This is a genomic window from Sorangium sp. So ce131, assembly GCF_051519095.1.
Lineage (GTDB): Bacteria > Myxococcota_A > Polyangia > Polyangiales > Polyangiaceae > Sorangium.
The window spans coordinates 2,823,288-2,879,235 of record NZ_CP150455.1; the positions used below are offsets into that span (position 1 = coordinate 2,823,288).

Genomic DNA, 55,948 nt, shown 5'->3' on the forward strand with positions numbered 1-55,948 from the left:
CGCGTCGCGCCTCTCGACCCTCTCGCAGGCCTGCGACAGCTACCGCGCGTCGCTGGAGGAAGGGCGCCGCACGGGCGATGTCGTCGCGCGCCGCCAGGTGCGCGCCGTCGTCGAGCAGGCGCGCCGCCAGGCGGGCGAGGCGTCGTTCTTCTTGACGCTGCCGGCGGCCTACGAGGCGTCCGGCGTCGCCACGAGCGAGGGCCGCGCGCGCCTCGCGTCCGGGGTCGAGCGGGCGCGCGCCGCGTTCGGCGGGCTCGCCGGCTACCTGGAGCAGACGTACCTGCCCAGCGCGCGCGCCGCGGATGCGGTCGGCGAGGAGCGTTACCTCCGCCTCGCGCGCCGCTTCCTCGGCGCGAGCATCGACCCGATCGAGACCTACGCCTGGGGCTGGTCCGAGGTCCACGCCATCGAGGCGCAGATGGCGTGCCTCGCCGCCGAGATCCGCCCGGGGGCGTCGCTGCCCGAGGTGATCGATCTCCTCATGACCGACCCCGCCCGGTGCGCGCACAGCCCCGACGAGTTTCTCCGCCTCATGCTCGAGCGCCAGCACAAGGCGCTCGCCGAGCTCGACGGCACCCACTTCGACATCCCCGAGCCGATCCGCCGCATCGACGTGAAGCTCGCGCCGCCCGGCGGCCCGCTCGGCGCCTACTACGTGATCCCGAGCGACGGCTTCAAGCGGCCCGGAACGGTCTGGTACGCCCCCGGCGACAAGCAGCAGTTCCCGCTCTACGAGGAGATCACGACCGCGTACCACGAGGGGTTCCCCGGTCATCACCTGCAGTGCGGGCTCCAGGTGTACCTCGAGGACCGGCTGAGCCGGCTCCACCGCTTCCTGGTCATGTACTCCGGCCACGCCGAGGGGTGGGCGCTCTACGCCGAGCAGCTGATGTACGAGCTCGGCTACTTCGAGCGCCCCGACTACGTGCTCGGCATGCTCGCGGGCAAGCTCACGCGCGCCTACCGCGTCGTGCTCGACATCGGCATGCACCTGGATCTGCCCATCCCCCGGAGCGCCCCGCTCCACGCGGGAGAGGCGTGGCGCTATGAGACCGCCGTCGAGTACCTCCACAGCCGGGCCTTCCTGACGCTGGATCACGCGCACAGCGAGGCGACGCGGTATCTCGGCTGGCCCGGACAGGCCATCTCCTACAAGGTCGGAGAGCGGGTCATCCTGGAGCTGCGCGAGGAGCTCCGGCGCCGGCAGGGCGCGGCGTTCGATCTGAAGGCGTTCCACGCCAAGGTGATCGGCTCGGGCTCCGTCGGGCTCGATCACCTGCGCGAGATCGTGCTGGAGGACGACGGAGAGCTCGCGGCGCGCTGAGCTCGCGCTCGTCGATCAGCGCGCGGCGCCCTGCGCGCCTCGCGCCCCCGCACGGGTCGCCCTGGCCCCGCCGCGCAGGTGCCCCTCGCTCCGTGCTCCGGCGCGCGTGGCACGTTTTTTCCTTGTCACATCGCCAACGGCCTGACCGCGGCCTCCAGGCCCGGCTTCTTCAGGCGTGGTGTTGGCATTGTTTGGCACAGGAGCGAAGCCCATGACAGCTCACCGACTTTCTTGGTCTCACCTCGGCACCCTGCTCTCGATCGCCGTCGCTGCCCCTCTGGCGCTCGCGGGCTGCAACGTCACCATCGGCGGCGGCGGCGCGACCTGCGAGGTGGATGGCGCCGTCTACAGCCCTGGCGACTCGTTCCCCGACGCGGATGGCTGCAACACGTGCACGTGCACCGAGGACGGCACCGTCGCCTGCACGCTGATGCTGTGTGTGTCCGGCTGTACCTACGAGGGCGTCGAGCACCCCGCCGGCGCGTCGTTCCCCGCCTCGGATGGCTGCAACACCTGCACGTGCGACCCCTCCGGCAGCGGCAACGTCGGCTGTACCAAGATCGCGTGCCCGAGCTGCACGCCGGGCGAGGAGCTCTTCGACGGCTGCAACACCTGCACCTGCGACGAGGCAGGCCGCCTCATCTGCACGGATCGGTACTGCCCGCCGGGCTGCGACTACGGCGGCGTGACCTACGCGCCGGGCGACACGTTCCCGTCCGACGACGGCTGCAACACCTGCACGTGCACGGCCGACGGGGGCGTCGCGTGCACCGCGCGCGCGTGCGCGTGCGACCCGGAAGGCGAGTGGTGGCGCGACTACGTGGCCGACGACCGGGAGATCTGCCCGCTCATCGACTTCGTCTGCCCGGAGAACACCACCTATTTCCAGAGCGATTGCGGCTGCGGCTGCGAGCAGGACAAGAGCTGCCCCGAGTTCTTCAACTGCATGCCGCCCGCGGAGTGCGACGCGGCGGCGCTCCAGGCGCGCTGCCCGTACTCCGAGATCGCGTACTGAACCTCCCGCCGCGCGCCTCAGGCGGGCGAGGCCCGCCGGCGCGTCGCGCGGACCTCGCCCGCTTCGCTCGGCGCGCGCGCGGCTCGACGCCGGGCCGCGCGCATGCCAAGCGAGGGCGGGTGAGCTCTCCCCCAGCGAGCGAAGCCCCCGAGGCCGGGCCGAGCGGCTCGGACCTCTGCACCGCGTGCGGCCTGTGCTGCACGGGGCTGCTCTTCGACGTCGCCCCGCTCGAGGAGGGGGAGCTCCCGCTCGCCGAGAAGCTCCGCCTGCCGCTCGCCTGCAATCAGTACCACGACGCCTTCCGGCTGCCGTGCCCTTGCCACCGCGACCGCAAGTGCACCGTCTACGAGACGCGCTTCTCGGTGTGCAGCAGCTACGAGTGCGGCTTGCTCCGGCGCTGCAAGGCGGGCGAGGTGCCGCTCGGCGAGGCGCTCTCCCGCGTGAGCGGCGTGCTCCGCCTCGCGGACGCCGTGCGCCGGCGCGTGCCCGCGCTCGATCCGCCGCTCCCGCTCTGGGACGAGGCCCGCGAGCACCTCCGCCGGCGCGACGCCGAGGACAGCTCGCCGGCATGGAAGAACGAGCGGGAGTCGCTCGTCGCCGCGCTCGACGAGCTCCGGGTCGCGTGCAGGCAAGGCCTCGATCCGTAGCGATCGCGCCCCGTCGGTCTCTCCTGGCGATCCCCGGCGAGATCGAATAGATCCCCCGCCATGCTCTCCGAGACCCGCGAGAAAGTCCTGGACATTAAAAGGCGCTTTGAGGCGCTAAGGGGGCATCTTTGACGTCCCCAAGCTCGAACGGATGCTCCAGGATCTGACCCAGACGACGCTGTCGCCCGGGTTCTGGAACGATCAGGAAAAAGCCCAAGCCGTCCTCCGCAAGCGCGCCCAGGTCGAGTCGAAGCTCGAGATGGCGCAGAAGCTCGGCCGCGAGATCGACGATCTCTCGGAGTACCTCGAGCTCGGCGCCGCCGAGGGCGACGAGGGGGTCATCGCCGACGCCGACGCGCAGGCCGACGCCATCGCCGCGCGCCTCCGGAAGGCCGAGCTCGATCGCATGCTGTCCGGCCCCGCCGACCGCGGCAACGCGATCGTCAGCATCCACCCGGGCGCCGGCGGCACCGACGCGAAGGACTGGGCGTCGATGCTGCTCCGCATGTACCTCCGCTTCTGCGAGCGGCGGGGCTACAAGACGGAGATCATCGACTACCAGGACGGCGACGAGGCCGGCATCGACGCGGTCACGTTCACGGTGAGCGGCGACGCCGCGTACGGCTATCTCCGCTCCGAGGCCGGCGTCCACCGCCTGGTGCGGATGAGCCCGTTCAACGCCGATCATACGCGCCAGACCGCGTTCGCCGCCGTCGAGGTCACCCCGGACAGCGACGACGAGATCGACATCCAGGTGAACGAGAAGGACATCGAGATCACGACGATGCGCGCCGGCGGCAAGGGCGGGCAGAACGTGAACAAGGTCGAGACGGCCGTGCGCCTCCGGCACCTCCCGACCGGCCTGAACATCGTGTGCCGCGCCGAGCGCAGCCAGCACCAGAACCGCGCGATGGCGATGAAGGTCCTCAAGGCGAAGCTCTACGAGATGGAGCTCCAGAAGCGGGAGGCCGAGGTCCAGGCCTACAACGCCGCGAAGAGCGCCATCAACTTCGGCAGCCAGATCAGGAACTACGTCCTCGCGCCGTACCGGCTGGTCAAGGACGTGCGCACCTCCACCGACGCCACCGACGTGGACGGCGTGCTCGACGGCGACCTCGATCGCTTCATCGAGGCCTACCTGCTCGCTGCGGCGGGCGGCTCCCTGCGGAAGGGCGGCGCCGTCGCGGAGGACGACGCGTGAGCCAGCGGAACGATAAGCCGAACGACCGGAAGACCGAGCGGCTCGCCAAGGAGGCCGCCGAGGCCGCGCGCGCCGAGGAGACGCTGATCGCCACGCGCAAGGCCAAGGCGGCGCGGCTCCGCGCGCGCGGCGAGAACCCGTTCGCCAACGACGTCACCTCCGGCGAGCCGCTCACCGAGCTCGCGGCCGTCCGCGCCCGCTTCGACGGCGCGCGCCTCGTGGCCGAGCCGCGTCCCGCCGACGCGGGCGCGCCGGAGCGGGCCGCCGCCGCGGCGGACCGCTACGACCCGGCGCGCGTCGATCCGCTCCCGTTCCGCGTCGCGGGCCGGGTCCTCTTCGTGCGCTCGTTCGGCGGCGTCACCTTCGTCCGGCTGCGCGACCGCACCGGCGAGCTCCAGCTCTACTGCGAGCAGGGGGGCCTCGCCGACTTCGAGCGGCTCGAGGACGTCGACCTCGGCGACTTCGTCGAGGCCCGCGGCGTCGCGATGGCGACCCAGAAGGGCGAGCTCTCGATCCGCGTAGGGCGCCTGCGGCTGCTCACGAAGGCCTACCGCCCGCTGCCCACCAAGACGAGCTTCAAGGACGTCGAGGCGCGCTACCGCATGCGGTACGTCGATCTCGTCGCCAACCCGCACGTCGCCGGCGTCTTCCGCGCCCGCACCGCGATCGTCGCCGCGCTCCGCGAGTTCCTCGACGCGCGCGGCTTCCTCGAGGTCGAGACCCCGACGATGCACACGCTCGTCGGCGGCGCCGCCGCGAAGCCGTTCAAGACCCACCACAACGCGCTCGATCTCGAGCTCTTCATGCGCATCGCGCCCGAGCTCTTCCTCAAGCGCCTCGTGGTCGGCGGGTTCGAGCGCGTCTACGAGATCGCCCGCTGCTACCGGAACGAGGGGCTCTCGACGCGGCACAACCCCGAGTTCACGATGCTCGAGTACTACCAGGCGTACGCCACGTACGAGACCCTGATGGACGCGACCGAGGCGATGCTCCGCCACGTCGACGCCCGCCTGGCCGAGCGGCTGCCCGCCGAGCACGCCGCGTGGGCCGCGCAGCGGCCGTACTCGCTCGATCGCTTTGCGCGCGTCCCCATGACCGAGGGGCTCGCCCGCGCCCTCGAGAAATCGGGCCTGCCCGCCGACGTCCCGCAGCGGATCGCCGCGGACGACGCCCCGATCAAGGAGTGGGCGAAGGCGGCGAAGGCGGCCGGGCGCGAGATCGACTGGACGAATTTCCGCGCGGGCGCGAAGAAGTGCGAGTCCCCTGGGGAGCTCGTCTTCTGCGCCTACGAGTACGTGGTCGAGCCGTTCCTCACGCGGGACTACCGCACCGACGCGGGCGACAAGAGCGTCCCCGTGTTCATCATCGACTATCCCTTCGAGGTCTCCCCGCTCGCGCGCAAGAAGGACAGCGATCCCACGCTGGTCGACCGCTTCGAGCTCTTCATCGAGGGCCGCGAGCTCTGCAACGCGTTCAGCGAGCTCAACGACCCCGAGGACCAGGACGCGCGCTTCCGCGCGCAGGTCGCGAAGAAGTCGCGGGGCGAGGAGGAGACGATGGATTACGACGCGGATTACGTCCGCGCCCTGGAGCACGGCCTCCCGCCGACGGCGGGCTTCGGCATGGGGATCGATCGCCTGACCATGCTCCTCACCGGCGCGACGTCCATCCGTGACGTCATCCTGTTCCCCCTGCTCCGTCCCGAGACCGACGCGTGATCGAGCTCTCCAAGCCCTTGCAGGTAGCGCTGCTCGCCGCCGTGGCTGCGGGCGTCCTCCTGCTCGCGTGGCGCGGCGTCACCCGCGTCGGCGACCGGGGTGAGCTGGAGCCCCGGCGCCCGCTCGTCGCGCGCATCGGGATCGCGATCGCGCTCGTGGGCGGCGGCTTGCTCGCGCTCTCGATCCTCACGCCCGACGTGCCGCCGAAGAGCCCCGGGTTCCTCGGGCTCGTCCGCGCCACGTTGACGACCGACCCGATCAAGACCGCCCAGGCCCTCGGCGGGGACGTCTTGACCGGCATCCTCTGGCTGGTCATCGCCAGAGTCGTCCGCAGACCCAAGGTCCGCACGGTGGCCAGGGTCCTGGGCCTGGTTTTTCTCCTCTCCTCGCTCGCCGTCGGGATGCTCTGGGTCGTGGTCCTGCCGATCCATCCGATCCTCAAGTGGATCATCTTGGGCGTCGTGACCGCCGCGGGCGTGATTTACGCGGTCGTCGGGAGCCTCTCCGTCCGCAAGGGGCTGTACCGCGCGCTCCTCTGGTGGTGGGGCGCGCTCGTGGGCGTGACGTTCGGGGTCTCCGCGGCGCTCACGGTCCGGATGCCCGTGAGCCGGCTCGTCTCGCCCAGCGCCACGGAGGAGGTCATCCGCTTCACCGCGCTCGTCTCGAGCGTCGTCTTCCTGTACTTCGTGCTCTCGGCGCTCCTGCCGATCATCCTCGACGCGCTCGAGCGCCGGAGCTTCGTGCCCTTCGTCGGCGCGCGCCACGTGCGCGCCTCGAAGAGCGGCTTCCTCACGGTGATCGCGGTCCTGTCGATGGCGGGCGTGGGCGTCAGCTCGTGCGCCCTGTGCTCGGTGACGAGCATCATGGGCGGCTTCGGCGCCGATCTGAAGCGCAAGATCCTCGGCAACAACGCGCACATCGTGGTCGACGTCCCCCGCTCCGGCGGCTTCGGCGACTGGGACGACAAGCTCACCAGGGTGCGCGTCGCGCTCGCGCCCCACGGCGGCGCCGCGACGCCGATCGTGGCCGGCGAGGCGATGGGCTCCAGCGCCTCGAACACCGCCGGCGCCCTCGTCCGCGGCATCGATCCGGACACCATCGGCCAGGTCATCGACCTCCTCGGCAACATCGAGGTCGGCAAGTTCGACTACCTGCGCGATCCCGAGAAGCTGACGACCCTGCCGCCCGAGGAGATCATCGGCCGGGGCCCGGGCGGTGAGCCGTACTTCAAGGGGCCGGACTTCCGCCTTCCGTCGGACACCGACCCGTCGGTGCGCGACTACCTGAAGCAGCAGACGCGCGTGTACCCGGGCGTCATCATCGGCCGCGAGCTCGCGAAATCGCTCCACGTGCTGGTCGGCGACGAGGTGACGCTGCTCTCGCCGATGGGCGAGCTCGGCCCCACCGGCGTGATGCCGCGCTCCCGCAAGTTCCGCGTGGCGGCGATCTTCTACAGCGGCATGTACGAGTACGACGTCACGCACGCGTACGTGCTGATGGACGAGGCGCAGAAGTTCTTCAGCCTCGAGGACAAGATCACCCACATCGACATCCGGGTCCCGGATCCGGAGCGCGTGAAGGAGGTCCGCCCGTCCGTGGAGGCGGCGGTGGCCGCGAGCGCGGACGAGGAGCCGCCGCCGGACGGCAAGCGGCCCGTCGAGCTCCGCGTCCGCGACTGGATGGAGATGAACCGGAACCTCTTCAGCGCGCTCAAGCTGGAGAAGATCGCGACGTTCATCATCCTGTCGATCGCCATCGCCGTCGCGAGCTTCTGCATCGTCTGCACGCTGCTGCTCATGGTCACCGAGAAGGGCAAGGAGATCGCCGTGCTGAAGGCGCTCGGCGCCTCGGATCGCATGGTGATGCGCGTGTTCATGCTCGAGGGCGTCATCATCGGCGCCATCGGCACCGTCTACGGCGTCGGCACCGCGCTGGCGATCTGCACGGGCCTGTCCTGGTTCGGTGTCCGGCTCGACCCGGACGTCTATTACATCGACCGGCTGCCCGTGAACGTGAACGGCGCCGACTACGCGATGGTCGCGGTGGCGGCGATGCTCATCTGCACCATCGCCACCCTCTACCCGGCCCGCGCCGCCTCGAAGCTCTCCCCGGTCGAGGGGCTCCGCTACGAGTAATCACCCCATGTCCACTCCGCTCGTCGTCGTCGAAGACCTCCGCAAGACGTTCGTCCACATGGGCCACGAGCTCCACGTGCTCTGCGGGCTCGACATCGTCATCAACCAGGGCGAGGTCGTGGCGTTCGTGGGCCCCTCGGGCGCCGGCAAGAGCACGTTCCTCCACTGCATCGGCACGCTGGACCTCCCGACGAGCGGCAGGATCCGGCTCGGCAACGACGAGCTCACCGGCCTCTCGAGCGCGCGGCTCGCGGCGATCCGGAACCGGACGATCGGCTTCGTCTTCCAGTTCCACCACCTCCTGCCCGAGTTCAACGCGCTCGAGAACGTGATGATGCCGGGTCTCATCCAGGGCAAGACGCGGCGCGAGATGGAGCCGCTCGCCAAGGCGCTGCTCGCGGAGGTCGGCCTCGCGGCGCGCACGACCCACCGGCCGGGCGAGCTGTCCGGCGGCGAGCAGCAGCGCGTGGCCCTGGCGCGCGCGCTCGTCCTGTCGCCGAAGTTGATCCTCGCCGACGAGCCGACCGGCAACCTGGACACGACGACGAGCGGCTCGATCCACGAGCTGTTCTTCGAGGTGAACCGCCGGCACGGCACGACGATCATCGTCGTGACGCACAACCTCGGCTTCGCGGAGTCGATGCCCCGGGTCGTCACGATGCGCGACGGGCGCATCGAGAGCGATCGCCGCAAGGAAGAGCCGCGGTCTCCCGCCGTCGTCGAGGCGACGTCGGCGACGGCCTGACGAGCGGGCCTCGCTCGCCGCGCCCCGGCCCGCCGCCGCCCCGGCCCGCCGCCGCCTCGCCCGATCCGCCGGCCCGGCGCGCCTGCCCGGGGGCCGCGCGTCAGCTCGAGAGCCTCTCCCCGATGATCTGCGCCGCGCGGAGCGACATGGCCATGATGGTCATCTGCGGGTTCACGCCGAGCGACGAGGGGATCGCGCTCCCGTCGCACACGTAGAGCCCGGCGACGTCGTGCGCCTGGTGGTCCGGCCCGAGGCACGACGACCGCGGATCGACCCCGATGCGGCACGTCCCGAGCGGGTGGAACGCGGCCACGTCCAGGTCGCCTGCCTTGATCTGCCGCGCCCTGAGCCGCTCCAGGTCCGCGGGGCTGTTCACCTCGTCGCACCCGGCGACGAGCGGCAGCACCCGCCGCGCCCCGGCGGCCAGGAACACCTCGCAGAGCAGCTCGATCCCGCGCTGCATCTTCGCGGTGTCCTCCTGGTTCATCGTGTAGAGCACGAGCGGCGAGCCGCCGAGCCCGGGCCTGACCTCTCCCCGGCTCGTGTCCTTGATCATGAACCCGAACGTCGCGAGGTGCGGGTACCGCTCCATCAGCTCCGTGTAGCGGTGCCCCGTCCAGGGCACGGCGAGCGCGGCGACGTCGAACGGGAGCGAGCCTCCCTCGAACATCAGCCCTTCGTCGGCGAAGTGGTCGATCTGGTACCCTTGCGGGATCCCCTGCCACTGATCGATCCGCTCGTCGAAGAGCGCCATCACCTTCGAGGCCGGGTGGATCGAGAGGTTCTTGCCGAGCATCCCGCTCGACAGGCACGCGCCGCTCCGGCGCAGGAGCAGCGGCGTCATGAGCGCCCCTCCGGCCACCACGACGGCCTCCGCCCTGACCACGAGCCGCGGCCGCCGCCTGCTGCCCTTGCTCGCCCGGCCGGCGGCGCTCACGTCGCTGCCGAGCGTCGCCGTCGCCCCCCGCGCGCGGCCTGCCACGATGTCGATCGTCCTGACGTGCGCCGCCGTGATGAGCTGCGCCCCCCGCTTCAGCGCCTCGGGCACGTAGCTCACGTCGGTCGAGCGCTTCGCCCCGGTGGGGCAGCCGAAGCAGCAGAGGCCTTGCCCGTCGCAGTCCGGCGCGTTGCGCACGAGCGGCCCGTGCTGGTACCCGAGCCGCTCCGCGCCGCGCCGGATGATCGGCCCGATCGCCCCGAGGTGCAGCGGATCGGCCGGGGCGACCCGGAGCATCTGCTCGACCCGCTCATAATAAGGAGCGAGCCCTTCGGACGAGAACTCCGCCGGCAGCCCCATCCCTTCGCGCCACGACGCGAAGGTGCGCTCCGGCGCCCGGTAGCACGTCCCCGAGTTGATCACGGTGCTCCCGCCGACGGCGCGCCCCGCGAACACCGGGATCCCCACGTTGCCCAGGGCCACGGCGAGCCCGTGATCCCGGTACATGTCCCGGTACGCGCGCGCCGGCCGCCCGGTGAAGCTCGACCGGCGGTGGTAGTCGCCCTCCTCGAGCATGAGCACCGCGTGCCCGCGCGACGCGAGCTCGTAGGCGGCGGCCGCGCCGCCGGCCCCGGTGCCGATCACGAGGACCTCGCACTCGAGCTCCAGGTCCTCCTCGATCTCGCGCCCGTTCGTCACCTGCGCGAGCCACCGGGGCTCCTCGTCCCGGACCGTGGGCAGCTCGTAGCGGCAGCCGACGTGCTTGAACATCTCGGGCCGGTCGAAGTGGAGGAACCGCAGCGGCGTGAGCACGGCCTTGAGCAGCGCCCGCAGCGCCCGGTTGCGGCTCTGCTCGAAGCCGCGCAGCACCTCCATCCGCTCCTCCAGCGGCAGGGCCGACAGCGGCCGGAGCCGGATCGGCACCGGGGCGAGCTCCAGGGCCCAGAGCGCCGCCCGCAGCCCCTGCCCGAGGTGCGGCGGGATCGCGGAGAGCCACCCCGAGAGGCGGCTGGCGGTCTCGGCGCCCGCGCCGCCGAGAAAGCGGCCGGGCGGCATCGCCGCCTCCGCGACGGCGGCGGCGATGCGCAGCTCCCGCCCCGAGAGACCGGGCTCCGCGCCCGCGCTGCCCCCGGCGGCGGGCCCCTGCTCCGCGCCGCGGCCGTCGTTCTGCTTCGTCGCCCCGGGCCAGAGCCCCCTCCGCTCCAGCGCAGGCAAACGCCCGAAATCGAGGTCCAATCCCAGGGTCATGGCGGTACGAACCCCCTGCGATAACTTCTATTAATTCTGTAGCAACAGAATTGTGACAATGCAAGGCGACGTGATCGCCCGCTCCGGAGCGCCCCGGGCGGCGCGCGCCCGGGCGCCGGTGGTCACGGCATCGGGAGGATCCAGATCGGCATGAGCGGCTGTAGGGACAGGTGCTCCCAGGCGTCCTCGGCGATGGCCACGCCGCGTTGTCCTTCGTCGCGGAAGCTGGCGGCGACCGCGCGGAAGTAGGGCGGCTCGGGGTACTCGAGCGCGAGGATGCCCTTCGGGTCCGACGGGCTCGGATCGAGCGGACGGCCGGCCTTGGCCTTCCGGGTGTCCCTCACGAGGGAGATCTCGTCCATGTGGGCGGTGAAGTGGGGGCCGCCGTCGAACGGATCGACGCGGTGGGCGTAACGGAAGCCGATGCGGCGCAGGAGCTTCTCCACCCCCCGCGTCTGCGCCCCGACTTTCCCGATCACGCGCTGCGCGTCGTCGGGCAGCAGCGAGGCGTAGATGGTCCCTTCCGGGAAGAGCGCCTTGATGAACTCCTTGTTCTTCTTGGAAAGGAGGTCTGCTTCGGCGTAGCTCATGTCGGTGAACTTGCGCCCGAGCGCCTCCCACAGGTGGCTTGTCCCGTCCGGCTCGAGCGGGGGCATCAGCTCCGCGAGGATCTCGCTCTGGAAGAGGTCGTGGCGAGCGGCCATGTAGAGAAAGCGGACATACGAGATCATCGTACCGAGCTTGTCGGTCCCCTTGCGGTAGTCCGGCATGAGCACGAGTCCGCCGATCTCCGTCGGGCCGTTGTACGAGTAGCCGATGCGCAGCACGGTGTGGTGAAAGTGCTTGTCGATCGTGGCCGAGTACTTCTCCTCGTCGAGCACGTCGAAATAGATGTAAGGGACGCCGCGCCGCCCCAGCTGCGCGATGATCATCGATGTCCCGACGATCGCGCCTTTCCCGCCCTTCGTCAGATCGACGAGCACGAAGACGTATTGGCGGAGGCGGGGGTCCTGGATCGCCCCGCTGAAGCTCCTGTGGCTCTCGGCGACGATCTCGTGGATAGCGTCACGGTTGTTCGGGAGGTTGACCGAGTTCAGGTGGCGCGCGACGCTGAGGAGCTGCTCCTCATCTCCGGTCACGGCTGCGCGTATCTCGAACGAGATCATCGCCAGAAGCCTACGCGTGGCGCCCGCCCTCCGCCATTGTTCCGGAGCGGCGCGCGAGGTGCACAACCGACGTCGTCGGTTGTCCACGCCGAGCGCAGGCGCCCGCGCCGGGAGAGGCGCCCATGCCGAGCGCGCGCCGCGCGTGGGCAGCTGGAAGCAGGGCGAGGTCGCCGCGCGGCGGACGCGCGTCAGCCGAGCTGGCCGCGCAGCGCTTCGTCCATGGCGGCGAGCGGCGGCTCCCGGCCGGTGTACAGCCGGAACTGCTCTGCCGCCTGGTGGAGGAGCATCCTCCCGCCGTGAACGGCGGTCGCGCCGCGCCGTCGCGCCGCTTCCACGAGCGCCGTGATCATCGGTTTGTAGACGATATCCATCACCAGGAGATCCTCCCGGAGCGCCTCCTCCGGGACGGGGCTCCGCGGGTCCACGTCGGTCATACCGAGCGAGGTGGCGTTGACGAGGACGTCGTGGTCGGCCGAGAAGGCCTCGCGGCCGAGCGGCGCCGCCGTTCCGCCGACGGCCGCCGCGAGCTGCCGCGCCTTGTCCAGGTCGCGGTTCGCGACCGTGACGGAGGCGCCGCGCTCCGCGAGCCCGAACGCGACGGCGCGCGCCGCCCCTCCGGCGCCGAGCAGCAGCACCCGGGCGCCTCCGAGCTGCGTCACCTCCTCGAGGGCCCGCACGGCGCCGATCCAGTCGGTGTTGTACCCCCTGAGGCGCCCTTCGTCGTTGACGATCGTGTTGACCGCCCCGATCCGCGCTGCGACCGGGTCGATCTCGTCGAGCAGCGGAATTACCGCCTGCTTGTAGGGCATCGACACACCGAGGCCGCGGATCCCGAGGGCGCGCATCCCGCGTGTCGCGCCTTCAACATCGGTCACGGAGAACGGGATATAAGTAAAGTCGAGCCCCAGCGCGCGGTAGCCGGCGAGGTGCATGGCGGCCCCTGTCGATACCGGATGACGCGAAATCGAGCCGCAGAGCGTGAGGCGGCCCAGGACTTGGGAGGATGATGCCGTCGATGAAGTACAGCCGTGCATGCCGCGAAGCTGGCTGGTCCGAAGCGGGGATGCTAGCCCCGCGTGCGATGAATGAGCCCGGCTCCCCCCGGCCGGCGGTGGACGCTGCGACCGCGTGCCTCGAGCCCGCGAAGGCCAGCCTTCTCCTGCCGCGACCCGACCGCGCGCTCGCGCGGCGCGCCCTGGAGACGCTCGCGCCGGCCTGGCGCGGCCTCCTCAAGATCCTCGCGGCGCTCGCGATCCTCACGCTGGGCCGCTCGACCCTCGCGGACCAGTACCACGTGCCCACGGGCTCGATGTGGCCGACGATCACCCCGGGCGATCGCATCCTCGTCGACAAGACCGCCTACGGGCTCCGCGTCCCGCTCGCGGACGGCTACGTGTTCGAGCGCAGCGGGCCGCACGTCGGCGACGTGGTGCTGTTCGCGGACCCGCGGGGTGGCTCTACCCTCCTCGTCAAGCGGGTGATCGCGCTCCCCGGCCAGACGGTCATGCTCCGGGAGGGCGTCCTGTACGTCGACGCCGTCGCGCAGCCGCTCGAGCGGCTCGGAGACGGCACGATGGTGGAGCACCTCGGCGGCGTCGCGCACGCGGCCGGCGAGCGCGACCTCGCCGCGTTCGGTCCGGTCGTCGTGCCGCACGACCACCTCTTCGTCATGGGCGACAACCGCGCCGCCTCGCTCGACAGCCGGGCGATGGGCGCGGTCCCGAGGGAGCTCCTCCGCGGCCGCGTGCTCCGCGTGGTGTACCACCACGACGCCGCCGGCTTCGACCTGTCCCGCGCCCTGCGGAGCGTCGACTAGCGCGCGCACCGCCCGCGGCGCGCCTTTTCTTCGGCCTTCCTCTTCCTGTTCCTGATCTCTTCCGAGCGCGCCTCCCTGCGGCGCGTGCTCCGTTGCGTTCAGCGCAGTGTCCTGCGCGGCGCAGCGTCGTGCGCAGCGCAGGACGCTGCGCCGCGGTCGATACGTCCACGATGGTCTTTTCTTCCGCCGCTCTCTGTGCCGCGCCGCGCGGCCGGCACGGCATGGACAGACGGCGCGAACCGATCAACCCTCACGTTCATGAGGAATCTTGCTTTGCTTGCCGGTCTCCTCTCGACCTCGCTGATCGGATGTGCCGGCGCTCCGCCGCCTCCGACCGAACAACCCGAGCCCTCGCAGCCGGCAGCGCCTGCGCCGGAGGCCGCGCTGGAGCACGAGCCGAAGGAGGCAGAGCCCGCCGCGGCGACACCGTCCGCGGCGTCGACGCCGTGGGGGGCGACTGCCTCGCCGCGGCGCGACGACTCCGTGCCCGACGACTATGCGCTCATGCACGGCGACTGCGTCGAGCTGGGCAAGCAGCTCACGGAGCTCACGCGCACGGAGCAGGTCGCGGCGATGAGCGCCAAGCTCACGGCGGAGCAGCGCGGGGAGGCCGAGCGAAAGATCGACGCGGACGCGGCCGCGCTGGGCGCGCAGTACGCCCAGGCGTGCGAGCAGAACGTCGGCAAACACGTGCACCCGAAGTCGCTCCGGTGCGCCTTCGACGCGCGCAGCGTCAAGGCGTTCGACGCCTGCCTCAACGCGTCGCCGCCGGCGAAGTGACGCCCCCGCGACGCGCTCCGCGGCCCCCGTGCCGGATGACGGCCTCCCGCGCCGGATGACGTCCCCCCGTGCCGGATGACGTCCCCCCGCGCCGGATGACGGCGCTGCCGGTGCGGATATAATGGCCATCCATGGACGCATCGCTCCTCGATGACCCCTGGATCGCCGCTCAGGTCGACGCCGCCGTGGCGCCCTACGTGAACCGCCTGCCGGCGCACGAGGTCGCGTGGATGCGCGAGCAGCTCGCGGAGGTCCTGCAGCACGACGAGGAGGCGATGCGCCTGCTCCGGCGCGCGCACCCGCGCGAGGTCGACGAGAGCGGCGAGCGGGCGTTCGGTGTCGTCGGCGCCGGCGCGCCGGGGCGCGCCAAGGCAGGCTGACGGTGCGCGCTCAGGAAGACCCCCTGTTCAAGGAGGGGCTCGCCCAGCTCCAGCTGGTCGCGAAGCGCATCGCGCGCCGCCTCGGCCGCCGTGTCCCGGTCGAGGACCTCGTCGCGCTGGGGTACCCGGCGCTGCTCGACGTCGTGCGGACGTACGACCCCAGCCGGTCCACCTTCGCCGCGTACGCCGCGAGGAAGATCCGGTGGGCCATCTTCGACGGCCTCCGCCGCGAGACGCGGTGGCGCTCCGCGGCCGCGCGCGCCACCGCGCTCGCCGCGTCGGCGCGCTTCGCGGAGGGGCGCGCGGCCGACGACGACGCCGACGCGCCTGCCACGCAGGAGGCGTACGCCGCGCGGCTCGGCGGCCTGCTCGCCGGGCACGCCGCCGCGATGGCGCTCGGCCTGCTCTCGGCCCACGGCGACGTCGCCGCGGTCCCCGACGCGGCCGACAGCCCCGAGGAGCGGGCCTCGCGCGCGCAGCTCGCAGAGGCCGTGCGCCACGCGGTCCGCGAGCTCCCCGAGCGCGAGCGCGCCCTCGTCGAGCGCCACTACTTCGACGACGAGCGCTTCGATCAGATCGCGCAGGATCTCGGCATCAGCAAGAGCTGGGCGAGCCGGCTGCACAGCCAGGCCATCGAGCGGCTGGGCGAGCTGCTCCGCGCGAAGCGCTGACGGCGCTCCGCTGCGGCCGGTCGCCCGCCGGCGTCAGCGCTGGCGGCTGTCGGTCGCCCGCTGACGTCAGCGCTGGCGGCTGTCGGCCGCCCGCCGGCGTCAGCGCTGGCGGCTGTTGACCGACTTGAGGTACGGGGCCCGCTCCTCGTCGCTGATCGCCTCGTGGCTGATCACCCGGTGGTCGCGCGGCAGGAAGCTCACGAGCCGCACCCTCATGTGATCGTGCAGGACCTTCATCCCTCCCTTCCGGCGGAGCTCCGCGGCCTCCTGGAAGGTCTGCGCCTTGGGCTCGTAGGCGATCATGTGCAGGTCCCGACCGAACGGCTCGGGCAGGTCCTCGACCTCGACGACCTTGTAGATGCGGATCCCGCCGCTCTTCTCGGCGGCCGCGACCACAGCGCCCACGACCAGGTCCTTGCCGGTCGGATCGGAGGTTTCGGGGACAGGGGGCGCGCCGCGGTCGCAGGCCGGCGCGAGCGTCAGGGCGCCGGCGCACAGGGCGGCGGCGAGCGCGATCGACCTCATGGGCGCTGAATAACATCGCTGCGCACGGGCGCAAGCGGCTAGCGGAAAGCGCGCGGCGGCTCGGTTCGGGCCGCGATGCCGCCCGCCGTCTCGTGGTAGACGGGGCCTTCGAGACAGCGGTCGGGAGCGATCGATCGGGAGGAGTGCGATCATGCGACTCGAGGACACGAAGTTCGTCGTCACAGGCGCCGCCCAGGGGCTAGGCCGCCACTACGCGCTGCGGCTCGCGGAGCTCGGGGGCCAGGTCGCCGCGGGCGACGTGAACGAGGAGGGGCTCGCGTCGCTCGTCGAGGCGAGCCAGGGGCTCAGCGGAAAGATCCACGCGCGGCCCCTGAACGTGGCCGCCGAGGCGGAGGTCGAGGCGTTCGTCCGCTTCGCGCACGAGGCCATGGGCGGCCTGAACGGCCTCGTCAACAACGCCGGCATCCTGCGGGACGGCCTGCTCGTGAAGAAGGATCGCCAGACGGGCGCGGTCGTCAAGCTGAGCGCCGCGCAGTGGCAGGCGGTCATCGACGTCAACCTGACGGGCGCCGCGCTCATGGTCCGCGAGGTCGTCGCGAAGATGGTCGAGACCGAGCAGAAGGGCGTCATCGTCAACATCAGCTCCATCGCGCGCCACGGCAACCGCGGCCAGTCGAACTACACCGCCGCGAAGAGCGCGCTCGCCGCGAACACGAAGACCTGGGCGCTCGAGTTCGCGCCGTTCGGCATCCGCGTCGGCGCCGTCGCGCCCGGCATGATCGAGACGCCCATGACGCAGGGCATGAACGCGAAGGCGCGCGACGCCCTGGTGGCGATGATCCCCGTCGGCCGCATCGGCCTGCCCGAGGACATCTGGCAGGCCGTGCGCTTCGTGATCGAGTGCGAGTACTTCAACGGCCGCTGCATCGACGTCGACGGCGGCCTGACGATGTGACGCCGTCGCGGCGGCCCCGCCTCCGCGCCCGCCGCCGCCTCCGCGCCCGCCGCCGCCGCCGCCTCCGCGCCCGCCGCCGCCCTCCGCCTCCGCGCCCGCCGCCGCGCCCAGCCCTCGTGTACCGCCGCCTCCGCGCCTGCCGGCGGGGCCCCCTCCACCTCTGGCCATCCCTGGCGCGCCCCAAATCCCGGCAGGACGTTCTTGCTTGACGCATCGATATTGAAAGCTATGTTCAATATCAATCCTACCCGTTCTCGTAGCCGGGGGTCTGCCGCATGTACGTGTGTCTCTGCATGGGCGTCTGTGATCGAGAGATTCGTGAAGCGATCAACGAGGGGGCCTGCTCCGTGGCGGAGGTGATGGAGTGCACGGGCGCCGGCACGCGGTGCGGCTCCTGTGAGCCGACGATCGCCAAGCTCGTCGGCGATCGCGAGGCCGCGCCCGCGCCGCGCCGCCTCGTGATGGCGCCGGTCTCCAGCGCCGCCTGACTCTCCAGGCGCTCGCGGACAGGGCCACGGCTCCCGCGGGCGTGCAGGCTCAGCGGCCATCCTCCATCGAAATTTCTTGCGCACTTCCGCAGACCTTGCGCATTTGACCTGGGCGCCGGCGCTGCAGCCGGCGCCGCCCCGCCCTCACGGGCGGGCAGCAGCAGGGGCAACGAGCGCGAGAGGGTCCGATGAAGGGTGCGAAAGAGATCGTCGAGGCGTTGAACGAGGTGCTCGCGGGGGAGCTCGTCGCGATCAACCAGTACTTCTTGCACGCGAAGATGTGCGCGAACTGGGGCTTCGTCACGCTCGCCGCCCACGGGCGCGCCGAGTCGATCGATGAGATGAAGCACGCCGACGCGATCATCGACCGCATCCTCTTCCTGGAAGGCCTGCCCAACCTGCAGCGCCTGGACACCCTCCACATCGGGCAGACCGTGCCGGAGCAGCTGAAGAGCGACCTCGAGCTCGAGTACCACGCGGTCAAGCGGCTCAACACGGCGATCGCGCTCTGCCGCGACAAGGGCGACCGGACCACGGAGGAGCTCCTGGCCAGGATCCTCGAGTCCGAGGAGGAGCACATCGACTGGCTCGAGACCCAAATCGGGCTGATCGAGAAGCTCGGCGAGACGGCCTACCTCTCCCAGCAGATCCGCGACTAGGACGGGGTGGGGGACCACCTCCGCGCCGGCGTGCGCCTCGCGGCCCGCCTGGCGGCGGGGGCCGCGCTTGACGTACGATACGCTGGACGCATGTCCAAGACGCCGCGGACGACCGCGCTCGCGCGGCTACGCGCCATCTCGGCGCGTCGGTCGTGATCGTCGCGCCGCTCTCCCTGAGCCAGGGGGCGAGCGCGGCGGGGGAAATCCATGTCGAAGATTCTTGTCGTCGATGACCAGCGGAACATGCGGACCACGCTCGCGATGATGCTGCGTGGTGCCGGGTACGAGGTCGATGAAGCGGCCGACGGCAGCGAGGGGGCCGACCTCGGCGCCAAGGGCGCGTACGACGTCGTGCTGACCGATCTGCGGATGGGCGGCTTCGACGGGATCGGCGTCCTGCGCGCGGTGAAGGAGTCGAACGCCAACACGGAGGTCATCGTGATGACCGCGTACGGCACCATCGAGAGCGCGGTGGAGGCGATGCGGCTCGGCGCGTTCGACTACATCCAGAAGCCGTTCTCGGAGCAGGAGCTGCTCGTGAAGGTGGAGCGCGCGATCCAGAACCGGAAGCTCACCGGGGAGGTCCAGCTGCTCGCCAGCGAGTTCAAGGAGCGCTACCGGTTCGAGAACATCGTGGGCCGCTCGCAGGCGGTGCGCGAGGTCCTGGGCCGGATCGTGAAGGTCGCGCCGACGGACGCGACGGTGCTCATCACCGGCGAGAGCGGCACCGGCAAGGAGCTGGTCGCCAAGGCCATCCACGCCAACAGCAAGCGCGCGGACCGCCCGTTCGTGCCCGTGAACTGCGCCGCGATCAGCGAGACGCTGCTCGAGAGCGAGCTCTTCGGCCACGCGCGCGGCTCGTTCACGGGCGCGATCTCGGCGAGGAAGGGCCTGTTCGAGGAGGCCGACGGCGGCACGTTCTTCTTCGACGAGATCGCCGAGACCCCGCTCACCTTCCAGGCGAAGCTGCTCCGCGCGATCCAGGAGAACGAGATCCGCCGGGTCGGCGAGAACAAACCCATCCACGTCGACGTGCGCATCATCGCCGCGACGAACCAGGAGCTCTTGACCGCGGTGGCGGAGAAGCGGTTCCGCCAGGACCTCTACTACCGGCTCAACGTCGCGCGCTTCGTGCTCCCGCCGCTGCGCTCGCGGCGCGAGGACGTCCCCATCCTCTGGGAGTTCTTCCTGGAAAAGTACAACCGGAAGATGAGCTGCCGCGCGCGCGCCGCGGACGGCGTCGTCGAGGCGCTGACGCAGTACGACTTCCCTGGAAATATCCGGGAGCTGGAGAACATGGTGGAGCAGGCGGTCGCCCTCTCGGGCGGCGGCGTCATCAGCGTCGACGACGTTCTCCCCGCCGCGGTGCAGCCCAAGCGGCCGGCCGAGGGCGGCGGCAGGCTACTCGCGGACGTGGTCGACTGCGCCGAGCGCCAGGCCATTGAGGCGGCGCTGCGGGAGTGCGACGGCAGCCGAGAGCGCGCCGCCGAGGTGCTCGGGATCAGCGCGACGACCCTCTGGCGCAAGATGACCCGGCTGACGATCACGTATCCGCCGGCGTGATCCGCCGCGCGCTCCCCCGGTCGAGCGGTCGCTGCCCGCCAGGCTGAGCAGCGGAGCCCTCACCGCTGCGCGGTCGCTGCCCACCGGGCTGAGCTGTTGTGGTCATCCGACCGAGCTCTCGCGCGTTCTCCAGGCTCGCTGTGACTGCCCGCCAAGCTGAGCAACACACCTGACTCGGCAATGAATCAGGCCAGCTAGCCCACGATGGATTGCAGCTCTGCAACGCCGGTTCATCGGGATTTGCCTTAGTGCAATGGGTCAGCTGCTGTAGAATGTGCTCATCTGTTTCACTTCGGCGTCAGCGACCGCACCGGGACGATTCCTCAGTTTGGCCCGGCGATTGCTAAGTAGCTCAGGCGTAGAGATGGCGGCGATGGCCGCAGGAGGACGCTTAATGGCCCGCATGCTGATCGTGGACGGCGAGAACTCCCAGCGTCGCGCTCTCTCGGCTGGGCTAAGCGTCGAGGGGTTCGAGGTCGCGTTCGCCGCCTCGTACCAGGAAGCGTTCCGCATCCTCGGCTCGTCCCCCGTCGACGTGGCGATGATCGACCTGATGATGCCCGACCTGAACGGGCTCGAGCTCGCCCGCGAGATCCGGCGTGCTTACCCGAAGGTGCGGGTCGTGCTCTCCAGCGCGTATCACCTCTCCGCGCGCCAGGTCGAGCGCACGGACTGCGGCGCCGTGGCCTTCGTGCCGAAGCCCTACAAGGTGGGCGAGATCTGTCGTTTCCTCCGCGCCGAGACGAACGTGCTCACGCCCGCGTCGTGCTAGTAGCGCGGCGTGCGCTGCGAGCTCCTCGACTACGAACTTCCTGAAGCGCTGATCGCGTCGCGACCCCCCGAGGAGCGGGACGGAGCCCGGCTCCTCGTGGTCGATCGCGGCCGCCCCGCCGGCGAGGTCGAGCACGCGGCGGTCCGCGATCTCGACCGGTACGTCGAGCGCGGGGCGCTCGTCATCATCAACGACACGAAGGTCGTCCCCGCGCGGCTGTTCGGCAAGAAGCGCGGCACGGGCGGGCAGGTGGAGATCTTCCTGCTGCGCCGGCTGGACGAGGACCCGGCCGGCGGGGGCGAGGGATCCGCGGCCTCGCAGCAGGCCGCGGCGCGCCCCGAGCGCTGGCAGGCCATGGGGCGTGCGTCCAAGCCGATCCGCCCGGGCGCGACGGTCGATCTCGGGCACGACGGCGCGCTCGTCGCGGAGGTGCTGGAGCGCGCGGAGGACGGCGTGCTCACGGTGGAGCTCTCGTCCCCCGCCGGGCTGCCCGTGGCCGCCGCGATCGACGCGATCGGCCACGTCCCGCTCCCGCCGTACCTCGGCCGCGGCGACGACCCCGCCGATCGCGAGCGGTACCAGACCATCTTCGCCCGCGTCCCCGGCGCGGTCGCCGCGCCCACGGCGGGCCTGCACTTCTCACCCGGCCTCGTCGAGCGGCTCCGCGCGAACGAGGTCGAGATCGCGAGCGTCACGCTGCACGTCGGCCTCGGTACGTTCCAGCCGGTGACGGCCGACGATCTCGATCGGCACCCGATGCACGCCGAGGTGTACTCGGTCACCGAGGCGACCGCCGACGCGGTCGCGCGAGCGCGCGCGCGCGGCGCCCCGGTGGTCGCGATCGGGACCACCGCGGTGCGCGCCCTGGAGAGCGCCGCCGATCCCGCGCGCGCGGGCCACGTGCGGCCGCAGGCGGGGGAGACGCGCCTCTTGATCCAGCCCGGCCATACCTTCCGCGTCGTGGACGCGCTCCTCACGAACTTCCACCTGCCGCGCTCGACGCTGCTCGCGCTCGTGTTCGCGTTCGCCGGGCGCGAGCGCACGCTGCGCGCGTACCGCGCGGCGATCGACGCCGGCTACCGCTTCTACTCGTACGGAGACGCCATGTTCATCCGCGGGGAGGGCGCGCCGTGAGCCCGACGCCCGGCTTCGCCTTCGCCGAGCTGGCGAGGGACGGCCACGCCCGCGCGGGCGTGCTCACCACGCCGCACGGCGAGGTGCCGACCCCGACGTTCATGCCGGTCGGCACCCAGGGGAGCGTGAAGACGCTGACGCCCGGCGAGGTGGCCGCCACCGGCGCGAGGATCGTCCTCGGCAACACGTACCACCTGTGGCTGCGCCCGGGGCCCGAGCTCGTCGCGCAGCTCGGCGGCCTGCACGCGTTCACGCGCTGGCCGCACGCGATGCTCACCGACTCCGGAGGGTTCCAGGCCTTCTCGCTCGCCGAGCGGCGCACGCTCGTGGAGGACGGCTTCGTGTTCCGGTCGCACCTCGACGGCGCCCGCAAGGCGCTCACGCCCGAGGTCGCGATGGAGGTGCAGGGGCTGCTCGGGGCCGACATCGCGATGCAGCTCGACGTGTGCCCGCCCGGCGGCGCGCCGCGCGCGGAGGTCGAGGCGGCGTGCCGCCTGACGACGCGCTGGGGCAAGCGCTGCCTCGACGCGAAGCGCCCCACCCAGGCGCTCTTCGGGATCGTGCAGGGCGGCACCTCCGTGGCCCTCCGCATGGCGCACGCGGAGGAGCTCGCCGCGATGCCGTTCGACGGGCTCGCGCTCGGCGGCTTCTCCGTCGGCGAGCCGATCGCGCTGATGCACGAGGTCGTCGCGCAGATCGCCCCGCACCTCGATCGCGCGCGCCCCCGCTACCTCATGGGCGTGGGCACGCCGATCGATCTGCTCCACGCGATCGCCGCTGGGGTCGACATGTTCGACTGCGTGCTCCCGACCCGGAACGCGCGCAACGGGCAGGCGCTCACGCAGCACGGCAAGATCGTGATCAAGCAGGCGCGCTACAAGGACGATCCGTCGCCGCTCGACCCGACCTGCAGCTGCCCCACGTGCGCCGGGGGCTACAGCCGCGCGTACCTGAGGCACCTCTACATGGCCGGCGAGATCCTGGTGCTGCGCCTGCTGACGGAGCACAACCTCCACCTGTACGGCCGCCTCATGCGCGAGGCGCGCGCGGCGATCGTCGAGGCGAGGTACGCGGCGTTCGCCCGCGCGTGGCTCGACGCGCCCGGCGCGAGCGAGTGACCTACATCGTCCCCCTCGGCGCGCCGTCGCGCTGCTGGCGCGGAGGCGAGCGCAGCGCCCGCGCCCGCGCGCCCTGGGCGGCGCCTCGGCGGCGCTCGACCTGGCCAGAGGCCCGAGGCGCCGGCGAGGGGCTGGCCGGAGGGCCCCGGATCGGTCGTACCAGCCGGACGGCCGTCCCGGCGCAAGTCGCGTGCTTGCCCGCGCATTGCCGGTCCATTAGCCTTTGAAGTCGGCCCGCGGAATGACGCAAGAAGCCAACAAGAAGCCGCTCGGACGCATCCTCCTGCAGCAAAGGGCGGTCACGCAGCCCCAGCTCGAACAGGCGCTCCTCGACGCGCGCGCGAAGGGCGTGCCCCTCGCCACGAACCTCATCGAGAGCGGCACGGTCTCCGAGGTCGCTGCGCTGAAGGCCCTCTCCGAGCAGAGCGGCGTTCCTGGCATCGATCTCAACCAGGTCTGCATCAAGCTGAGCGACCTCTCGATCCTGCCCCGCGAGATCGCCGCCAAGCACAAGCTCCTGCCCGTGCTCGTCCGCGAGGACCGCATCCTCGTGGCGATGGCGGCGCCCGCCGACAAGAAGGTGATCGACGAGCTCGAGTTCGTGACGGGCAAGCGCGTCTTCCCGTACATCGCGCTCGCGGGCCCGCTCGTGCGGACCATCGCGGCCGCCTACGACATGAAGGAGCAGGGCGAGCCGTTCTACGTGGGCGCGAAGTGCCCGCCCGAGGTGCTGAAGCGCGCCGGGCTCGGCGCCGCGTCGGCGCCCGCTCCCGAGGCGCCGCCCGCGCAGCCTGCGCCGCCCGCGCAGCCTGCGCAGCCTGCGCCGCGCCGGGTGCCTCCCGCCGCGCCGCCTTCGCCCTCCGCCGCGCCGTCGGCGTCGGCCGCACCGCCGCCTGCGCCCGCCCAGGCGCCCGCGCCCCCTGCGCCCAGCGCCGCGCCGCCGGCGCGACCCGCGCCGGAGCGCCCGCGCGACGACGCGGAGATCTCGTTCGCCGACCTCTCCGACGACCCGAGCCCACCTGCCGCCGCGTCGCCGGCGCGCATCTCCTCGGCCGGCCCCCCGCTCGTCGTCGACGACGCCATGCGGAGGGCCGCCGCGGCCGATGAGCTGACGGACACGGATTTCGGCACCGCGGACCGCGATCTGTCGGTCGTCGAGTCGCTCCCCACGGGCACCGGCAAGGCGCCCCAGGGCGATCAGACCACGGTCCTCGTCGTCGACGACGAGCCGGAGATCCGGAAGCTGCTCCGCCGCATCTTCGAGGAGCGCGGCTACCGCGTCGAGGAGGCCGACCGCGGGCTGCTCGCCCTGCGCATGGTCAAGGAGAATCCGCCCGACGTGATGATCCTCGACGCCATGCTGCCGGAGGTGCACGGCTTCGACATCGCCCGGCGGATGAAGGGCACCCAGCGCTACGGCCACATCCCGATCATCATGATCTCGGCCGTCTACCGCGGGTGGCGCTTCGCGGAGGACCTGAAGTCGAGCTACGGCGTCGAGGCCTACATCGAGAAGCCCTTCCGGGTCGCCGACGTCGTCGCCGCGGTGGAGAACGCGCTCCAGGCGCGCTCGATCCGCGGCGATCAGGACCGGATCTCGGCCGAGGCGGAGCGCCTCCTCGCCGCGGGCATCGCCGCGTACCGCGCGGGCGACTTCGACAAGGCCGTGCGGCACCTGCGCGAGGGCACGGCGATCGACCCGCTGGCCTACCGGCTGCACTTCCACCTCGGCCTGCTCTACGGCAAGCAGGGGCAGCTCTACGACGCCATCCAGGAGCTGGAGACGGCGCTCCACATCAACGGCAAGCACTTCCCCGCGCTGAAGAACCTCGCCGTGCTCTACCAGAAGGCGGGGTTCCGCAACAAAGCCATCGAGACGTGGGAGCGCGCGCTGGGCGTCGCGCCCGATGATCCGACGCGGCAGTCGATCAAGGAGCACCTGCTCGGGCTGCTCTGACCGCGCCTCCCCTGTGTCGTCCGAGGCCAAGCTGTCGTAGACTCCGGTGATTCCACCGGCAGGCGCGTCCCTCGGATGAAATTCATCTGCGATAACTGTAAGGCCAAGTACCAGATCGGGGACGAGAAGGTCGCCGGCAAGATGGTACGCATGAAGTGCCGGCGGTGCGGGCACCTCGTTCAGGTCAGCGCGAGCGTCACCGAGAGCTCCGTGGCGCAGGCGCTCCCGGTCGAGCCGCCGCGCGCGGCGATCGACGACGTGCACCTCGCCCCGCCGAGCGAGGACGTGCCGTCCGCCGCCGCGACCGCCATGGCCGGGGCGCCGGCTGCGGACGCCCGCGCCGCGGGGGTCCCGAAGCCGGCGGCCAGGCCTCAAGCGGCCGCGCCCCTGGGTCAGGCGGCGGCGCCCGGGCCCCCGAGGCCGGCGTCGCCGCCGCTCTCTCGCCCGGATGGCGCGCCTGGCGCGCCTCGCCCGGGGGTCACGCCGCGCTCCGCCCCTGGGCCGGCGGTGAACCCTCGTCCCGGGACGGCCGCGCCGGCGCCTTCGGAGGCTCGTCCGGCTCAGCCGTCCTCCGGTGTGCAAGCCCCGGCGCCTCCCGCTCCGGCATCGGCCGTCCGTGCGGCGCCCGCTCCGGCATCGGCCGTCCGTGCGGCGCCCGCTCCAGCAGCGCCGGCCCCGGCAGCGCCCGCGAGGGTGGCGCCGGTCGCGGCGGCGCCTGCTCCCGCGGCGCCCTCCGCCCGCGGGGGAGAACCCGCGCCGCCGACGGGGATCGCCGGCGCCTTCAAGCGGACGATGTCCGAGGATCGCCCGCTCTCGAAGGCGCCGTCCGTGCGCGCGACGTCGAGCGAGGACTGGTACGTCGGGGTGGGGGGCGTCCCGCTCGGCCCGGTGCGGCTCGCCGTCATCCGGGAGAAAGCGCTGGCAGGCGCCGTGGACGGCGATTCGCTGGTCTGGCGCGAGGGGTTCGACGAGTGGCTGCCGCTGAAGAACTTCCCTGAGCTGCTCGAGATCGTCACCCAGGCCCAGGCCACCCGCGTGGCCGCCCCCGCGCGCCGCACCAGCACGATCTCTTCCGTCGGTCAGCCTCCCGGCCATCCTGCTGCCAGGGCCACTCCTCCTCCTTCGGCGAGGGTCCCTCCGCTCGCGCCCGCCCCCGCGCGTGCGGCGGTGCGCGAGCCGGATCCTCCCGGGGTCAACGCACCGCCGCCGGCCGCTGCTGACTCGGTGGCTGCATTCTCCGCAGGTAGCCCCGCCGCGGCCCCGCTGCCTGCATCCGCTCCGCATTTCACCCCGGTTCCGCCCGCGGCGGTGAGCGCGCCCGCGGCGGTGAGCGCGCCCGCTGTTGGGAGCGGCCCTGCTGGGATGAACGCACCCGCCCCGAGGAGCACGCCCGCCGCGTGGCCAGCCGGCCCCGGCGGCGGACCGGAGGCTCGCCCAGCGGGCGCTGCGCCGGTCGAGGTGCTCTCCGATCCCTTCGCCGCCAACAGGCTCGCCACCCCCGCCGAGCCGCCGCCGAGGCTCACGCCGGCGCCGCCCACCGCGCCCAGCGCCGTTCGTCCCGCGGGGAGCCTGACCTCCGGCGCGGAGCCCGCCCCCTTGGTGGCCACGCCGGCGAGCCTGGTGGAGACGGTCGCGCCGAGGCGGCGCTCGGGCATGAGCCCGATCGCGTACGCGTTCATCGCGATGGCCGCCGCCTTCGGCGGCGTCTCCGCCTACGTCCTGCTCGCTCCCAGGCCGCAACCCGTGCAGATCGTCACGGCCCCGCAGGCGCAGAGCCAGCCGGTCGCCCTACCGACGGCGGCGCCCCCGCCCCCGCCGAGTGTCGAGCCGGAAGCTCCTCCGCCGGCCGGCACCCCGTCTCCCCAGGCAGAGGTCGTCGCGCCGGGCAAACCGGCCGGGGCGACGGGCCAGCGCACCCAGCCGGAGAAACCCGTGGCCTCGAGCACCCCGGCGCCCTTTGACCGGTCCGGGTTCGGCGCCGGGGTCCCCGGCCCCACGTCAGGACCGGGCAGCCAGGGCGCGGGCGCCGGCCAGAGCCAGCTCACGCAGGGGGAGATCTCGGGCGTCGTCGAGACGAACCGCCCCGGCGTCCGCCGCCATTGCTGGCAACCCGCCCTCGACGCGCGGGCGCGCAACGCGTCCAGCACCGCCCGGGTCACGGCGTCCGTGGTCATCGGCGCCTCCGGCGCCGTCCAGTCCGCCTCGGCCAGCGGCTCGGAGAAGGACTACCCAGGCCTGTCGAGCTGCATCGCCTCGCGCATCAAGTCCTGGCGGTTCCCGCCTTCCTCGGGCTCCACCCCGGTGAGCATCCCCTTCGTTTTCGCTGCCCAGTAAAGAGCGCGCCCCGTGTGGGGAAGGCCGCGCCGGGAGGGCGCTGCGCTTTACGTCGGACCGGGCAGGCGGTAATCGACGCGATCATGGCAGAGCGCAAAGTCCGAATCCTCGTGGCGAAGCCCGGCCTCGACGGCCACGACCGTGGCGCCAAGGTCGTCGCCCGAGCCCTCCGCGACGCGGGCTTCGAGGTCGTCTACACGGGCCTGCACCAGACGCCCGACATGATCGCGTCCGCCGCGGTGCAGGAGGACGTCGACGCCGTCGGGCTGTCGATCATGTCCGGAGCGCACAACACCCTCTTTCCGGCCGTGATCGAGGCCCTGCGCAAGCACGGCGCCGACGACATCGTGGTGTTCGGCGGGGGCATCATCCCCGACGAGGACATCGAGCGCCTCCAGGAGGCCGGCGTGAAGGGCGTCTTCACCCCCGGGACCACCCTGAAGACGATCGTGGAGTGGGTCCAGACCCACGTGACCCCCCACAGCTGAGCCCCCGAAGGGGGTCCAGACCCACGCGACCCCCCACAGCTGAGCCCCCGAAGGGGGTCCAGACCCACGCGACCCCCCACAGCTGAGCCCCCGAAGGGGGTCCAGACCCACGCGACCCCACCGCTGACCGCCTGACGACGGTCGCGGGGTGGGTCCAGACCTGGGTGACCCCCCACCGGTGACCTCGCCCCCCGGCGCGCCTCCCCACTCTCCCCCACCACGCGCCTCCCCACTCTCCCCCACCACGCTTCCACCCGCCCGGCTCCTCCCCCGGGGATGCAGCGTCGCTGAACCCGCCTGGCTCGCGGCACCCTCCCCTTGGCGTCTCGAGCCTACGTGTCGCGACGTGCAAATAAGTAATATTTAATACTTTATTTTCTTTCTTGCGCTCTTCGCCATTTCCCGTCCGGGACCGCTCCCGAGGTGCTCCCCACTTCATCCCACGGGCTTCAGGTACCTTTGTCGAGCAGAAACCACTCGATATTATTGAGGATTACTGTGTGCGCTAATGTCTTACATGGTCGGCGGATGAGGTCCAGAAAACTCCCAAACTGTTGACACTCGGCACCTCCCTCCGTAGCGTGGCGGAGCTTCGTGGGAAGAAGTGGCAGAGAATGTCACGGCGCGGCGTGCACCCGGTGGAGCAACGCGTCGCCAAGCCCTCGGCGGGACGGGCCAGCCGGAGCTGCGGTCGATGAGCACGATGTTTCGCGGTCACTTCGAGCACGCGATCGACGCGAAGGGGCGCACGAGCCTCCCTTCGCGGTTTCGCGACGTGCTCGCGGCCGCGAACGACCTGCGCATGGTCATCACCCCGGCCCTCTTCGACCCCTGCCTGCACGCCTACCCGATGCGCGCCTGGGAGGAGCTGGAGGCCAAGATCGCCGCGCTGCCGCAGTTCGATGCCAACGTCGTCGCGTTCCGGCGCCGCTACCTGTCCGCCGCCGTCGAGTGCGACCTCGACAAACAGGGCCGCATCCTCATCCCGCCGTCCCTCCGCGATCACGCCGGCCTCACCAAGGACGTGCTGTGGGCAGGGATGGGGCAGACGATCGAGCTCTGGTCGACGGAGCGGTGGAAGGCCGCCCAGCAGATGAACGAGGCCGAGCTCCAGAGCTTCAAGACCGCCATCGCGGAGCAGTTCCGCCTATGAACGTCGTCAATGTAGTCCCCATGCACCTGCCCCCCCCACCGCCGCGCCCGCGCAGCGCGCCGCACGTCACCGTCCTCGGACGTGAGGCGATCGCCGCCCTCTCGCCTTCCAGCCAGGGCGTCTACGTCGACGCCACCCTCGGCGCCGGCGGCCACGCCGAGGCCATCCTCGAGACCCCCGGCGCGCGTGTCATCGGGATCGACCGCGACGAGCGCGCCCTCGAGATCGCGCGCGCCCGGCTCGCCCGCATGGGGGACCGGGTGACCTACGTCCACGGCGAGTTCTCCGAGATCGAGCGGCACCTCGCCGCCCTCGGCGTCTCGCGTGTCGACGGCCTCCTCGCCGACATCGGCGTGAGCTCGATGCAGCTCGACGACCCGGCCCGCGGCATGAGCTTCCGCGCCGAGGGGCCGCTCGACATGCGGATGGACCCGAGCCGCGGGGAGACGGCGCTCGAGCTCATCGAGCGGCTCAGCGACGAGGAGCTCGCGAACCTCATCTATCACTACGGCGAGGAGCGCCGCAGTCGGCGGGTCGCCCGCTGTATCAAGCAGGCGCGCGACAGCGGCGAGCTCGAGACGACCCTCGACCTGCGGCGCGCCGTGGTGCGCGCGGTCGGACCGGCGCGCATCGGGGGCGTGGATCCGGCGACGCGCACCTTCCAGGCGCTGCGCATCGCCGTGAACGGAGAGCTCGACGAGCTCGAGGCGCTGCTCGCCGCGGCGCCCCGGATCGTCGCGCCCGGCGGGGTGATCGCCGTGATCTCCTTCCACTCGCTCGAGGACCGCATCGTCAAGCGCGCGCTGCGCGAGCCCGAGGTCTGGCAGCCGCTCACGAAGAAGCCCGTGACCGCGGGCGATGACGAGATCGCCGATAACCCGAGGGCCCGCAGCGCGAAGCTCCGCGCGGCGCGGCGCGTCGCCGGCGCGGAGGCGCTCACGTGACGCAGCGGCCGTTCCTCGCGCTCTGGACGCTCGCCATCGCCGCGACCGTGGCGGCGTTCGTCGTGCACCTCGCGCTGCGCGGGCGCACGGTCGACCTCGGCTACCGCCTCGGGCGGGCGCGCGCCGAGCAGGCGCGGCTGCGCGAGGTGAAGCGGGTGCTCTCGCTCGAGGCCGCCAGCTACGAGACGCCGCAGCGCGTGGAGATGGTCGCCCGCACGCTGCTCGGCATGACGCCGCCGCCGCCCGAGCGCGTCATCCCGGTGCGCGGGTACACGGCGGCGGTCGACGAGCGCGAGCGCGAGTCGACGGACGCAGAGGCCGGCCGCGCGCCGTCGGCCCAGGGCGAGGTGCAGGAATGAAGAACCTCGATCCCCGGCGCGCCCGCTGGATCCGCATCCGCATGGGGCTGCTCTGCGGCCTCATGGCGGTCGGGCTGGGCGGCGTCGTGTCCGGCGCCTACCGCATCGAGGTCGAGGACGGCGACGCGTGGTACGACCTCGCGGAGCGGCAGCGCCAGCGGCGGCTCCACATCACGCCGAAGCGCGGCACCATCTACGACCGGAACGGCGCGCCGCTCGCGGAGAGCGTGGAGGTGCCCAGCGTCTCCGTGGACGCGGTCGAGATGCTCCGCGGCATCGACGAGAAGTACATCCCGACGCAGATCCAGCAGTACGCCGAGCGCATCGCGCAGGCGCTCTCGCTGCCCGTCGAGGAGGTCGCGGAGAAGCTCGGCCGGCGGCGCCGGTTCGCCTGGCTCAAGCGCCGCATCTCCGAGCAGGAGGTCGAGAACGTCCGCGCGCTCTCGGACCGGACGCAGCGCTACCCGGTGCGCGGGCTCGTGATCGAGGGCGAGGGGCGCCGCTTCTACCCGAACCGGGAGCTCGCCGGGCCGCTGCTCGGCTTCGTCGCGACCGACGGGGAGGGGAAGGAGGGGATCGAGCTCAGCCTCGAGCACGAGCTGCGCGGCAACGTGTCCGAGGTGCGCGGGCTCCGCGATCGATCGGGGCGGCTCATCTTCTCGGAAGGGATCGCGGACGAGCAGGCGCTCGCCGGGCACAACGTCCACCTCACGATCGACAAGGGCATCCAGTTCACCGCCGAGCGCGAGCTCCAGGCGGCGGTGAAGACCTACGAGGCGATCGGGGGCTCGATCGTCGTGGTCGATCCGGAGAACGGAGAGATCCTCGCCATGGCGAGCGCCCCGGGGTTCAACCCGAACGACTACTCGTCGAGCGATCCGGGGTCGCGGCGCAACCGCTGCGTCGTCGATCGCTTCGAGCCCGGATCGACGATGAAGGTGTTCGCCATCGCGAGCGCGCTCGCGGCGAAGAGCGTCTCCCCGAGCGCGACCATCTACTGCGAGGAGGGGAACATGGCGATCGACAACGTCGTGATCCACGACACGCACGTGCACAAGTGGCTGACGCTCCCGCAGATCCTCGCCCAGTCGTCGAACATCGGCACGGCGAAGATCGCGCTCGGGCTCGGCGAGCAGCGGCTGTACGAGGGCTTCCGCCGGTTCGGCTTCGGGGACCTCCCCGGCGTGCCGCTGCCGGGCGAGTCCGTGGGCGTTCTCCGGCCGCGCGGCCGCCCGTGGGTCCAGGTCGAGACCGCGGCGGCCGCGTTCGGCCAGGGGATCAGCGTGACCACGCTCCAGCTCGCCATGGCCATGGCGGCGATCGCGAACCGCGGGCGGCTGCTCGAGCCCGTCCTGATCAAGCGGATCACCGACGGCACGGGCGTCGCGCTGTCCGAGACCTCGCCGCGCGTGCGCCGCGACGCGGTCCCCGCGTCGATCGCGCGCATGGTGTCGGAGATGCTCGTCGCGGTGACCGAGGGGGACGGGACCGGCGTCGAGGCCGCCATCCCGGGCTTCCGCGTCGCGGGCAAGACGGGCACGGCGCAGAAGATCGACCCGGCGACGGGCAAGTACACCGACACCCACTACGTGGCGTCGTTCGTCGGGTTCGTCCCGGCCGAGCGGCCGCGGCTCGCCATCGCGGTGGTGCTCGACGAGCCGATGGGCGGCACCTACGGCGGCGGCTCGGTCGCGGCGCCCGTGTTCCGTCGGGTCGGCGAGATGGCGCTGCGGTACCTGGGCGTCACGCCGCGCGGGAGCGTGCCGGTGAAGCTGTCGGAGATCTCGGAGCAGTCCGGGGCGGACATCGCGGCGAACACCTACCAGGTGCTGAGCGAGGCGCGCGCCGCGGCGGCGCCGATCACGACCGCGGTGGTCACCCCGTCCGCGCCGCTCAAGAGCGGGGAGCTGCGCGTCCCCGATCTCACCGGGCTGCCGCAGCGCGAGGCGGTGAAGAGCGCCGCCGCGCTCGGGCTCGACCCGAGCATCGAGGGCACGGGGAGGCTCACGCGCCAGGAACCTCCGCCCGGGACCGTCCTGCCCAAGGGCTCGCCCCTGAAGCTCATCTTCGAGCCCCCCACATGACCGCGCGCGCGCACACCGACACCGCCGTCCCCGGGGCCGCGCTCGCGACGCGCCTCGGCGACGTGCTGCGCGAGCTCCCGGGCGCCGCGCTCCACCCGCCGGAGGCCGCGGACACGCTCGTGTCGGGCGTGCACCTCGACTCGCGCAAGGTCGCCGCGGGCGACATCTTCGTCGCGCGCGCGGGCGCGAGGGCGCACGGCGAGCGCTTCATCCCGGAGGCGGTCGCGCGCGGCGCGCGGGCGATCGTCGTCGCCCGCGGGAGCGCGGCCGACACGCTCGGCGTCCCCCGCGTCGAGGTGCCCGACGTGCCGCTCGCGCTCGCCCAGGCCGCCGCGGTGGTCTACGGGCACCCGACCTTCACGCTCGACGTCGTCGGCGTCACCGGCACGAACGGCAAGACGACGACGGCCCACCTCGTCCAGGCCTGCGTCGACCGCTGCGGCGGGCGGGCCGGGATCGTCGGGACGCTCGGCTACCGGTTCGGCGATCTCGATCTCCCCGCGTCGCACACGAGCCCCGAAGCGGACGATCTCGCCCGCGTCGCCGCGGCGATGGTGGCGCGCGGCGCCACGCACCTCGTGATGGAGGTCTCGTCGATCGCGCTCGCCGCGAAGCGCGCCGACGCGATCCGCTTCCGCGTCGCCGTGTTCACGAACCTCACCCAGGATCACCTCGATTACCACGGCACGATGGACGCCTACGCCGCGGCCAAGGCGCGCCTGTTCACCGAGCTCGGGCCCGGCGCCGCCGCCATCAACGTCGACGACGCCTTCGGGCGGAAGCTCGTCGAGATGCTCGCCCCGGGCGGGCCGTCGCGCCCGCCCGCGTCGACGCTCGCGCGGTACTCGACGCAGGTGGGGGCCGCTCCGGACGCCGCGGAGATCGCGCCCGTCGCGCTCGAGCACGCCGCGAGCGGCATCACCATCCGCGCCCGGACGCCGGGCGGCGAGGTCACCCTCCGCTCGCCGCTGCTCGGCGCGCACAACGCGTCGAACCTGCTCGCCGCCCTGTCCGTGGCGCACCTGCTCGGGCTCGACCTCCGCGACGCCGCCGCGGCGCTCTCCGCGCCGATCCAGGTCCCGGGCCGCCTCGAGCGCTGCGACACGCCGGGCGAGGATGACGTGATCGTGCTCGTCGACTACGCCCACACGCCGGACGCGCTGGCCCGCGTGCTCGCGAGCGTGCGCGCCCTCGGAGAGGGGCGCGTCCTCTGCGTCTTCGGGTGCGGCGGGGATCGCGATCCGCTGAAGCGGCCGCAGATGGGCGAGGCCGTCGGGCGGGCCGCCGACGTCGCGGTCGTCACCAACGACAACCCGCGGAGCGAGGATCCGCGCGCGATCGCCGACGCCATCCTGCCGGGCCTCGCCGCCGGGCGCGCGCGCGTCGTGGTCGAGCTCGACCGCGCGCGGGCGATCGAGCGCGCGGTGCTCGACGCGGCGCCGGGGGACCTCGTCCTCATCGCGGGCAAGGGCCACGAGCCGTACCAGATCATCGGAGGCGTCACGCTCCCGTTCGATGACCGCGACGAGGCGCGCCGCGCGCTCGCCGCGCGCCGCGCTCGGCCTCGGGCCGATCGGCAGGACCACGGAGGTGCGGCGTGATCTACGAGCTCTTCTATCCGCTCAAGTTTCACTACAGCTGGCTGAGCTGGCTCAACGTCCTCCGCTACATCCCGTTCCGCACCATCATGGCGACGATCACCGCCATGGTGCTGACGTTCGTGCTCGCGCCGTGGTTCATCCGCGAGCTCCGGCGCAAGCAGATCGGGCAGGTGGTCCGCGCCGAGGGGCCGGAGACGCACAAGATCAAGGCGGGCACGCCGACGATGGGCGGCGCGCTCATCCTGCTCTCGCTGCTGCTCCCCACGGTGCTGTGGGCCGACCTCAGGAACCCCTTCGTCCTCGCGACGGCGGCGGTCACCGCGGGCTACGGGGTCATCGGCTACCTGGACGACTTCCTCAAGATCAAGCGGAAGAACAGCGGCGGCCTGCCCGGTCGCTACAAGCTGATCGGCCAGGTGCTCATCGGCGGCGCGGCCGTCGCGTACACGTTCCTGCTCGCCTCCAAGCTCCCGCCGGACTGGGCGGAGATCAGGACGCGGCTGTCGATCCCGTTCGTCGCCTTCTCGAAGTACCCGATCGAGCTGCCGCTCTACGTGTACGTGCCGTTCGCCGTCTTCGTCGTGGTCGCGACGTCGAACGCCGTGAACCTCACCGACGGCCTCGATGGGCTCGCGATCGGCCCCGTGATCATCAACGCGGGGACGTACCTCATCCTCGCGTACATCGTCGGCGCCTCCATCGCGAACTTCTCGCTCGCGGCCTACCTCGACATCCCGGCGATCGCGTCGGCGGGCGAGCTGTCGGTGTACTGCGGCTCGGTCATCGGCGCTGGGATCGGCTTCCTTTGGTACAACACGTACCCCGCGCAGGTCTTCATGGGGGACGTCGGGTCGCTCGCCCTCGGGGGCGGGCTCGGCATGCTCGCCGTCTTCACCAAGAACGAGATCCTGTCGATCATCCTCGGGGGGATCTTCTTCATCGAGACGGTCAGCGTCATCACGCAGGTCCTCTCGTTCAAGCTCACCGGCAAGCGCGTCTTCTTGATGGCGCCGATCCACCACCACTACGAGAAGAAGGGGTGGGCGGAGCCCAAGATCATCGTCCGCTTCTGGATCATCTCCATCCTCCTGGCGCTGGTCTCGCTGGCGTCGATGAAGCTGCGCTGAGGGACATGATGGACGTCCGTGGACGCACAGTGATCGTCGTCGGGCTCGGCCGGAGCGGTGTCGCGGCCGCGCGCCTCTTGCTGGAGCGCGGCGCGCGCGTCGTCGCGAACGACGGCGCCCCGCGCGAGCGGCTCTCCGCCGCCGCGGCGGCCCTCGAGGCCGAGGGCGCCGCGCTCGCGCTCGGCGGGCACGACCCGGCGCTGTTCGAGCGCGCGGACCTCGTGGTCGTCTCGCCGGGCGTGCCGTCGTTCCCCGCGCTCGACGAGGTCGCGCGCTCCGGGCGCGAGGTCATCGGCGAGCTGGAGCTCGCGTCGCGCTTCGTGTCCGCGCCGATCGCGCTCGTCGGCGGCACCAACGGCAAGAGCACGACGACGGCGCTCACGGGCGCGATGCTCGCGCGCGCCGGCCTCCGCACCTTCGTCGGCGGCAACTTCGGGACGCCGCTCGCCGAGGCGGTGAACGATCCGTGGGACGTGCTCGTGCTGGAGATCTCGAGCTTCCAGGCGGAGCGGGTCCCGACGCTGCACGCCCGCGCCCACGCGCTCTTGAACATCACGGACGACCACCTCGATCGCTACCCGAGCCTCGCGGCGTACGCCGACGCGAAGGGCAACCCGTTCGAGCGCATGACGCCGCAGGACGTCGCGGTCGTGCCCCTCGGCGACGCGCTCGTGGCGCGCCAGGCGGCGCGCGGTCACGCGCGGGTCGTGACGTTCAGCGCGAGCGACCCCCGCGCCGACGTCGCCGTCGAGGGCGGCGCGATCGTCGATCGGGCCGCCGGCGCGCGTTACCCGCTGGATCGGATCACGCTCGCGGGCGCGCACAACCTCGCGAACGCCTGCGCCTCGGCGGCGCTCGCGTCCGCGCTCGGCGCGCCCCACGCGGCGATCGCCGAGGCGCTCGCGCGCTTCGAGGGGCTCCCGCACCGCACCGCGCTCGTCGCGGAGCTCGGGGGCGTCCGCTACTACGACGACTCCAAGGGCACGAACGTCGGCGCGTCCGTCGCCGCCCTCTCCGGCCTGCGCGAGGCGAAGGCGGTCCTCATCGCGGGCGGGCGCGATAAGCTCGGCGACTACGCGCCGCTCGTCGCCGCGCTGCGCGAGCGGGGGCGCGCCCTGGTCGTCCTCGGCGAGGCGGCGGACCGCATCGCCGCCGCGGCGGGCGGCGTCCTGCCGATCGCGCGGGCCGGCTCGATGGACGAGGCGGTCCTCGCCGCGCGCAAGCTCGCCCAGCCGGGCGACGCCGTGCTGCTGAGCCCCGCGTGCTCCAGCTTCGACATGTTCCGCGACTACAAGGACCGCGGCGACGCCTTCGTCCGCGCGGTGCGCGCGCTCGAGAAGGCGGCCGGGGAGGTGGCGTCATGATGGGCTGGAGCGGCGGGTTCGGCGCGCGCGCCGACGCACCCAAGAACCGGCACATCGGCCCGTCGGAGCAGGACAAGGCGGACGCGGGCGCCGCGGCGGCTCCGCAGCGGTCCTGGTGGGTGAGCTCGAGCCCCTCCGGCCCGGTCGACGCCCTGCTCGCGGCCGTCGTCACGGCGCTCATCGGCTTCGGCGTGGTGATGGTCTACAGCGCGAGCGCCGTCGAGGCGACGGTGCGCTACAAGGACGCGCAGTTCTTCCTCAAGCGCCAGGCCACCTACGCGGTCCTCTCGATCGCCACGATGTGGATCACGAGCCGCATCGACTACCGGCGGATCAAGGTGCTCACGTACCCGGTGCTCATCGCCGTGACCGGGATGCTCGTCGCCTGCGTCGCGGGGCTCGGGCACAAGGCGGGCAACGCCTACCGGTGGATCGCGCTCGGCCCGATCAACGTGCAGCCGGCCGAGATGGCGAAGCTCGGCATCGTCCTCTGGCTCGCCTACTCGCTCTCGAAGAAGGCCGATCGCATCAAGTCGTTCTCCGTCGGCTTCCTTCCGCACCTCATCGTGGTCGGGCTCCTGATGCTCCTCTGCCTCAAGCAGCCCGACTTCGGCAGCGCGGTCATCCTGCTCTTCTTGACGTTCACGCTCCTGTTCGTGGCGGGCGCGCGGGTCCCGTACATCGCCGCGTTCACCATGCTGCTGGCGATCGCCGGCGCCGTGCTCGTGCGCTTCAGCGGCTACCGCTACGCGCGTTACCTCGCGTGGATGGACATGGACAACAACCGCGCCGACCTCGCGTACCAGCCGTTCCAGTCGGTCATGAGCTTCGGCTCGGGCGGCGTCTCCGGCCTCGGCCTCGGCCGGGGTCTCCAGGTGCTCTACCTGCCCGAGGCGCACACCGACTTCGTGTCCGCGATCGTCGGCGAGGAGCTCGGCTTCGTCGGCATCGTCGGCCTCTGCGCGGCGTACCTCGTCATCGTCTCGCGCGGCGTGAAGATCGCGCTCGAGGCCGACGACGACTACGGCAGCTTCATGGCGTTCGGCATCGCGACGCTCTTCGGCGTGCAGGCGATGACGAACCTCGCCGTCGCGATGGCGATCCTCCCGACGAAGGGGCTCACGCTGCCGTTCCTCAGCTACGGCGGCTCGTCGCTGCTCGTGAACGCCGCGGCCGCCGGCATCCTGCTCAGCATCAGCCGGGCGAGGACCCCGGTGGCGGCCGCGCAGGGCGGCAAGGCGGGCGCCGCGCCGATCCCGAACGCGCCGAGCGCGTCGGCCGTGATCGCCGCGTCGGCCGGGGAGGGCAGCGCGTGACGACCGTGCTCATCGCCGGCGGCGGGACCGGCGGCCACGTCTTCCCGATGATCGCCGTGGGCGACGCCGTCCGCGCCGCGGCGCCCGACGCGCGTGTCGTCTACGTCGGCACGGCGCGCGGCATCGAGGTGCGCGTCATGGGCGAGCGCGGCGACGCGCTCGAGCTGCTCCACGTCCTGCCGCTGCGCGGCGGCGGGCTCTCCGGCTTCGTGCGCGGCGCCGCCCGCGCGGGCCGCGTCCTGCCCGAGGCGCGGCGGCTCGTCGAGCGGCTCGACGCCCGCGTGGTGCTCTCGCTCGGCGGGTACGCGGGCGGCCCGGTCTCCCTCGCCGCGCGCTCGCTCGGCGTTCCGCTCGCGATCCTGGAGCCGAACAGCGTGCTCGGGCTCTCGAACCGGCTCCTCTCGCCGATCGTGGACCGCGCGTACATCGCGTTCCCCGAGGCGGCGCGCGCGCTGCGCGCGAGCTCGGTGCGGCTCTTCGGCGTCCCCCTCCGGCGCGCGTTCGCCCGCGCGCCGTACGCGCCGCGCGACGGCAAGCTCAGCCTGCTCGTGCTCGGCGGCAGCCAGGGCGCGCTGGCGCTGAACGACGTCGTGCCGCGCGCGATCGCGGCGAGCCGCGCGCGCGGCGTCGACCTCGACGTCGTGCACCAGACGGGCAGGGATCGCGAGCCCGCGGTCCGTGCGCTCTACGTGGAGCTCGGCCTGTCCGAGCGCGCGCGCGTCGTCCCGTTCATCGACGACGTGGCCGCGGCGCTCGCGGCGGCCGACGTCGTGATCGCCCGCGCGGGCGCGTCGACCCTCGCGGAGCTCTGCGCCGTGGGCCGCCCTTCAATCCTGATTCCTTACCCGTTCGCGGCGGACGATCACCAGCTGAAGAACGCGCAGTCCCTGGCGCGCGCCTCCGCCGCGGTCGCGATCGCGCAGGCCGACGCCACCGAGGCGCGCCTCGCGGGCGAGATCGCCCGGCTCGCGGCGGATCCGGCGCTCCGGACCCGCATGGCGGACGCCTCGGCGGCCCTCGCGGCGCCCGACGCGGCGGCGCGCGTCGCCGCGGATCTGCTCGAGCTCGCGCGGGCTCCGCGCCACCGCGCGCTGCGCTTCCCGCTCGGCGGCCGCGTCGAACGCGCGGGGGAGGCGCCGCGCCGCGCCGCGATGGAGGAGGCCGCGCCGCGAGGCGCCGCCCTTGGCTGGAAGGAGGCTGGCTGATGTTCCGCGGTCGCGTACGCCACGTCCATTTCGTCGGCATCGGCGGCGTCGGCATGAGCGGCCTCGCCGAGATCCTGCGCTCGCTCGAGTTCGAGGTCTCGGGCTCGGATCTCAAGGAGAGCTCGACGACGCGCCGCCTCACGTCGCTCGGCGTGCGGATCGACATCGGCCACCGCGCCGAGAACGTCCGCGGCGTCGACGTCGTCGTCTACTCGAGCGCCATCCGGCCCGACAACCCCGAGCTCACCGAGGCGCGCGCGCTCGGCATCCCGGCGATCGGCCGCGCGGAGATGCTCGCCGAGCTGATGCGCGTGAAGTACGGCGTCGCGATCGCGGGCTCGCACGGCAAGACGACCACGACCTCCCTGGTCGCCACGGTCCTGCGCGCCGCCGGCCTCGATCCCACCGTCGTCGTCGGGGGCAAGATGGCGGCGCTCGGCACGAACGCCCGGCTCGGCGCGGGCGATCTGCTCGTCGCCGAGGCCGACGAGAGCGACGGCTCGTTCCTGCGGCTCACCCCGACGATCGCGGTGGTCACGAACATCGATCCCGAGCACCTCGACCACTACGGCACGCACGAGCGCATCAAGGACGCCTTCGTCGAGTTCGCCGCGCGCGTGCCGTTCTACGGGCTCGCCGTGCTCTGCCTCGACCACCCGCACGTGCAGGACCTGCTCCCGCGCATCCCCCGCCGCCACGTGACGTACGGCGTCTCGCCGCAGTCGGACTACTCCGCGCGCGGCATCCAGTTCCGCGGCCTCGAGACGAGCTTCAACGCCTACCGCCGGGGAGAGCCGCTCGGCGGCTTCACCGTGAAGATGCCCGGCGCGCACAACGTCCTGAACTGCCTCGCGACGATCGCGGTCGCGGACGAGCTCGAGGTGCCGCTCGACGTCACGAAGCAGGCGCTGGCGACGTTCGGCGGCGTCGCTCGCCGCTTCACGATCGTCGGGTCCATCGGCGGCGTCACGCTGGTCGACGACTACGGCCACCACCCTGCCGAGATCCGCGCCACCATCGACGCCGCTCGGCGCGCGTTCCCGGGCGAGGACCACCGCGTCGTCGTGGCGTTCCAGCCGCACCGGCACACCCGCACGCGCGATCTCTTCGACGAGTTCACGCGCGCCTTCAATCAGGCCGACGTGCTGCTCGTCACGGACATCTACGCCGCGGGGGAGCCGCCCATCCCCGGCGTCACCGCCGAGCGCCTCGTCCAGTCGATCCGCGAGCACGGGCACCACGACGCGCGCTTCGTCGCGGACAAGGCCGATCTCCCGGAGGCCCTCGAGCAGATCGTCCGGCCGGGCGACGTGGTCATCGCGCTCGGGGCGGGCGACGTGAACGCCTGCGTGCGGGACCTCAAGACGCGGCTCGAGGCGAAGGCGCAGCGCCCGCAGGAGGGAGGCTCATGACCGAGCGCCCGAGCGCCCCGCCGCCGCCGAACCGCCGCCGCGCGCCGCCGCCTTCGGCCGCGGCGCCGCCTGCCCGATCCGCGCCCGCGCGCGGCTCGAAGCCGGAGCCCGCGCGCGGCTCGAAGCCCGAGCTGCCCGCGGCGGCGCCGAAGAACGAGCGCGTGCGCGCCTCCGCCCAGCCGCATGAGTCGCCGCCCCCTCCGGCGACGAGCGTCTCCGTGCGCCCGCCGCGCCCCTCCGCGAGCGACGGCGGCTCCCCCGGGGCGCCGCGCGCCGCGCGGCCGATCGCGCGTCACCTCCGCGCGCTTCAGCTGCTCGCGGGCGCCGCCGTCGTGCTCGTCGCCTCGACCGCGGTCGCGTGGGGCGCGCGCCGCTACATCGTGTCGAGCCCGCGCTTCGCCGTGCGCACGGTGCTCGTCGACGGCGTCCAGCGCCGCACCGCCGAGCAGGTGGCGAGCTCCGGCGGCATCGAGGTGGGCAAGAACATCTTCACGCTCGACCTCGAGCTGGCCGGCGCCTCGATCTCGGCCGACCCCTGGATCGAGAAGGCTACGGTCACCCGCAAGCTCCCCTCGACGATCCACGTCAGCGTCGTCGAGCGGGAGGCGCAGGCCCTGGTCGCGATCAGCGGCGAGCTCTACCTCGCGACGCGCGACGGCGAGCTCTTCAAGGCCCTCGCCGAGGACGACCCCGTCGACCTCCCGATCGTCACGGGGATCACCGGCGAACAGGTGGCCCGGGACCGCGCCGGCGTCGTCATCGCGGTCAGGCGCCTCCTCGACGTCGTCGAGGACATGGCGCGCGCCGGCGTCGCGCGCCGCTACCCGATCCAGGAGCTCCACGTCGAGCGGGACGGAGCGGTCGTCGTCACCATCGGCAAGGAGGGGATCGCGCTCCACCTCGGCCAGCCGCCCTACCGCGACAAGGTCGGCCAGGCGTCGCGGGTCCTCGCCGAGCTCGCCCAGCGGAAGGCGAACGCGTCGGTGATCTTCCTCGACAACGACGCGCACCCCGAGCGCGTCGTGGTGAGGATGAAATGATCGCCGCCGCCCTCTCCCCGCCCCGCGCGATCGCGCGCCGAACAGCCGCAAAACTTGGCCGGTTCCGCGCGCTCATGGCAGCGTCGTGCCCGCCTGACACGCGCACGGGGCTCGTCCCCGTCGTCCCCGCATGAGGTGGTGCACGCAATGAAGAGCCGGATGGAGACTACTGAGATCGTCGTCGGCCTGGACATCGGGACGACCAAGGTCTCGGCGGTCGTGGGCGAGATCGACGCGGATGGAATCACCATCCTCGGGGTGGGAAACGTCCCGTGCCGCGGCCTGAGGAAGGGCGTCGTGAGCAACATCGACTGGACGGTCCGCTCGATCTCCGAGGCGATCGAGGCCGCGCAGACGATGGCGGGCGTCGAGATCCGCACCGTCTACGCCGGCGTGGCCGGCAGCCACATCCGCTGCCAGCAGTCGGACGGCGTCGCGGCGGTCTCGGGCGGCGAGGTCACGCGGGTGGACGTCGAGCGCGTCCTCGAGGGCGCGCGGGCCATCCCGGTCGACGCGGACCGCCAGATCCTGCACGTCCTGCCGCGCGAGTTCACGGTCGACAACCAGGACGGCATCCGCGACCCGGTCGGCATGAGCGGCGTCCGGCTCGGCGTGAAGGTGAACCTGATCACCGCCGCGACGTCGTGCGTGCAGAACGTCGTCCGCTGCGCCGAGCGCTGCGGCCTCACCGTCGCCGACGTGGTCCTGGAGCCGCTCGCCAGCGCCGAGGCGGTGCTCTCCGAGGACGAGAAGGAGATCGGCGTCGCCATCATCGACATCGGCGGCGGTACGACCGACCTGCTCCTCTACGTGGACGGCGGCATCGCGCACGCCAGCGTGATCCCCGCGGGCGGCAACAACGTGACGGCCGACATCGCCGCCGGCCTGCGCACGCCGATGGGCGAGGCCGAGCGCCTGAAGCGCAACGCCGGCTGCGCGCTCGGCCGCATGGTCGGCGACGACGAGGAGATCGAGGTCCCCGGCGTGGGCGGGCACCTGCCGCGCAAGGCGGCGCGCCGCGTCCTGTCGGACATCATCGAGCCGCGCGTCGAGGAGATCTTCGCGGTCATCCGCAAGCGGATCGAGGACACCGGCATGCTCGAGCAGCTCTCGGCCGGCGCGGTGCTCACCGGCGGCGGCGTCCTGATGGAGGGCATGACCGAGTTCGCCGAGGAGATCCTGGGGATGCCGGTGCGCCTCGGCGTGCCCGTCGGCGTGCGCGGCATCACGCAGCTCGTCGCCGGCCCGCAGTACGCGACCGGCGTGGGCCTCGTTCAGTACGGGGCCAACGCCCTCGCGCAGGCGCGCGCGCTCGCGCCGGCGGCGCTCGACGTCGGCCACGTCGGCCGCGTCGACGTCCGTCGCGACAAGCTCCGCGAGCGCGAGGCGCGCCGCGAAATCGTCGAAGAAATTCAGATTGAAAAGAGGTCGAGCGGGAGGTTTTGGAACTGGCTCAGAGCAGCATTCTAGAATGACGTCGCAGAAGAAAGTTGTTAGAGAATCGGGTTTGAGAGGGTCGGAAGGACGCATCGGCGAGCTCATCTAGACGTCGAGTCAAGAGGGTTTGTAGAACGGCTTCAAAGGGGAAGAGGCGCCCCGATGAACGCCGTCCCGAGCGAGGACGTCCTCGTTTCACTTAGGGTTCCGCGCCGCTCGACCACCGCGAGGGTCGGCGCCGGGCCGAGCGGCTAGCTGTACATCCCCGGGAGGAGTTCATGAGTTTCTCCATCGAGTTTGCCGACGAGCACACCGGGTACGACGCCCGGATCAAGGTCATCGGTTGTGGCGGTTCTGGCGGCAATGCAGTCAACACGATGATCAACTTCGGCCTCGAGGGCGTGGAGTTCATCGTCGTCAACACGGACGCCCAGGCGCTGGGCGCGAGCCTCGCCCCGACCAAGCTCCACATCGGGGCGAGCGTCACGCGCGGCCTCGGCGCCGGCGCCGATCCCGAGAAGGGCCGCAAGGCGGCGCTCGAGGACGTGACCCGGGTGAAGGAGTGCATCCAGGGCGCGGACATGGTGTTCGTGACCGCGGGCATGGGCGGCGGCACCGGCACGGGCGCCGCGCCGGTCATCGCGCAGCTCGCGCGTGAGGAGGGCTGCCTCACCGTCGGCGTCGTGACGAAGCCGTTCTTCTTCGAGGGCAAGCAGCGCTCGCGCCGCGCCGAGCTCGGCCTCGCCATGCTCGCGGAGCACGTCGACACGCTGATCACGATCCCGAACCAGAAGCTCCTCACGCTGGGCGACGAGGACCTCTCGTTCGTCGAGGCGTTCCGCAAGGCGGACGAGGTGCTCTACCAGGCGATCAAGGGCATCAGCGATCTCATCACCCAGAACGGGATCGTGAACGTCGACTTCGCCGACGTGAAGACGGTCATGTCCAACATGGGCCGCGCGCTCATGGGCACCGGCTGCGCGAAGGGGCAGGGCCGCGCCCGGCTCGCCGCCGAGATGGCCGTCAGCTCGCCGCTGCTCGACGACATCTCGGTCGAGGGCGCGACCGGCGTGCTCATCAACATCGTCGGCGGCCCCGACATGCGGATGCGCGAGATCGAGGAGGCCGCGACGCTCGTGCAGGAGCAGGCGCACGAGGACGCGAACATCATCTTCGGCGCGACCATCGACGAGAACATGGGGGAGATGATCAAGGTCACGGTCATCGCGACCGGCTTCGATCACCTCGTCGCCGAGGTCCCTCAGCAGCTCGCGAGCGCCGCGCAGCCGCGCGCCACCGCGCACTCCATCGGCGCGTCGCTCGCCGCCGCGGCCGGCCCGCTGTCGGCCCGCTCCTCCCCGAGCGCGCCTCCGATGACGCAGCGCCAGCCGCACCGGCACGAGGAGGTCGCGTACCCGACCTCGCGCCGGGCCGCGCCGCAGGCGCAGTCGGCCGGCGGCGGTCCGGGCACGCGCGAGCGCGCGAGCTTCGTGCCCCCGCTCGACGCGGACTGGGACACGCCGGCGTTCCAGCGCCGGGGCCAGTAGCAGCGTCTCCTCCCGCACGGAAGGCCTCATGAAGCGCGGCCTGCCGTGACGTTCACGCTGTAGAACGCGTTGACAGGCGCGGGCGACGACTTATGGTCAGCCGGCGCCTATGCCCCCTGTCCGGGCAGGATCGACGCGGCGGTCCACGATTCATGAGTGAAAAGCGCGACTTCTACGAAGTTCTTGGCCTCGCGCGAGACGCGGCGCCCGACGATATTCGGAAGGCCTATCGTCAGGCGGCGCTGAAGTACCACCCGGACCGGAACCCCGGGGACACGTCGGCGGAGTCTCGCTTCAAGGAGGCCACCGAGGCGTACCAGGTCCTCTCCGACGAGGAGAAGCGCAGGCGGTACGATCAGTTCGGGCACGCCGGCCTCGAGGGCATGGGCGGCGGGTTCGACGGCGACATCTTCTCCCACTTCCAGGACATCTTCTCGGAGTTCTTCGGCGGGTTCGGCGGCGCGGGCCAGCGCCGGCGGCGCGGCGGCCCGGCGCGCGGCCAGGACATCCGGGTCCAGCAGCGGCTCTCGCTGCGCGACGCCCTGCTCGGCTGCAAGCGGGAGGTCGTCCTTCGCACCCCGGTGGCGTGCGAGGAGTGCTCCGGCTCGGGCGCGAAGCCCGGGACGAAGCGCAAGCCGTGCGGGACGTGCGGCGGCGCGGGGCAGGTCTCGACCTCGCGCGGCTTCGTGATGTTCACCCAGACGTGCCCCGAGTGCTCGGGCGAGGGGTCGGTCATCAAGACGCCGTGCGCCACCTGCAAGGGGTTCGGCGCGGTCGAGAAGACGCGCAAGGTCGTGGTCAACTTCCCGGCCGGCATCGACGGAGGGCAGCGGCTGCGCGTCCCGGGCCAGGGGATGCCGGGCGCCCAGGGCGCGCCGCCCGGCGATCTCTACGTCGACGTGGATCTCGCCGCGGACGAGCGCTTCGAGCGCGACGGCCTCGACCTCGTCACGCGGGCGCCCATCTCGTTCGTCGACGCCGCGCTTGGCAGCACGATCAAGCTCGATCTGCCGGACGAGACGACGGTCGACGTCGAGATCCCGGCGGGGGTGCAGCCCGGCGAGGTGATCTCGGTGAAGGGCAAGGGCGCGCCGCGGATCGACGGCCGCGGCCGCGGCGCCCTCCAGGTGATCGTCCAGGTCGAGGTGCCGCGGAACCTCTCGCCGGCGGCGCAGGAGCTGCTCCGGCAGTTCCAGGACGAGGTCGCGAAGCACCACGGCGGCGCGAAGGCGGCGACGGCCTAGGCGCCTCGCGGTAGCGGTCGGCCGCACGAGGGCGCCGCGGGAAGCAGCGCCGCGCGGGAGGCCGCGCAGGGCGCCGCGGCGCTCAGCGCGTCGTGCCGATCCAGGCCCCGGCGCACGCGAGGCTGAACGCGATCGGGGCGAGCGCGGTCGCGAACACGACGGCGACGGGCGCTGCCAGGCCGAGCAGCACCAGCGAGCCCAGGATGGCGAGCGCCGCGGAGGCGGCCGGCTCGAGGACGCTGCCCGTGGAGGAGGCCCGGGCGACGAGGTAGCCGGCGAGGGGGAAGGCCGCGATCGCCGCCGCGACGAGGAGCAGGAGCGGCGCCGCCGCGGCGGCGGAGGCGTCGCCGCGATCGACCGCGGCGAAGTCGACGCCGAAGCGGTGCCCGAGCGCGACCGCGAGGGCCAGGGTGGTCGTCATCACCCCGACCGTGACGAGCGCGCCGAAGACGATCCAGCTGAGCGTCACGGGGCGTTCGGTGCGCCGCAGCGCTTCGCGCACCGAGCCGAGCGACGGCGGCCCGAGCTGGGGGAGGAAGCGGCGCTCCCTGCGGCGCGAGCTCTGAGGGGACGCGCCTCGGCGGAGCAGGTCGCGCGCGGCGAGGAAGGCGACGAAGCCGACGCCGAGGAGCATCGGCGCCGCGACGAGGAGCGCGACCGGGCGGCACGCGAAGACGATGTAGTCGTACGCGCCGTTGAGCAGCATCGCGCCCATCCAGGCGGCGTTGAAGCGGCGGCCGCCCAGCGGCCGCTTGCGCTCGCGCTCGCGCCCGAGCGCGTACCCCCATAGCGAGGCGAAGACCATGTGCGCCGGCACCGCGAGCAGGGCGCGCACGATGTCGAACGACGGCAGCGGCCGGCCCCACAGGTACACGGCGTTGTGCGCCGAGACGAACCCGAACGCCGCCGCCGCGGCGTAGACGAGCCCGTCGAACGGCTCGTCCATGGCGCGCAGCCGGGCGATCGGCGCGACCGCGGCCACCTTCAGCCCCTGCTCCAGCGGCGCCGCGACGACGAACAGGTAGACGAGCGTGATCGCGTCGAGCGTGGCCGCGTTCTTGTCGAGCCCTTGCCAGCGCTGGAGGAAGCCCTCGAGCAGCAGCGCCGGCAGGTACGCGAGCGCGCCGAGCAGCGCGGTCCCGATCGCGAACCGGCGCCTGCCGTAGAGGCGCCGCGACGCCACGAGGGCGGCGGACAGGGCCCCGATCGGCGCGGCGACGGTGGCGAGCCAGATGAGGACGGCGGCGGCGTTCATGGCGCGGGGGACAGGGCGAAGGCGCTCGGCGTCGCGGCCGCTAGAAGTGGAGCCCGGCCACGGCGGTCACGGCGAGCGCCGAGCCCACGCTGGAGCCCTCGGCCGCGAGCAGATCGGCCTTGGCCTGCTGCGGGGTGGCGGCGGTCTCGCTCCTGATCCGCTCGATCTCCTGCGAGGAGAGGCCCGGCCTGGTCAGCGCCAGGACCTCCCAGCTCGCGTTCGCGCCGAGCGAGAAGACCGGCGACAGGTAGATGTCGAGCCCGCCCGAGATCCTCCCGTAGAAGCCGCGGATCGCGATGGCGTCGGCCGCGCCGCTCACCGCGCTCTTGAAGCTGCCGAGGCCGGCGTAGCCGAAGCCCAGATCGATGTGCGGGTCGAGCTTGCCGAGCGGGATGTGCATGCCGACCTCGCCCCCGGCGCTGAAGAGCTGCCAGTCGCCGAAGAACCCGACCCGCCCGCGCGCGCCCACCGTGAAGAACAGGAGCCGGAGCCCGACGCCGGCGCCCACGACGCCGCCGTTCGCCGAGCTCGAGATGAACCCGGCCGTGAGCTCCTCCTCGTCGATGTTGAACGTCTGGAGACCGACGTTCTGGTAGCCCCCCTCGACGTTTAGCCAGGCGATCTCGAGACCGCGCCCGGAATCCTCTTTCTTGGACTCGTCGAGGTGCTGCGCCGTGCTGTCCGACGACACGGGCAGCGGATCGGGTGGGGTCATCGGAGGGGGCGGCGCCAGCCCTCCGGCCTGCATCGACGGATCGTACGGGTTCGGCTGATCGGGCGAGGCAGCGCCTTGCGGTGAGGTCCCCGGAGCCGGCTGGGGCTGCTGCGCCGCCGCCGTGGACGCCGCGGTGGCCGACGCGAGAGCCGTGAGCAGATAGAGCGCGCGGCGAGCGATCATTCGTCCTCTTCCTGGGTATTCCCGTCAAACCCGTCTGTCCGTCCTCTCGGCTCCAGGGCCTCGGCGTCTCCGGCCGAGGACACGGGCGGGCCGGGCACCCGGTAGCTGCCCTCGAGCCAGTGGCCGAGGTCCACCAGCTTGCACTGAGGCGAGCAGAACGGAAAAGCCGGGTTCTCGGGCCTGGGCCCCGCCGATTTGCGGCAGATCGGGCACCTCGCGCCTGGCAAAGCTCCCATGCGGCGTAACGTAGCAGCGTCCATCCCGAGCATGTAGCTCGCGCGCCGAGCGCCCTGCGCTTCAGCCTGGAGGTGCGGCGCGCGCGACCTCGGTGCGCACCACCTGGACGACCACATCCACCTGGCGGCCTCCCGGCTGGGCGAAGGACGCCTCGCCGCGGCTGCCTTCGAAGCGCCACGCCAGATCGGCCGGCGCGTCGGTCGGCTCGTCCGCGCCGGCATGGATGACGGCGCTGACCTCCAGCGTCTGCCTCCCCGAGGTCACGGCCCCGCGCGAGACGGCGAACGTCCCGCCACCGAGCAGCGCGATCGTCCGCTTCGCGAGGTTGCCAAGGTGCCGCGCCGGCGGCTCCTCTCCTTCCGGGCGCCATGAGGCGATGTGCCCGGCCTCGTCGATGTCGATCACGAAGCGCGCCTTGCCGGCGCTCCCGAGCGGCAGCGTCGCCCAGATCGGATCCGCCTGGCACGCGGGCGGGATCGCCCGGGTGAAGGCGCGCCCGAGGCTGCGCACCGCGCTCGCGCCGGCCGCTCCGAAGTCGCCCTCGCCGCCCTCGCCGGCGTCGTCGCTCGCCTGCGCGGCGGCGGAGCGCGCCTGCCGCCCGGCGTTCGCGGTCGTCGCGGGAGCCCGGCGCTCTTCCCCGGCGCGCGCCGCCGCGGTGGGCCGAGGCGCCGGCTGACGCCGCGGCGCAGCGGCCCGGGGATGCGCCCGCGCGCCGCCGGCCGCGGCGTCGCGGGCCGCAGGCGCTCGCTGCTGGGCGGCGTCCGCCGGGGCGGCGTCCGGCCGAGCGGCGTCCGCCGGGGTGTGCGTCGCTCCGGGGTCCTCCGCTCCTGCGCGAGCGTCGGCCGGCCGCGCGGCGCTGCCGCTGCCTGGCAGCGCCGCGGTGGCCCCCGTCCAGAGATCGATCGGCTCGCGCTCCTCCGGCACCGGGGCAGGGCCCCTGGCGGGCTCTTGCGGCGATAACCTCGCGGAGCGCCACGCGCCCACGTGGACGAGCGCCGAAACGAGGAGCGCCGGCAGCATCGCTCGTTGATCGCGCATCGGCTCGCCCTCCGCCCTCCGGGCCACGTGAAGAGGCCGCGGCCCCTCGCTCCTCGCTGAAGCCCGTTGCCCGTGGACCGTGGTTCTGCCAGACAGCACCGCGGCTGCAACGTTCCCGAGCGCCCCGTGAAGCTCCTCGCCCTCTCGACCTCGACCCCGCGCGGCAGCGTGGCGCTCTTCGACGCCCGGGCCCTGGACGCCCACGCCGAGGCGACCGCGCCGCGGGGCGGCGCCCTCGATCCCGCAGCGGCGCCGGGCGAGCCCGGCGCGCGCCTCCTCGCGGCGACGACCTACGCCGATCTGCACGGGCACGCCGAGCGCGTCTTCGGGGCCGTCGACGAGGTGCTCGCCGCCGCGGGCCTTACGGCCGGGGCGATCGGGGCGCTCGGCTGCGATGTTGGACCTGGCTCGTTCACCGGGGTCCGGGTGGCCGTCGCAGCGGCCAAGGGGATCGCGCTCGCGCTCGATGCCCCGGCCGTGGGGGTCACGTCGCTCGAGGCGATGGCCGCCGCCGCCTTCGCCGAGGGCGCGGCGAGCCCGGGTGACTTGCTGGTCCCGCTGATCGACGCCAAGAAGGGGGAGGTCTTCCTCGCTGCCTTCGACGCGCCCGCGGCGCCCCCGGCGGCGCCGCCGCGCCACCTGCCGCGCGACGCGGCGTCCGACGCCATCGCCGCGCTCGCCGGAGGGCGCAGGATCGTCGTCGTCGGCGCGGTCGCCGAGGAGATCGAGGCGCTCCGGCCGCTCGCGGCGCGGGGCGCGGCGCTCGATTTCCCCGACGCGATCTGGATCGGCCGCGCCGCGATCGACCGGCTCCGGGCCGCCGCCACGCGCGGCGAGCGCCAGCGGGCGGCGGCCGAGCACGATCCGGCGCTCCTCGAGCCCCTCTACGTGCGCGCGCCTGACGCGAAGCCGGCCGAGCTGGGATACACTCCGCCGCGATGACCAGCCCGTCTGATGGGGACCGCGGCGCGTCGGACGCCGAGCGCGGAGCCCCGAGCCCCAGCGACGCGGAGCGCGCGCCGCCGCCCTCCGCGGCAACGGAGCCGGCGCGCTCTCCTTCTACAGCCGCAGCGCTCTCCGCCGACGGAGCGCCCGACGGAGCGCCGGCAGAGCCCGACGAGCTCGCCGGCGCCGACCCTGCCGAGTCCGGGCCCGATCCCGAGCAGCTCCGGGCTCGCTTCGGCCGCCCGTTCGAGGCGGGGGACGTCATCTTCCGCGAGGGCGAGCCGGGGACGGAGGCTTACCTGATCGAGGAGGGGCGGGTCCGCCTCATCAAGAAGGTCCGCGGCGCCGAGCGCAGCCTGATGGTCCTGAAGCCCGGGGACCTGTTCGGCGAGTCCGCGCTCCTCGGCGGCGCGGCGCGCTGGTCGACGGCGATCGCGCTCTCCCGCGGCACCGCGCTCTCGCTCGATCAAGGCACCCTGCAGAACCTCGTCGAGCGCAACCCGGCCGTCGCCCTCCGCATCATCAAGCAGCTCGTCGGCCGGCTCCGCGACGCCGAGGATCAGATCGAGATCATGATGCTCACCGACACGCAGTCGAAGGTGGTGAACGCGCTCCTCAAGCTCGCGCAGCAGGCGCGCGCCGCGGGCGGCGCCGCCTCGAGCGGCGCCTCGTTCGCGATCTCGCCGATGGAGCTGTCCACCCGCGTCGGCCTCGACGTCGACACGGTGAAGCGCGCCGTGCAGCAGCTCCGCGAGGGCCAGTACCTGCGCGTCGCCGACGAGCGCCTCGAGATCCCGGACATCGACGCGCTGCGGAGGCTGTTCAGCCTGCTCGGCCTCAAGGACGAGATCCGCGGCGAGCAGTGACGGGCAGGGTGCGCCTGAGCCCTCATCCTACGTCGACCTGACACCGGCTGGAACTCGAATCGCGATCCCGGGGACGCGCTGCGTCTTCGGGGCAGATTCGCGGGTTGACGTTACCAGCGGCCTGGTTTACTCAGGGTTCCCCGCACGCCGGTGACATCCCATCCCGACGTGCTGCCGCGCTGCGGCATTGCTCAGCAGCGGAGCCAAACGGACATGACATCGCAGCGACACATGACAGCAGCGACGCGCGCGGGGTGCATCCGCGGCGCGGCGGCTGTCCTGTCGCTCGTGTCGCTCTTGCCGGCGGCGTGCGGCGGCGCGCAACCTGCGGCGCAGGCGAACGAGACGCGCTCGCTCGCGGAGTACGATCTCGCGCGCGACGCGTTCCAGAACGGCCGCCTGCGCGAGGCGCTGGGGCACGTCGAGCAGGCGCTCTCGCTGGACGACGGCAACGCGGACGCGGCGTACCTGGGCGCCTTGGTCCTGCTCGGCTTCTGCGCGAACGACGTGAGCTCGAGCGACTGCCGCTTCGAGAGCGCCGAGAAGATGGCGCGCCGCGCGCTCGAGGCGAACCCGGAGATGCGGGACGCGAAGAACGTCCTCGGGGTCATCCTCGTGCACCAGCGGCGCTACGACGAGGCGATCGCGGTGCTCAAGCCGCTCACCGAGGACATCCTCTACGCCTCGCCGGAGAAGTCCTGGGGCAACCTGGGCTGGGCGTACCTGCTCAAGGGCCGCAACGACGAGGCGATCGACGCGTTACGCCGCGCCGTCGCCGCGCAGCCGCTCTTCTGCGTCGGCCAGTACCGGCTCGGCCTCGCGTACGAGAAGCGCGGCGAGCTGGAGCTCGCGCGCGAGGCGTTCACCAGGGCGGTCGAGACCGATCAGCCAGAGTGCAGGCGGCTTCAGGACGCGTTCGATGCCCGCGCCCGCGTCGCCGAGAAGAGGGGGCTCTTGGACGAGGCGCGCGCCGACCTCGAGCGGTGCCGCGAGATCGCCGCGACGACGCCGGTGGGGCAGCGCTGCGCCGCACAGCTACAGACGTTGCAATAAGCCCTCGGAGCGCCTCCCGAGAAGGACCTTCGGGTCGCGCTAGGGGTTGAGGAACGGTTCTCGGGGTGAGTAGAGTGACGACCGAATGACGATGGGTGGAATGGGATGGAGTCGATCGGACGCTACCTGAGACGCACGCGTGAGGCCCGAGCCATGAGCGTGGAGGAGGTCGCCCGCGCCACGCGCATCCCCGTGATCTCGATCGAACGTATCGAGGCGGATCACTTCGACGACCTGCCGGGCGAGGTGTTCGTCCGCGGGTTCCTGAAGGCGTATGCCCGCGCCGTCTCGCTGCCGATGGAGGAGGTGCTGGCCCGGTACACGGCGAGCCGCCGGATCGCGCTGGTGACACCGCTGCCGATCGCGGCGCCGGCCCGGCGCACCCAGAGCAGGCGCTTCGGGGTCGCGATCGCGTTCGTGCTGCTGCTCATTCTCTTCACGCTGGCGCTCAGCATCGTGCTCCGGCCGCGCGGCCACGACATGCCGCCCGAGCTGTCGGAGCGCACCCTCACGCGGGCGAGTACCTCCTCCCCGGCCTGAGGGCCAAATTTCCGTCGCACGTCCGCGGCGGCTCCTGTTCATCCATGCCTCGCTCCGTTCGCCCGCGGACCGAGCGCCTCCGCACCGAGGCGCTGCTGGTCCGGCGTGTCCCTTTCGGTGAGGCCGACCTCCTGGTCGGGCTCTTCACCGAGGTGCGCGGGCTCGTCTCCGCCGTCGCGCGCGGCGGGCGCCGCTCTGCCAAGCGTTTCCCGTCGCTGGAGCCGATGCACCTGCTCCGCGTGACGGTGGAGATCCGTCCCGGCGCCGAGCTCGCCCAGCTCACCGAGGCCGCGATCGAACGCCCGCGCTTGCGCCTCGCGGGCGATCTCGCGCGCCTCGAGGTGGCCGGGCGCGCGCTGCGCTGGGTGCGCGAGATCGCGCCGGCGCAGACGCCCGAGCGGGCGGTGTGGGACGAGCTGAACCAGCTGCTCGATCGCCTCGACGCGCTGCCCTCGGCGTCCCCGCAGGCGCTGCTCGCGGAGACCGGCCTTCGCCTCCTGGCCGCCTTTGGCTGGGGCCTCGAGCTGGCTCAGTGTGTCCGCTGCGGGCGCGCCTGCGACGCGACGCAGTCGGCGTACGTCGATCCAGCGCGCGGCGGCCTCGTGTGCCGGGGGTGCGGCGGCGGTCCGCTCCTGTTGCGGCCCGAGCCCAGGGAGCGCCTGCTCGCCGCCATGCTCGGCGACGCCCCGGAGATCCCGGAAGACGACATCCCGATGGCGCTCGATCTCGTCGAGGGGGCGCTCATGGCGCACGCGAGCGGGAGCTGACCGCACGAGCCCCCGCGCGCTGCGAGAGGCGCTGCCAGGGCCGCTGCCGCGCTACGCCGCGGCGTTCGCTCTCCAGAAGCGGCTGACCGCGCGCGGCGCCTCCGCAGACCCCTCGATCTCGACGTAAGGCCGGCCGGGCGCGGCGCGCGGGAACGAGAAGCTGCCCGTGTTTGCGTACCCGTCGCCGAGCGTCTCGCGGTGCGTGTGGCCGAAGACGACGAGCTTCGCGCCCGTCGTCCTCGCCACCCGGCCGGCGCTCTCGGCCAGCCGTTCGGCGACGGTGCCGGCATAGCGGTTGTGGCCGTTCGCCCAGCTCACGCCCATCAGCAGCGCGCCGAGCCCGATCGCCGCGGCGCCGGTCTCCCGCGCGCCGAGCCCTAGCGCCGCGATCCCGGCGCCCATCGACAGGGTCGCGATCACGCGGTCGAAGTAGAGGCGCGTGAACGTGCTCGCCGCGCTCTCGAGCGTCGGCGTGGCCGCGAGCCCGAGGAGGTCGTCCGCCATCGCGCGGGGCACGCCGAGCTCGTGCGCGAAGCGCTCGACCACCGCCGCGCCCACGGTCACCTCGCCGCGCGCGCGGTAGAGCGGCCCGCTCTTCAGCATCGCGCCGATCGCCGCGTGGAAGTAGCGGTAGATGACGTACGGCGCGCGGGGTCCGTACCAGGTGAACGCCGAGAGGAACAAGCTGAGCGGCGCCTGGTCGTTCGCCTGCAGGTAGCGGTGCGCGCCGGTCGGCGCGATGAACTCCTCGACGAAGTGCACGCCGAGGCTGCGCTCGCCGACCACGAGGGGATGCGCCGGCGCGTTGTCCGGATCGTACAGGTGACCGTGCTCGATGTGGATCGCCCCCTCGCGGAAGAACCACGGCGTGGTCCGGATCCGCGCCCGCGCCTCGCCGGACACCCCGAGCGCCTCCGCCAGGGCCGCGGGGAACTCGGGCGCGCCCACCTCGACGTCATGGTTGCCGCCGGAGAGCCAGAGCTCGCCGCCCCGATCGAGGTGCTCGGCGAACGCCACCCGCGCCGCCGGGTGAGCGAACAGCGCCTCGCGCAGCGCGCGGGGGCGGGGCATCGAGGGCGACTCGGACGAGAGATCGAACAGATCGCCCGCCACCACGACCCGGTCTCCCGCGTGGGCCTCCACGAACCTGGCCAGGTCGGCGGTCACGTCGCGCGGCGTCTGGCGCACGAGGTGGAGATCGGCGAGCACGACCGTGCGGCGCTGCGTCATGTCCTATTCTATTCAACACGTCCGTCCGGGCAGTGCAATTCGCCGCCGGCCGCACGAACGCCACGTCTCGCCGGTTCCTCCTCGCGGGTTCGCGCGTCGGCCCGAGCCGGCGAGCCCATCCTTGGGATCTGCACGCTGCGGGCGCGATCGCGCCGTGGGCTCGACGCCCGCACCGCCGTGTCCCATGCATGGCTGTATGGAAGGCTCGGCGCGAATGCGACATTCGTCCCAGAAGGGGAGCGAGGGGCTGCTCGAGGAGATCGCCCGCGCCCTGCGCAGCAACGACATCGATGCGCTCTCCCAGATCTATGCCGAGGACGCCGTGATCGAGGAGGTGAGCAGCCGCCACCCTCCTGCTCACCCCAGCGTCACCCGGGGCAGGCCTGCGATCCTGGAGCGCCTGAAGGACGAGATCTTCCGCGATCCGCTCTCCGGGTGGTCGCGCCAGCTGGACGCGACGGAGATCCTCGACGGCATCGAGACCGACGACGGGCTGGCGTTCACGGAGGTGCGGATCTACGCCGCGGGCGACCGGGTCATCGCGCAGCACCTGGCCCGCAAGGACAATGGCCTCATCGGCCATGAGCGGGTCGTGGTCGCCTGGGACGCGGAGTGAGCCTCGGAGGATCCGCGGCGGATCCTGCCGCCCCGCGCCTATGGGCGGCGCCGCTCACGTGAAGGCGAGGTAGAGTGGCGCCGTGACCACCGCCGTCCTCCTCAGCTGCCACGGAACCGTGGATCGTCTCGATGACCTGCCCGCCTTCATCTCGAACATCCGTCGCGGCCGGCCGGCCTCGCCGGAGCTGCTCGAGGAGGTGCGGCGCCGCTTCGAGGCGATCGGCGGCTCGCCGCTCATGCGGATCACGCAGGCCCAGGCGGACGCGCTCGCCGCGCGGCTCGGGCTCCCGGTGGCGATCGCGGGGCGGCTCTGGCGCCCGTATCCGGCGGAGGTGCTCGCGTCGCTCCACGCGCGCGGCGCGCGGCGCGTCGTCTCCCTGCCGCTCGCGCCGCAGTCCGTCGACATCTACAACGCCGTCGTGCGGGACGCGGCCGCGAAGCTGGGCGACATCGAGCTCCGGTGCGCGCCCGCGTGGGGGCTCGAGCCGGCCCTGATCGACGCCTTCGTCGAGGTGATCGACGAGACGCTCGCGCGTTTCCCCGAGGAGGTCCGGGCGAAGGTGGCGGTGATCCTCTCGGCCCACAGCCTCCCGCAGCGGGTCATCGACGCGGGCGATCAGTACGAGGTCCAGTTCCGCGAGATGGCCGCCGCGGTGGAGCGCCGCATCGCGCCGCGCGGCAACCCGGTGTTCGTCGCCTTCCAGAGCCAGGGCATGACGGGCGACGCCTGGATCGGACCGGATCTCCGGTCGACGTTCGACAGGCTGACCGAGCGCGGCCTGCGCGAGGTGATGATCGCGCCGATCGGCTTCGTCGCGGATCACGTCGAGACGCTCTACGACCTCGACGTCGAGGCGATCGCCCTCGCGCGGGAGGCGGGCCTCGCCCGGCTGGAGCGGGCGCCGGCCGTCAACACGCGGCCGCGCTTCAT

General features: G+C 72.5%; 52 protein-coding genes and 1 pseudogene (2 of these 53 only partly in view). 43 read left to right on the forward strand and 10 right to left on the reverse strand.

What is annotated here, in order from left to right; genetic code table 11:
- From WMF43_RS10395 to WMF43_RS10425, 7 genes are all read left to right on the forward strand, one after another.
- Nucleotides 1-1,324: the 3' portion of a DUF885 domain-containing protein gene (locus WMF43_RS10395; RefSeq protein WP_437679368.1), read on the forward strand. 401 nt of this gene lie to the left of the window's left edge; 1,324 of the gene's 1,725 nt are visible here — the last part of the coding sequence; its start codon lies beyond the left edge, outside the window; the stop codon is at nucleotides 1,322-1,324.
- A 211-nt stretch (nucleotides 1,325-1,535) separates the two neighbouring features.
- A complete protein-coding gene (locus WMF43_RS10400; RefSeq protein ID WP_437679370.1) occupies nucleotides 1,536-2,339 on the forward strand; it encodes a hypothetical protein in 804 nt (267 codons plus the stop codon).
- Between the two features lie 119 nt (nucleotides 2,340-2,458).
- Nucleotides 2,459-2,986, forward strand: a complete 528-nt coding sequence (locus WMF43_RS10405; RefSeq protein WP_437679372.1) for a hypothetical protein — start codon at nucleotides 2,459-2,461, stop codon at nucleotides 2,984-2,986.
- Between the two features lie 60 nt (nucleotides 2,987-3,046).
- Nucleotides 3,047-4,187, forward strand: a protein-coding gene (prfB, locus tag WMF43_RS10410; protein WP_437679373.1) for a peptide chain release factor 2 whose coding sequence is annotated in 2 segments (ribosomal slippage) — nucleotides 3,047-3,115 and nucleotides 3,117-4,187 — 1,140 coding nt in all. Because the reading frame shifts where the segments join, the coding sequence is not laid out codon by codon here.
- Nucleotides 4,184-5,905, forward strand: coding sequence for a lysine--tRNA ligase (lysS, locus tag WMF43_RS10415; RefSeq protein WP_437679375.1), 1,722 nt, complete (start codon nucleotides 4,184-4,186; stop codon nucleotides 5,903-5,905). Before prfB ends, lysS begins: the two co-directional genes overlap by 4 nt.
- Nucleotides 5,902-8,040, forward strand: coding sequence for an FtsX-like permease family protein (locus WMF43_RS10420; protein ID WP_437679377.1), 2,139 nt, complete (start codon nucleotides 5,902-5,904; stop codon nucleotides 8,038-8,040). The genes lysS and WMF43_RS10420 overlap by 4 nt, the downstream gene beginning before the upstream one ends.
- Before the next feature lie 7 nt (nucleotides 8,041-8,047).
- Complete coding sequence (locus WMF43_RS10425) at nucleotides 8,048-8,785, forward strand: ABC transporter ATP-binding protein (protein WP_437679379.1); 738 nt, start codon at nucleotides 8,048-8,050, stop codon at nucleotides 8,783-8,785.
- 100 nt (nucleotides 8,786-8,885) lie between these two features.
- Here the strand turns inward: WMF43_RS10425 and WMF43_RS10430 are convergent, their stop codons facing one another.
- The 3 genes from WMF43_RS10430 to WMF43_RS10440 all read right to left on the reverse strand — a co-directional run bounded on the left by WMF43_RS10430 (nucleotide 8,886) and on the right by WMF43_RS10440 (nucleotide 13,170).
- Nucleotides 8,886-10,970: an FAD-dependent oxidoreductase gene (locus tag WMF43_RS10430; RefSeq protein WP_437679381.1), complete on the reverse strand. Its 2,085-nt coding sequence runs from the start codon at nucleotides 10,968-10,970 to the stop codon at nucleotides 8,886-8,888.
- Between the two features lie 122 nt (nucleotides 10,971-11,092).
- Nucleotides 11,093-12,136, reverse strand: a complete 1,044-nt coding sequence (locus WMF43_RS10435) for an arginine N-succinyltransferase (RefSeq protein ID WP_437679382.1) — start codon at nucleotides 12,134-12,136, stop codon at nucleotides 11,093-11,095.
- 188 nt (nucleotides 12,137-12,324) lie between these two features.
- Complete coding sequence (locus WMF43_RS10440) at nucleotides 12,325-13,170, reverse strand: shikimate dehydrogenase (protein WP_437679384.1); 846 nt, start codon at nucleotides 13,168-13,170, stop codon at nucleotides 12,325-12,327.
- A gap of 47 nt (nucleotides 13,171-13,217) precedes the next feature.
- Here WMF43_RS10440 and lepB point away from each other — a divergent pair, with 47 nt between their 5' ends.
- From lepB to WMF43_RS10460, 4 genes are all read left to right on the forward strand, one after another.
- On the forward strand, nucleotides 13,218-13,952 hold the full coding sequence (gene lepB / locus WMF43_RS10445; RefSeq protein WP_437679386.1) for a signal peptidase I: 735 nt from the start codon (nucleotides 13,218-13,220) through the stop codon (nucleotides 13,950-13,952).
- A gap of 273 nt (nucleotides 13,953-14,225) precedes the next feature.
- Nucleotides 14,226-14,732 carry a hypothetical protein gene (locus WMF43_RS10450; protein ID WP_437679388.1) on the forward strand — a complete coding sequence of 169 codons (507 nt, stop codon included), beginning with the start codon at nucleotides 14,226-14,228 and terminating at the stop codon, nucleotides 14,730-14,732.
- Between the two features lie 131 nt (nucleotides 14,733-14,863).
- Nucleotides 14,864-15,112 (forward strand): hypothetical protein, encoded by a 249-nt coding sequence (locus WMF43_RS10455; protein WP_437679390.1) that lies wholly within the window; start codon nucleotides 14,864-14,866, stop codon nucleotides 15,110-15,112.
- A 2-nt stretch (nucleotides 15,113-15,114) separates the two neighbouring features.
- Nucleotides 15,115-15,783, forward strand: coding sequence for a sigma-70 family RNA polymerase sigma factor (locus WMF43_RS10460; protein ID WP_437679392.1), 669 nt, complete (start codon nucleotides 15,115-15,117; stop codon nucleotides 15,781-15,783).
- Nucleotides 15,784-15,882: 99 nt separating this feature from the next.
- On the opposite strand, the gene WMF43_RS10465 is transcribed toward WMF43_RS10460, so the two are convergent.
- Nucleotides 15,883-16,308, reverse strand: coding sequence for a hypothetical protein (locus WMF43_RS10465; protein ID WP_437679394.1), 426 nt, complete (start codon nucleotides 16,306-16,308; stop codon nucleotides 15,883-15,885).
- Nucleotides 16,309-16,459: 151 nt separating this feature from the next.
- On the opposite strand from WMF43_RS10465, the gene WMF43_RS10470 reads away from it, so the two are divergent.
- From WMF43_RS10470 to WMF43_RS10510, 9 genes and pseudogenes are all read left to right on the forward strand, one after another.
- Nucleotides 16,460-17,224 (forward strand): SDR family oxidoreductase, encoded by a 765-nt coding sequence (locus WMF43_RS10470; RefSeq protein ID WP_437679395.1) that lies wholly within the window; start codon nucleotides 16,460-16,462, stop codon nucleotides 17,222-17,224.
- Nucleotides 17,225-17,499: 275 nt separating this feature from the next.
- Entirely contained in the window at nucleotides 17,500-17,712 is a 213-nt protein-coding gene (locus WMF43_RS10475; protein WP_437679397.1) for a (2Fe-2S)-binding protein, read from the forward strand.
- Between the two features lie 188 nt (nucleotides 17,713-17,900).
- Nucleotides 17,901-18,371 carry a bacterioferritin gene (gene bfr / locus WMF43_RS10480; protein WP_437679399.1) on the forward strand — a complete coding sequence of 157 codons (471 nt, stop codon included), beginning with the start codon at nucleotides 17,901-17,903 and terminating at the stop codon, nucleotides 18,369-18,371.
- A gap of 207 nt (nucleotides 18,372-18,578) precedes the next feature.
- Nucleotides 18,579-19,934 carry a sigma-54-dependent transcriptional regulator gene (locus WMF43_RS10485; protein ID WP_437679401.1) on the forward strand — a complete coding sequence of 452 codons (1,356 nt, stop codon included), beginning with the start codon at nucleotides 18,579-18,581 and terminating at the stop codon, nucleotides 19,932-19,934.
- Nucleotides 19,935-20,328: 394 nt separating this feature from the next.
- A complete protein-coding gene (locus WMF43_RS10490; RefSeq protein WP_437679403.1) occupies nucleotides 20,329-20,706 on the forward strand; it encodes a response regulator in 378 nt (125 codons plus the stop codon).
- Between the two features lie 9 nt (nucleotides 20,707-20,715).
- Nucleotides 20,716-21,840: a tRNA preQ1(34) S-adenosylmethionine ribosyltransferase-isomerase QueA gene (queA, locus tag WMF43_RS10495; protein ID WP_437679405.1), complete on the forward strand. Its 1,125-nt coding sequence runs from the start codon at nucleotides 20,716-20,718 to the stop codon at nucleotides 21,838-21,840.
- Entirely contained in the window at nucleotides 21,837-22,958 is a 1,122-nt protein-coding gene (tgt, locus tag WMF43_RS10500; RefSeq protein ID WP_437679407.1) for a tRNA guanosine(34) transglycosylase Tgt, read from the forward strand. The genes queA and tgt overlap by 4 nt, the downstream gene beginning before the upstream one ends.
- 241 nt (nucleotides 22,959-23,199) lie before the next feature.
- The gene (locus WMF43_RS10505) at nucleotides 23,200-24,915 is read left to right on the forward strand and encodes a response regulator (protein WP_437679408.1); all 1,716 of its coding nucleotides are present in this window, start codon (nucleotides 23,200-23,202) and stop codon (nucleotides 24,913-24,915) included.
- Nucleotides 24,916-24,990: 75 nt separating this feature from the next.
- A pseudogene (locus WMF43_RS10510) lies at nucleotides 24,991-25,080 on the forward strand (zinc-ribbon domain-containing protein); the annotation flags it as partial.
- A gap of 14 nt (nucleotides 25,081-25,094) precedes the next feature.
- On the opposite strand, the gene WMF43_RS10515 reads toward WMF43_RS10510, so the two are convergent.
- Nucleotides 25,095-25,226, reverse strand: coding sequence for a hypothetical protein (locus WMF43_RS10515; RefSeq protein ID WP_437684284.1), 132 nt, complete (start codon nucleotides 25,224-25,226; stop codon nucleotides 25,095-25,097).
- A 481-nt stretch (nucleotides 25,227-25,707) separates the two neighbouring features.
- Between WMF43_RS10515 and WMF43_RS10520 the strand changes: the two genes are divergently transcribed.
- The 16 genes from WMF43_RS10520 (at nucleotide 25,708) to dnaJ (ending at nucleotide 45,570) form a co-directional block, all read left to right on the forward strand.
- The gene (locus WMF43_RS10520) at nucleotides 25,708-27,249 is read left to right on the forward strand and encodes a GYF domain-containing protein (RefSeq protein ID WP_437683983.1); all 1,542 of its coding nucleotides are present in this window, start codon (nucleotides 25,708-25,710) and stop codon (nucleotides 27,247-27,249) included.
- A gap of 83 nt (nucleotides 27,250-27,332) precedes the next feature.
- Nucleotides 27,333-27,737 carry a cobalamin B12-binding domain-containing protein gene (locus tag WMF43_RS10525; protein WP_437679410.1) on the forward strand — a complete coding sequence of 135 codons (405 nt, stop codon included), beginning with the start codon at nucleotides 27,333-27,335 and terminating at the stop codon, nucleotides 27,735-27,737.
- Nucleotides 27,738-28,431: 694 nt separating this feature from the next.
- A complete protein-coding gene (mraZ, locus tag WMF43_RS10530; RefSeq protein ID WP_437679412.1) occupies nucleotides 28,432-28,890 on the forward strand; it encodes a division/cell wall cluster transcriptional repressor MraZ in 459 nt (152 codons plus the stop codon).
- A 20-nt stretch (nucleotides 28,891-28,910) separates the two neighbouring features.
- Nucleotides 28,911-29,834: a 16S rRNA (cytosine(1402)-N(4))-methyltransferase RsmH gene (gene rsmH / locus WMF43_RS10535; protein ID WP_437679414.1), complete on the forward strand. Its 924-nt coding sequence runs from the start codon at nucleotides 28,911-28,913 to the stop codon at nucleotides 29,832-29,834.
- Nucleotides 29,831-30,193 (forward strand): hypothetical protein, encoded by a 363-nt coding sequence (locus WMF43_RS10540; protein WP_437679416.1) that lies wholly within the window; start codon nucleotides 29,831-29,833, stop codon nucleotides 30,191-30,193. The genes rsmH and WMF43_RS10540 overlap by 4 nt, the downstream gene beginning before the upstream one ends.
- Nucleotides 30,190-32,277, forward strand: a complete 2,088-nt coding sequence (locus tag WMF43_RS10545) for a penicillin-binding protein (RefSeq protein ID WP_437679418.1) — start codon at nucleotides 30,190-30,192, stop codon at nucleotides 32,275-32,277. The genes WMF43_RS10540 and WMF43_RS10545 overlap by 4 nt, the downstream gene beginning before the upstream one ends.
- Nucleotides 32,274-33,878 (forward strand): UDP-N-acetylmuramoyl-L-alanyl-D-glutamate--2,6-diaminopimelate ligase, encoded by a 1,605-nt coding sequence (locus WMF43_RS10550; protein ID WP_437679420.1) that lies wholly within the window; start codon nucleotides 32,274-32,276, stop codon nucleotides 33,876-33,878. The genes WMF43_RS10545 and WMF43_RS10550 overlap by 4 nt, the downstream gene beginning before the upstream one ends.
- Nucleotides 33,875-35,005 carry a phospho-N-acetylmuramoyl-pentapeptide-transferase gene (gene mraY / locus WMF43_RS10555; RefSeq protein WP_104978526.1) on the forward strand — a complete coding sequence of 377 codons (1,131 nt, stop codon included), beginning with the start codon at nucleotides 33,875-33,877 and terminating at the stop codon, nucleotides 35,003-35,005. The genes WMF43_RS10550 and mraY overlap by 4 nt, the downstream gene beginning before the upstream one ends.
- Nucleotides 35,006-35,010: 5 nt before the next feature.
- Complete coding sequence (murD, locus tag WMF43_RS10560; protein WP_437679422.1) at nucleotides 35,011-36,369, forward strand: UDP-N-acetylmuramoyl-L-alanine--D-glutamate ligase; 1,359 nt, start codon at nucleotides 35,011-35,013, stop codon at nucleotides 36,367-36,369.
- On the forward strand, nucleotides 36,366-37,685 hold the full coding sequence (gene ftsW, locus WMF43_RS10565; RefSeq protein WP_437679423.1) for a putative lipid II flippase FtsW: 1,320 nt from the start codon (nucleotides 36,366-36,368) through the stop codon (nucleotides 37,683-37,685). The genes murD and ftsW overlap by 4 nt, the downstream gene beginning before the upstream one ends.
- Entirely contained in the window at nucleotides 37,682-38,890 is a 1,209-nt protein-coding gene (gene murG / locus WMF43_RS10570) for an undecaprenyldiphospho-muramoylpentapeptide beta-N-acetylglucosaminyltransferase (RefSeq protein WP_437679425.1), read from the forward strand. Before ftsW ends, murG begins: the two co-directional genes overlap by 4 nt.
- Nucleotides 38,890-40,302, forward strand: a complete 1,413-nt coding sequence (gene murC / locus WMF43_RS10575; protein ID WP_437679427.1) for a UDP-N-acetylmuramate--L-alanine ligase — start codon at nucleotides 38,890-38,892, stop codon at nucleotides 40,300-40,302. The genes murG and murC overlap by 1 nt, the downstream gene beginning before the upstream one ends.
- Nucleotides 40,299-41,342 (forward strand): cell division protein FtsQ/DivIB, encoded by a 1,044-nt coding sequence (locus WMF43_RS10580; protein ID WP_437679428.1) that lies wholly within the window; start codon nucleotides 40,299-40,301, stop codon nucleotides 41,340-41,342. The genes murC and WMF43_RS10580 overlap by 4 nt, the downstream gene beginning before the upstream one ends.
- A 147-nt stretch (nucleotides 41,343-41,489) precedes the next feature.
- Nucleotides 41,490-42,812 (forward strand): cell division protein FtsA, encoded by a 1,323-nt coding sequence (ftsA, locus tag WMF43_RS10585; RefSeq protein WP_437679430.1) that lies wholly within the window; start codon nucleotides 41,490-41,492, stop codon nucleotides 42,810-42,812.
- A gap of 245 nt (nucleotides 42,813-43,057) precedes the next feature.
- A complete protein-coding gene (gene ftsZ, locus WMF43_RS10590) occupies nucleotides 43,058-44,326 on the forward strand; it encodes a cell division protein FtsZ (protein ID WP_437679432.1) in 1,269 nt (422 codons plus the stop codon).
- A 152-nt stretch (nucleotides 44,327-44,478) separates the two neighbouring features.
- Nucleotides 44,479-45,570, forward strand: a complete 1,092-nt coding sequence (gene dnaJ / locus WMF43_RS10595) for a molecular chaperone DnaJ (RefSeq protein ID WP_437679434.1) — start codon at nucleotides 44,479-44,481, stop codon at nucleotides 45,568-45,570.
- A gap of 82 nt (nucleotides 45,571-45,652) precedes the next feature.
- On the opposite strand, the gene WMF43_RS10600 is transcribed toward dnaJ, so the two are convergent.
- The 4 genes from WMF43_RS10600 to WMF43_RS10615 are packed head-to-tail and all read right to left on the reverse strand — an operon-like array spanning nucleotide 45,653 to nucleotide 48,998.
- Nucleotides 45,653-46,825 carry a PrsW family intramembrane metalloprotease gene (locus tag WMF43_RS10600; RefSeq protein WP_437679436.1) on the reverse strand — a complete coding sequence of 391 codons (1,173 nt, stop codon included), beginning with the start codon at nucleotides 46,823-46,825 and terminating at the stop codon, nucleotides 45,653-45,655.
- Between the two features lie 40 nt (nucleotides 46,826-46,865).
- Entirely contained in the window at nucleotides 46,866-47,723 is an 858-nt protein-coding gene (locus tag WMF43_RS10605) for a hypothetical protein (protein WP_437679438.1), read from the reverse strand.
- Complete coding sequence (locus tag WMF43_RS10610; RefSeq protein WP_437679440.1) at nucleotides 47,720-48,076, reverse strand: DNA gyrase inhibitor YacG; 357 nt, start codon at nucleotides 48,074-48,076, stop codon at nucleotides 47,720-47,722. The genes WMF43_RS10605 and WMF43_RS10610 overlap by 4 nt, the downstream gene beginning before the upstream one ends.
- Nucleotides 48,021-48,998 carry a hypothetical protein gene (locus WMF43_RS10615; RefSeq protein WP_437679442.1) on the reverse strand — a complete coding sequence of 326 codons (978 nt, stop codon included), beginning with the start codon at nucleotides 48,996-48,998 and terminating at the stop codon, nucleotides 48,021-48,023. Before WMF43_RS10615 ends, WMF43_RS10610 begins: the two co-directional genes overlap by 56 nt.
- A 126-nt stretch (nucleotides 48,999-49,124) precedes the next feature.
- Between WMF43_RS10615 and tsaB the strand changes: the two genes are divergently transcribed.
- From tsaB to recO, 5 genes are all read left to right on the forward strand, one after another.
- Nucleotides 49,125-49,940, forward strand: coding sequence for a tRNA (adenosine(37)-N6)-threonylcarbamoyltransferase complex dimerization subunit type 1 TsaB (gene tsaB, locus WMF43_RS10620; protein ID WP_437679444.1), 816 nt, complete (start codon nucleotides 49,125-49,127; stop codon nucleotides 49,938-49,940).
- The gene (locus WMF43_RS10625; protein WP_437679446.1) at nucleotides 49,937-50,809 is read left to right on the forward strand and encodes a cyclic nucleotide-binding domain-containing protein; all 873 of its coding nucleotides are present in this window, start codon (nucleotides 49,937-49,939) and stop codon (nucleotides 50,807-50,809) included. The genes tsaB and WMF43_RS10625 overlap by 4 nt, the downstream gene beginning before the upstream one ends.
- Before the next feature lie 231 nt (nucleotides 50,810-51,040).
- Complete coding sequence (locus WMF43_RS10630) at nucleotides 51,041-51,862, forward strand: tetratricopeptide repeat protein (protein WP_437679448.1); 822 nt, start codon at nucleotides 51,041-51,043, stop codon at nucleotides 51,860-51,862.
- 105 nt (nucleotides 51,863-51,967) lie between these two features.
- Nucleotides 51,968-52,402 (forward strand): helix-turn-helix domain-containing protein, encoded by a 435-nt coding sequence (locus WMF43_RS10635; RefSeq protein WP_437679450.1) that lies wholly within the window; start codon nucleotides 51,968-51,970, stop codon nucleotides 52,400-52,402.
- Between the two features lie 44 nt (nucleotides 52,403-52,446).
- Nucleotides 52,447-53,169 (forward strand): DNA repair protein RecO, encoded by a 723-nt coding sequence (recO, locus tag WMF43_RS10640; protein WP_437679452.1) that lies wholly within the window; start codon nucleotides 52,447-52,449, stop codon nucleotides 53,167-53,169.
- 51 nt (nucleotides 53,170-53,220) lie between these two features.
- Here the strand turns inward: recO and WMF43_RS10645 are convergent, their stop codons facing one another.
- Entirely contained in the window at nucleotides 53,221-54,399 is a 1,179-nt protein-coding gene (locus WMF43_RS10645) for a hypothetical protein (protein WP_437679454.1), read from the reverse strand.
- Nucleotides 54,400-54,613: 214 nt separating this feature from the next.
- Between WMF43_RS10645 and WMF43_RS10650 the strand changes: the two genes are divergently transcribed.
- Nucleotides 54,614-55,015 carry a hypothetical protein gene (locus WMF43_RS10650; RefSeq protein ID WP_437679456.1) on the forward strand — a complete coding sequence of 134 codons (402 nt, stop codon included), beginning with the start codon at nucleotides 54,614-54,616 and terminating at the stop codon, nucleotides 55,013-55,015.
- 82 nt (nucleotides 55,016-55,097) lie between these two features.
- Nucleotides 55,098-55,948 carry the 5' portion of a ferrochelatase gene (hemH, locus tag WMF43_RS10655; RefSeq protein ID WP_437679458.1) on the forward strand. The gene runs 52 nt beyond the window's last position, so 851 of the gene's 903 nt are visible here — the first part of the coding sequence; the start codon lies at nucleotides 55,098-55,100; its stop codon lies off the right edge, out of view.

Coding starts and splice junctions, on each gene's coding strand:
- WMF43_RS10505 (WP_437679408.1), top strand. CDS start 23,200: ATGACGCAAGAAGCCAACAAGAAGCCGCTCGGACGCATCCTCCTGCAG.
- WMF43_RS10645 (WP_437679454.1), bottom strand. CDS start 54,399: ATGACGCAGCGCCGCACGGTCGTGCTCGCCGATCTCCACCTCGTGCGC.
- WMF43_RS10470 (WP_437679395.1), top strand. CDS start 16,460: ATGCGACTCGAGGACACGAAGTTCGTCGTCACAGGCGCCGCCCAGGGG.
- WMF43_RS10610 (WP_437679440.1), bottom strand. CDS start 48,076: ATGTGGTCGTCCAGGTGGTGCGCACCGAGGTCGCGCGCGCCGCACCTC.
- WMF43_RS10625 (WP_437679446.1), top strand. CDS start 49,937: ATGACCAGCCCGTCTGATGGGGACCGCGGCGCGTCGGACGCCGAGCGC.
- ftsA (WP_437679430.1), top strand. CDS start 41,490: ATGAAGAGCCGGATGGAGACTACTGAGATCGTCGTCGGCCTGGACATC.
- WMF43_RS10435 (WP_437679382.1), bottom strand. CDS start 12,136: ATGATCTCGTTCGAGATACGCGCAGCCGTGACCGGAGATGAGGAGCAG.
- WMF43_RS10520 (WP_437683983.1), top strand. CDS start 25,708: ATGTCCGAGGATCGCCCGCTCTCGAAGGCGCCGTCCGTGCGCGCGACG.
- WMF43_RS10615 (WP_437679442.1), bottom strand. CDS start 48,998: ATGCGCGATCAACGAGCGATGCTGCCGGCGCTCCTCGTTTCGGCGCTC.
- WMF43_RS10425 (WP_437679379.1), top strand. CDS start 8,048: ATGTCCACTCCGCTCGTCGTCGTCGAAGACCTCCGCAAGACGTTCGTC.
- ftsW (WP_437679423.1), top strand. CDS start 36,366: ATGATGGGCTGGAGCGGCGGGTTCGGCGCGCGCGCCGACGCACCCAAG.
- WMF43_RS10475 (WP_437679397.1), top strand. CDS start 17,500: ATGTACGTGTGTCTCTGCATGGGCGTCTGTGATCGAGAGATTCGTGAA.
- WMF43_RS10455 (WP_437679390.1), top strand. CDS start 14,864: ATGGACGCATCGCTCCTCGATGACCCCTGGATCGCCGCTCAGGTCGAC.
- WMF43_RS10525 (WP_437679410.1), top strand. CDS start 27,333: ATGGCAGAGCGCAAAGTCCGAATCCTCGTGGCGAAGCCCGGCCTCGAC.
- rsmH (WP_437679414.1), top strand. CDS start 28,911: ATGCACCTGCCCCCCCCACCGCCGCGCCCGCGCAGCGCGCCGCACGTC.
- murC (WP_437679427.1), top strand. CDS start 38,890: ATGTTCCGCGGTCGCGTACGCCACGTCCATTTCGTCGGCATCGGCGGC.
- WMF43_RS10515 (WP_437684284.1), bottom strand. CDS start 25,226: ATGGCGGTCGCGGCGGCGGACGGCACGTCCTCGCTCGGCGGGGCGAGG.
- WMF43_RS10650 (WP_437679456.1), top strand. CDS start 54,614: ATGCGACATTCGTCCCAGAAGGGGAGCGAGGGGCTGCTCGAGGAGATC.
- WMF43_RS10490 (WP_437679403.1), top strand. CDS start 20,329: ATGGCCCGCATGCTGATCGTGGACGGCGAGAACTCCCAGCGTCGCGCT.
- WMF43_RS10465 (WP_437679394.1), bottom strand. CDS start 16,308: ATGAGGTCGATCGCGCTCGCCGCCGCCCTGTGCGCCGGCGCCCTGACG.
- WMF43_RS10580 (WP_437679428.1), top strand. CDS start 40,299: ATGACCGAGCGCCCGAGCGCCCCGCCGCCGCCGAACCGCCGCCGCGCG.
- WMF43_RS10545 (WP_437679418.1), top strand. CDS start 30,190: ATGAAGAACCTCGATCCCCGGCGCGCCCGCTGGATCCGCATCCGCATG.
- WMF43_RS10630 (WP_437679448.1), top strand. CDS start 51,041: ATGACAGCAGCGACGCGCGCGGGGTGCATCCGCGGCGCGGCGGCTGTC.
- ftsZ (WP_437679432.1), top strand. CDS start 43,058: ATGAGTTTCTCCATCGAGTTTGCCGACGAGCACACCGGGTACGACGCC.
- WMF43_RS10485 (WP_437679401.1), top strand. CDS start 18,579: ATGTCGAAGATTCTTGTCGTCGATGACCAGCGGAACATGCGGACCACG.
- WMF43_RS10550 (WP_437679420.1), top strand. CDS start 32,274: ATGACCGCGCGCGCGCACACCGACACCGCCGTCCCCGGGGCCGCGCTC.
- mraZ (WP_437679412.1), top strand. CDS start 28,432: ATGAGCACGATGTTTCGCGGTCACTTCGAGCACGCGATCGACGCGAAG.
- bfr (WP_437679399.1), top strand. CDS start 17,901: ATGAAGGGTGCGAAAGAGATCGTCGAGGCGTTGAACGAGGTGCTCGCG.
- WMF43_RS10635 (WP_437679450.1), top strand. CDS start 51,968: ATGGAGTCGATCGGACGCTACCTGAGACGCACGCGTGAGGCCCGAGCC.
- recO (WP_437679452.1), top strand. CDS start 52,447: ATGCCTCGCTCCGTTCGCCCGCGGACCGAGCGCCTCCGCACCGAGGCG.
- WMF43_RS10430 (WP_437679381.1), bottom strand. CDS start 10,970: ATGACCCTGGGATTGGACCTCGATTTCGGGCGTTTGCCTGCGCTGGAG.
- lepB (WP_437679386.1), top strand. CDS start 13,218: ATGAATGAGCCCGGCTCCCCCCGGCCGGCGGTGGACGCTGCGACCGCG.
- murD (WP_437679422.1), top strand. CDS start 35,011: ATGATGGACGTCCGTGGACGCACAGTGATCGTCGTCGGGCTCGGCCGG.
- WMF43_RS10400 (WP_437679370.1), top strand. CDS start 1,536: ATGACAGCTCACCGACTTTCTTGGTCTCACCTCGGCACCCTGCTCTCG.
- WMF43_RS10440 (WP_437679384.1), bottom strand. CDS start 13,170: ATGCACGGCTGTACTTCATCGACGGCATCATCCTCCCAAGTCCTGGGC.
- WMF43_RS10605 (WP_437679438.1), bottom strand. CDS start 47,723: ATGATCGCTCGCCGCGCGCTCTATCTGCTCACGGCTCTCGCGTCGGCC.
- dnaJ (WP_437679434.1), top strand. CDS start 44,479: ATGAGTGAAAAGCGCGACTTCTACGAAGTTCTTGGCCTCGCGCGAGAC.
- WMF43_RS10600 (WP_437679436.1), bottom strand. CDS start 46,825: ATGAACGCCGCCGCCGTCCTCATCTGGCTCGCCACCGTCGCCGCGCCG.